The sequence below is a fragment of the Streptomyces sp. NPDC047108 genome (assembly GCF_040643575.1).
Taxonomy (GTDB): domain Bacteria; phylum Actinomycetota; class Actinomycetes; order Streptomycetales; family Streptomycetaceae; genus Streptomyces.
Window position 1 is genome coordinate 227,045 of the sequence record NZ_JBEYUP010000002.1, and the last position, 57,671, is coordinate 284,715.

General features: G+C 68.7%; 43 protein-coding genes, 1 tRNA gene and 4 pseudogenes (1 of these 48 cut by a window edge). 17 read left to right on the forward strand and 31 right to left on the reverse strand.

Features of this window, described 5'->3' with window-relative positions; translation table 11 throughout:
* Positions 1-438: 438 nt before the first annotated feature.
* Both ABZ822_RS06175 and ABZ822_RS06180 read right to left on the reverse strand, forming a co-directional pair.
* Complete coding sequence (locus tag ABZ822_RS06175; RefSeq protein ID WP_360847622.1) at positions 439-681, reverse strand: hypothetical protein; 243 nt, start codon at positions 679-681, stop codon at positions 439-441.
* A 219-nt stretch (positions 682-900) separates the two neighbouring features.
* Positions 901-1,635, reverse strand: a complete 735-nt coding sequence (locus ABZ822_RS06180; protein WP_360847625.1) for a DUF4142 domain-containing protein — start codon at positions 1,633-1,635, stop codon at positions 901-903.
* Positions 1,636-1,945: 310 nt separating this feature from the next.
* Between ABZ822_RS06180 and ABZ822_RS06185 the strand changes: the two genes are divergently transcribed.
* Positions 1,946-3,889: a copper resistance protein CopC gene (locus ABZ822_RS06185; protein WP_360847628.1), complete on the forward strand. Its 1,944-nt coding sequence runs from the start codon at positions 1,946-1,948 to the stop codon at positions 3,887-3,889.
* A gap of 70 nt (positions 3,890-3,959) precedes the next feature.
* Here the strand turns inward: ABZ822_RS06185 and ABZ822_RS06190 are convergent, their stop codons facing one another.
* Both ABZ822_RS06190 and ABZ822_RS06195 read right to left on the reverse strand, forming a co-directional pair.
* Positions 3,960-5,186 carry an aminotransferase class I/II-fold pyridoxal phosphate-dependent enzyme gene (locus ABZ822_RS06190; RefSeq protein WP_360847631.1) on the reverse strand — a complete coding sequence of 409 codons (1,227 nt, stop codon included), beginning with the start codon at positions 5,184-5,186 and terminating at the stop codon, positions 3,960-3,962.
* Positions 5,187-5,341: 155 nt separating this feature from the next.
* Positions 5,342-6,517, reverse strand: a complete 1,176-nt coding sequence (locus ABZ822_RS06195; RefSeq protein ID WP_360847634.1) for a DUF6183 family protein — start codon at positions 6,515-6,517, stop codon at positions 5,342-5,344.
* A 161-nt stretch (positions 6,518-6,678) separates the two neighbouring features.
* Between ABZ822_RS06195 and ABZ822_RS06200 the strand changes: the two genes are divergently transcribed.
* Positions 6,679-11,160: a DUF6531 domain-containing protein gene (locus tag ABZ822_RS06200; protein ID WP_360847637.1), complete on the forward strand. Its 4,482-nt coding sequence runs from the start codon at positions 6,679-6,681 to the stop codon at positions 11,158-11,160.
* A gap of 245 nt (positions 11,161-11,405) precedes the next feature.
* Positions 11,406-12,635 (forward strand): glycosyltransferase family 39 protein, encoded by a 1,230-nt coding sequence (locus ABZ822_RS06205; protein WP_360847640.1) that lies wholly within the window; start codon positions 11,406-11,408, stop codon positions 12,633-12,635.
* A 245-nt stretch (positions 12,636-12,880) separates the two neighbouring features.
* Here ABZ822_RS06205 and ABZ822_RS06210 read toward each other — a convergent pair whose 3' ends face one another.
* The 8 genes from ABZ822_RS06210 to dnaK all read right to left on the reverse strand — a co-directional run bounded on the left by ABZ822_RS06210 (position 12,881) and on the right by dnaK (position 21,766).
* A complete protein-coding gene (locus ABZ822_RS06210) occupies positions 12,881-13,417 on the reverse strand; it encodes a YbjN domain-containing protein (RefSeq protein ID WP_360847643.1) in 537 nt (178 codons plus the stop codon).
* A gap of 123 nt (positions 13,418-13,540) precedes the next feature.
* The gene (locus tag ABZ822_RS06215) at positions 13,541-16,231 is read right to left on the reverse strand and encodes an AAA family ATPase (RefSeq protein ID WP_360847646.1); all 2,691 of its coding nucleotides are present in this window, start codon (positions 16,229-16,231) and stop codon (positions 13,541-13,543) included.
* Between the two features lie 356 nt (positions 16,232-16,587).
* Positions 16,588-16,881 carry a hypothetical protein gene (locus tag ABZ822_RS06220; protein ID WP_360847649.1) on the reverse strand — a complete coding sequence of 98 codons (294 nt, stop codon included), beginning with the start codon at positions 16,879-16,881 and terminating at the stop codon, positions 16,588-16,590.
* Positions 16,882-16,895: 14 nt separating this feature from the next.
* On the reverse strand, positions 16,896-17,255 hold the full coding sequence (locus ABZ822_RS06225) for a cupin domain-containing protein (protein ID WP_360848793.1): 360 nt from the start codon (positions 17,253-17,255) through the stop codon (positions 16,896-16,898).
* A gap of 233 nt (positions 17,256-17,488) precedes the next feature.
* Complete coding sequence (locus tag ABZ822_RS06230; protein ID WP_360847652.1) at positions 17,489-17,950, reverse strand: helix-turn-helix domain-containing protein; 462 nt, start codon at positions 17,948-17,950, stop codon at positions 17,489-17,491.
* 16 nt (positions 17,951-17,966) lie between these two features.
* Entirely contained in the window at positions 17,967-19,160 is a 1,194-nt protein-coding gene (gene dnaJ / locus ABZ822_RS06235; RefSeq protein ID WP_360847655.1) for a molecular chaperone DnaJ, read from the reverse strand.
* 45 nt (positions 19,161-19,205) lie between these two features.
* A complete protein-coding gene (grpE, locus tag ABZ822_RS06240; RefSeq protein ID WP_360847657.1) occupies positions 19,206-19,916 on the reverse strand; it encodes a nucleotide exchange factor GrpE in 711 nt (236 codons plus the stop codon).
* Positions 19,913-21,766, reverse strand: coding sequence for a molecular chaperone DnaK (gene dnaK, locus ABZ822_RS06245; RefSeq protein WP_360847660.1), 1,854 nt, complete (start codon positions 21,764-21,766; stop codon positions 19,913-19,915). The genes grpE and dnaK overlap by 4 nt, the downstream gene beginning before the upstream one ends.
* Before the next feature lie 322 nt (positions 21,767-22,088).
* Between dnaK and ABZ822_RS06250 the strand changes: the two genes are divergently transcribed.
* Entirely contained in the window at positions 22,089-24,353 is a 2,265-nt protein-coding gene (locus tag ABZ822_RS06250) for a (Fe-S)-binding protein (protein WP_360847663.1), read from the forward strand.
* Positions 24,354-24,484: 131 nt separating this feature from the next.
* On the opposite strand, the gene ABZ822_RS06255 is transcribed toward ABZ822_RS06250, so the two are convergent.
* Positions 24,485-27,130, reverse strand: coding sequence for a SpoIIE family protein phosphatase (locus tag ABZ822_RS06255; RefSeq protein ID WP_360847666.1), 2,646 nt, complete (start codon positions 27,128-27,130; stop codon positions 24,485-24,487).
* Positions 27,131-27,645: 515 nt separating this feature from the next.
* Between ABZ822_RS06255 and ABZ822_RS06260 the strand changes: the two genes are divergently transcribed.
* The 5 genes from ABZ822_RS06260 (at position 27,646) to ABZ822_RS06280 (ending at position 35,455) form a co-directional block, all read left to right on the forward strand.
* Complete coding sequence (locus ABZ822_RS06260) at positions 27,646-29,190, forward strand: FG-GAP repeat protein (RefSeq protein ID WP_360847669.1); 1,545 nt, start codon at positions 27,646-27,648, stop codon at positions 29,188-29,190.
* 750 nt (positions 29,191-29,940) lie between these two features.
* Positions 29,941-31,086: a hypothetical protein gene (locus ABZ822_RS06265; RefSeq protein WP_360847672.1), complete on the forward strand. Its 1,146-nt coding sequence runs from the start codon at positions 29,941-29,943 to the stop codon at positions 31,084-31,086.
* 187 nt (positions 31,087-31,273) lie between these two features.
* A complete protein-coding gene (locus ABZ822_RS06270) occupies positions 31,274-32,791 on the forward strand; it encodes an FG-GAP and VCBS repeat-containing protein (protein ID WP_360847675.1) in 1,518 nt (505 codons plus the stop codon).
* Between the two features lie 222 nt (positions 32,792-33,013).
* Positions 33,014-33,985 carry a Yip1 family protein gene (locus ABZ822_RS06275; RefSeq protein WP_360847678.1) on the forward strand — a complete coding sequence of 324 codons (972 nt, stop codon included), beginning with the start codon at positions 33,014-33,016 and terminating at the stop codon, positions 33,983-33,985.
* 288 nt (positions 33,986-34,273) lie between these two features.
* Entirely contained in the window at positions 34,274-35,455 is a 1,182-nt protein-coding gene (locus ABZ822_RS06280; protein ID WP_360847680.1) for a DUF2235 domain-containing protein, read from the forward strand.
* Positions 35,456-35,491: 36 nt separating this feature from the next.
* On the opposite strand, the pseudogene ABZ822_RS06285 reads toward ABZ822_RS06280, so the two are convergent.
* From ABZ822_RS06285 to ABZ822_RS06320, 8 genes and pseudogenes are all read right to left on the reverse strand, one after another.
* Positions 35,492-35,920, reverse strand: a pseudogene (locus tag ABZ822_RS06285) (phosphoribosyltransferase family protein); the annotation flags it as partial.
* A gap of 80 nt (positions 35,921-36,000) precedes the next feature.
* Positions 36,001-37,653, reverse strand: a complete 1,653-nt coding sequence (locus ABZ822_RS06290; RefSeq protein WP_360847683.1) for a hypothetical protein — start codon at positions 37,651-37,653, stop codon at positions 36,001-36,003.
* Positions 37,654-37,912: 259 nt separating this feature from the next.
* A complete protein-coding gene (locus ABZ822_RS06295; RefSeq protein WP_360847686.1) occupies positions 37,913-39,130 on the reverse strand; it encodes a tyrosine-type recombinase/integrase in 1,218 nt (405 codons plus the stop codon).
* 42 nt (positions 39,131-39,172) lie between these two features.
* Positions 39,173-39,364, reverse strand: coding sequence for a helix-turn-helix domain-containing protein (locus ABZ822_RS06300; RefSeq protein WP_360847689.1), 192 nt, complete (start codon positions 39,362-39,364; stop codon positions 39,173-39,175).
* Complete coding sequence (locus ABZ822_RS06305) at positions 39,361-40,785, reverse strand: replication initiator (protein WP_360847692.1); 1,425 nt, start codon at positions 40,783-40,785, stop codon at positions 39,361-39,363. Before ABZ822_RS06305 ends, ABZ822_RS06300 begins: the two co-directional genes overlap by 4 nt.
* Positions 40,786-41,042: 257 nt before the next feature.
* Entirely contained in the window at positions 41,043-41,237 is a 195-nt protein-coding gene (locus ABZ822_RS06310; protein ID WP_360848887.1) for a hypothetical protein, read from the reverse strand.
* Positions 41,234-42,538, reverse strand: coding sequence for an FtsK/SpoIIIE domain-containing protein (locus ABZ822_RS06315; protein WP_360847695.1), 1,305 nt, complete (start codon positions 42,536-42,538; stop codon positions 41,234-41,236). The genes ABZ822_RS06310 and ABZ822_RS06315 overlap by 4 nt, the downstream gene beginning before the upstream one ends.
* Positions 42,538-42,894, reverse strand: coding sequence for a hypothetical protein (locus tag ABZ822_RS06320; RefSeq protein WP_360847698.1), 357 nt, complete (start codon positions 42,892-42,894; stop codon positions 42,538-42,540). Before ABZ822_RS06320 ends, ABZ822_RS06315 begins: the two co-directional genes overlap by 1 nt.
* Before the next feature lie 155 nt (positions 42,895-43,049).
* Here ABZ822_RS06320 and ABZ822_RS06325 point away from each other — a divergent pair, with 155 nt between their 5' ends.
* On the forward strand, positions 43,050-43,799 hold the full coding sequence (locus ABZ822_RS06325; RefSeq protein WP_360847701.1) for a GntR family transcriptional regulator: 750 nt from the start codon (positions 43,050-43,052) through the stop codon (positions 43,797-43,799).
* Between the two features lie 10 nt (positions 43,800-43,809).
* Here ABZ822_RS06325 and ABZ822_RS06330 read toward each other — a convergent pair whose 3' ends face one another.
* The gene (locus ABZ822_RS06330) at positions 43,810-44,229 is read right to left on the reverse strand and encodes a hypothetical protein (protein ID WP_360847703.1); all 420 of its coding nucleotides are present in this window, start codon (positions 44,227-44,229) and stop codon (positions 43,810-43,812) included.
* A 408-nt stretch (positions 44,230-44,637) separates the two neighbouring features.
* Between ABZ822_RS06330 and ABZ822_RS06335 the strand changes: the two genes are divergently transcribed.
* On the forward strand, positions 44,638-45,423 hold the full coding sequence (locus tag ABZ822_RS06335; protein ID WP_360847706.1) for a hypothetical protein: 786 nt from the start codon (positions 44,638-44,640) through the stop codon (positions 45,421-45,423).
* A 663-nt stretch (positions 45,424-46,086) separates the two neighbouring features.
* Here ABZ822_RS06335 and ABZ822_RS06340 read toward each other — a convergent pair.
* The 3 genes from ABZ822_RS06340 to ABZ822_RS06350 form a co-directional block, all read right to left on the reverse strand.
* A complete protein-coding gene (locus ABZ822_RS06340; RefSeq protein ID WP_360847709.1) occupies positions 46,087-46,335 on the reverse strand; it encodes a hypothetical protein in 249 nt (82 codons plus the stop codon).
* Between the two features lie 396 nt (positions 46,336-46,731).
* Positions 46,732-46,944 (reverse strand): helix-turn-helix domain-containing protein, encoded by a 213-nt coding sequence (locus ABZ822_RS06345; protein WP_360847711.1) that lies wholly within the window; start codon positions 46,942-46,944, stop codon positions 46,732-46,734.
* A gap of 733 nt (positions 46,945-47,677) precedes the next feature.
* Complete coding sequence (locus ABZ822_RS06350) at positions 47,678-48,253, reverse strand: ATP-binding protein (RefSeq protein WP_360847714.1); 576 nt, start codon at positions 48,251-48,253, stop codon at positions 47,678-47,680.
* Between the two features lie 216 nt (positions 48,254-48,469).
* Here ABZ822_RS06350 and ABZ822_RS06355 point away from each other — a divergent pair, with 216 nt between their 5' ends.
* The gene (locus ABZ822_RS06355) at positions 48,470-49,840 is read left to right on the forward strand and encodes a sporulation protein (RefSeq protein WP_360847717.1); all 1,371 of its coding nucleotides are present in this window, start codon (positions 48,470-48,472) and stop codon (positions 49,838-49,840) included.
* Between the two features lie 5 nt (positions 49,841-49,845).
* Here ABZ822_RS06355 and ABZ822_RS06360 read toward each other — a convergent pair whose 3' ends face one another.
* The 3 genes from ABZ822_RS06360 to dcd form a co-directional block, all read right to left on the reverse strand.
* Positions 49,846-50,766 (reverse strand): aminoglycoside phosphotransferase family protein, encoded by a 921-nt coding sequence (locus ABZ822_RS06360; RefSeq protein ID WP_360847720.1) that lies wholly within the window; start codon positions 50,764-50,766, stop codon positions 49,846-49,848.
* A gap of 344 nt (positions 50,767-51,110) precedes the next feature.
* Positions 51,111-51,608, reverse strand: coding sequence for a phosphoribosyltransferase (locus ABZ822_RS06365; RefSeq protein WP_360847723.1), 498 nt, complete (start codon positions 51,606-51,608; stop codon positions 51,111-51,113).
* Positions 51,609-51,653: 45 nt separating this feature from the next.
* Positions 51,654-52,229, reverse strand: a complete 576-nt coding sequence (dcd, locus tag ABZ822_RS06370) for a dCTP deaminase (RefSeq protein WP_360847726.1) — start codon at positions 52,227-52,229, stop codon at positions 51,654-51,656.
* A 1,006-nt stretch (positions 52,230-53,235) separates the two neighbouring features.
* Between dcd and ABZ822_RS06375 the strand changes: the two genes are divergently transcribed.
* Positions 53,236-53,309, forward strand: a tRNA-Gly gene (locus tag ABZ822_RS06375).
* 51 nt (positions 53,310-53,360) lie between these two features.
* Here the strand turns inward: ABZ822_RS06375 and ABZ822_RS06380 are convergent.
* Positions 53,361-54,253, reverse strand: a pseudogene (locus ABZ822_RS06380) (tyrosine-type recombinase/integrase); the annotation flags it as partial.
* 6 nt (positions 54,254-54,259) lie between these two features.
* Here ABZ822_RS06380 and ABZ822_RS06385 point away from each other — a divergent pair.
* Positions 54,260-54,493: pseudogene (locus tag ABZ822_RS06385) on the forward strand (NUDIX hydrolase); the annotation flags it as partial.
* Between the two features lie 348 nt (positions 54,494-54,841).
* Here the strand turns inward: ABZ822_RS06385 and ABZ822_RS06390 are convergent.
* Both ABZ822_RS06390 and ABZ822_RS06395 read right to left on the reverse strand, forming a co-directional pair.
* Positions 54,842-55,186, reverse strand: coding sequence for a hypothetical protein (locus tag ABZ822_RS06390; RefSeq protein WP_360847729.1), 345 nt, complete (start codon positions 55,184-55,186; stop codon positions 54,842-54,844).
* Between the two features lie 40 nt (positions 55,187-55,226).
* Complete coding sequence (locus ABZ822_RS06395; protein WP_360847732.1) at positions 55,227-55,733, reverse strand: hypothetical protein; 507 nt, start codon at positions 55,731-55,733, stop codon at positions 55,227-55,229.
* 181 nt (positions 55,734-55,914) lie between these two features.
* Between ABZ822_RS06395 and ABZ822_RS06400 the strand changes: the two are divergent.
* From ABZ822_RS06400 to ABZ822_RS06410, 3 genes and pseudogenes are all read left to right on the forward strand, one after another.
* A pseudogene (locus tag ABZ822_RS06400) lies at positions 55,915-56,148 on the forward strand (NUDIX hydrolase); the annotation flags it as partial.
* Positions 56,149-56,314: 166 nt separating this feature from the next.
* Entirely contained in the window at positions 56,315-57,106 is a 792-nt protein-coding gene (locus ABZ822_RS06405; protein WP_360847735.1) for a DUF4239 domain-containing protein, read from the forward strand.
* 413 nt (positions 57,107-57,519) lie between these two features.
* A protein-coding gene (locus ABZ822_RS06410) for a GYD domain-containing protein (RefSeq protein WP_360847738.1) crosses the window boundary here: on the forward strand, positions 57,520-57,671 show its 5' end (the start). The gene runs 169 nt beyond the window's last position; the window shows 152 of its 321 coding nt (coding positions 1-152); its start codon is at positions 57,520-57,522; its stop codon lies off the right edge, out of view.

Sequence of the window (57,671 nt, forward strand, 5' to 3'; positions counted from 1 at the left end):
TCCATCCTCCAGAGGGCCGCACGGTTCAACTGTTCAAAACAAAAGCGTCCGACGGGCCTGAAAACCCGCCGGACGCATATGCCGTACCGCATGGGACAGCCGCACAACCGTGGGTCAGTTGCGGCTGTCCCGTTCCCGTTTTCCGAGGTGAGCGCCGTGACGGGCGCTGTGACGGATGGGGTGACGCGATGGGTGACGGACGCGGTGACGCGATCCGCGACGGACGCTGTGACGCGAACACTGACGGACGCCGATGTGCGCGCCGTGACCGATGCCGATGTGCGCGCCGTGACCGATGCCGATGTGCGCGCCGTGACCGATGCCGATGTGCGCGCCGTGACCGATGCCGATGTGCGCGCGGCGACAGGTGCCGTTGCGCGCGCGGCGACAGGTGCGGGCCGTCAGCCGCTCCCGTCCGCACGGGAGGGGCGCCGGGCGTCAGCTACCGCCACCGCCGCCGCAGCCTCCACCGCCACCACCGCCACCACAGCCGCCGCCACCGCCGCAGCTGCTGCCGCCCCCGCAGCTGCTGCCACCGCCGCAGCCACCACCACCGACGCCGCCACCGCCGCCGGACCACCAGCTTCCGCGCCGACGCGGGCGCCTGGAGCTGCCTCCTGCGCCGGCGATCACTGCAATCACCACGACCACGGCCACGACCACGAACAGTGCGACTGCCATCGTCCTCACTCTCCTTTCAGTCCCCCCGAAGCGAGGCCCGCTTCTTGCGTGACGGGGTCATGCCCAGGCCCCCGAGACCCAAAGCAGAGTTGAGGAAGTCCAGAGGTTCGGCGGAGTGCGGTACACAGCGGCACATAGCTGCCCATTACGGACGGCCGCTGCTCGACCGCCGTCTCACCGCGCTCGGTGCGACAGCCCTTTGGCGACGTACCGCCGCCGTCACTGCAGGACGACAGACGTCCGGTAGAAGTCGTCCCCCAGACCCTGGGGCTTGGTGAGCTTGCGGATCGGCGAACCGGGCGGGGGCGGGGGCGGGGTGAGCTGATCGTCGGGGAGGTTCGGCGGAGCCGTCACCTGCTGCCTGTTCTGCTCGTGGTTGACCATGCCGGTGTTCTCCAGCGAGGTCATGTGGTCGAGGACGACCTCGTTGGCCTGGTTGGCGAGCTGGCGCACCAGGCTGTTCTCGGTGCTCGCGCGGATCTTGGCGATGGCCGGGTAGATCTGGCCGTGCGTCACGCGCATGATGTCGACCGCCGTGGAATCGAACTCCGTACCCTGCTTCGACTCCACGGTGGCCACGAACTGCTGCTGCTGAGGAGACGCTTCGTTGGGGAGGGTGATGTTCAGCGCGGATGCCACCTTGCGGCAGCTGTCGTCGAGCAGGGTGTGTCCGGCGACCAGGTGCTCGCCGGCCTCCTTCATCTTCTTGGTCGTCCCGCGCTGCATGGCGAGCTGACCGAGGGGGTGTTCCCACAGGCCGGCGGCGCGCACCTTGACCACGAAGTCCCGGTCGGCCTCGGTCATGGGCCCGTACCCGGTGTTGGCGATGATGCGATCCTGCGTGGTGGCCGTGTACTGGATGCCGCCGATGGTGGGGTACATGAGCGCGCCCAGGGTCAACGCCAGGCTGCCGATCAAGAAGAGGGTGCCTGCCTTGGCCCGTGAGAATCGCATGGTTCCTCCTGCTGCGAACGGCACTTACACCTAGCAGTACGGATGGAACCCGCGACACAATCATTGCACGGAGCAAATCCCGCCCCGTCCTGAGTGATGTGCGTCACGCAGCCGAGCGGACCTGGGGCTTTCGGGACATGTGCGTCCGGCCCGTGCTCCCGTACGGTACCGGGCACGGTCGTCTCGCACCCGACGAGTACACCGGCTACTCACACGGGTTGGGCACAGCGGTCGAGCACACCGGGTTGAGCGCAACGGCGGATGGGCCCGTACGTTCGGGTGATCCAGACGTGTCCGACGCAGGAGAGACGTGACCCGGAGGCGTGACGTGGCGCGACAGCGGGCGAGCAAGGGCGGTCACATGGCCAGGCAGTTGCTGGCGGTGGCCGTTCTCCTGGCCGGCGTCCTCCTCGGCGGCGCGACGCCCGCCTCGGCGCATGCGGTGCTGAAGAGCAGCGACCCGCGTGAGGGCACCGTGCTGAAGACCGCGCCGGACGCGGTCACGGTCACGTTCAACGAATCGGTCGCGCTCTCCGAGGGCTCCCTGCGCGTGATCGCCCCGGACAACCGTCCGGTGACCGCGGGCGACCCGCGGCACGTGGGCGACCGGGGGGACACCGCCCGCGTGCCCCTCTCAGACGACCTGAGTGAGGGCACGTACACCGTCACATGGCGGGTGACCTCGGAGGACAGCCACGCGATATCCGGTGCCTTCACCTTCTCCGTCGGCAAACCGTCGCAGACCCGGGCCACGGCCACCGACGAACCGCCCGTGGACCCGACCGTGGACGTGCTCTACGGCATCGGCCGATACACCGCCTACGGCGGCCTGGCCCTGCTCCTCGGCGTCGCCGTGTTCGCTCTGGCCTGCCTGCCTGCGGGGGCACCCGCCCGGGCGCTGCGCAGGCCGCTCCTGATCGGGTGGTGGGCGCTGCTGCTGCCGACGGCGGCGCTGCTCCTGCTCCGCGGCCCCTACGCGAGCGGCGACGGACCCGCCGGAGTGGCCGATCCACAGCTGCTGAGCCGCACTGTGGACAGCCGACCGGGCGTCGCGTTGCTGGTGCGCCTGGCGCTGCTGGTGGTGGTCGCCCTGCTCCTCCGCCGAGGAGGGCGCGAGTGGAGGGCCGACCGGCGTACGGTCGCGACCGGCGTCGTCCTCGGCATCGGCCTCGCCGCGACCTGGGCGGCGGCGGATCACGCCTCCGCCGGGATCCAGGTCCCCGTGGCGATGGCCTCCTCCGTCCTGCATCTGCTCGCCATGGCGGTGTGGCTGGGCGGGCTGACCGCGCTGCTCACCCTGCTGTTCCGGGCCACGGCCGACGAGCCGTTCCCGCCCTCGGCCGTGGGCCGCTTCTCCCGCATCGCCCTCGGCGCGGTCGCCGTCCTCGCGGCCACCGGCCTCTACCAGTCCTGGCGCGGGCTCGGAACCACGTTGGAGGCGTTCACCACCCCGTACGGCAGGGTGCTGGCCCTCAAGACCGGTGCCGTGCTCCTGATGCTGGCGGTGGCGTCGCACTCGCGGAACTGGACCGAACGCCTGGTGCGTACGGCAGCGCCCCAGGCGCAGCCGGCGCTGGTCGCGGCGGGCGCCGGAAGCCACGTGGCTTCCGCCGATGCTGAGCCGGGCGGGGGCGGTTCGGGCACGTCCGGTTCGGAGACCGGTTCGGGCACGTCCGGTTCGGACACGGACGACGGAGGTTCCGTCAGCCCCGGTTCGGCCCCGGGGGGCCCGAACGAGCCCGGCCCGAACGAGCCCGGCCCGGACGAGCAGCGGCGCGGCCTGCGCAGGACCGTGCTCCTCGAGGTGCTGATCGGCGTCCTCGTCCTCGTGCTGACGACCGTGCTCACGGGCAGCGAGCCCGGCCGGGCTGCCACCGAGGCCCCACCGAAGTCGAGGGTGCCCGGACAGCCCGACGTCTCCCTGACGATGATCCCCTTCGACGCGGGCGCCCCGGGCGCGCGCGGCAAGGTACAGATCACCCTGGAACCGGGCCGGGTCGGCCGGAACGTGGTCCAGGCCGTGGTCTACGGCCCCGACGGCAGCGTCACCGCCATTCCCGAGATGCGTCTCACCTTCACCCTCGCGTCGCAGCGCGTCGGTCCGCTCGATGCCGAACTCGCCGATCAGCACGGCTATTGGGGCAGTGACACCCTCGACCTCCCCCTCCCCGGAACGTGGAAGATCAAGGCCACCGTCCGCGTCTCCGACATCGACCAGGTCACCGTCTCGAAGACCGTGAAGATCACCCCCTGACGCCCGGCCCGCCCCGGCCCCGACGTCAGCCCTGCCGATCGGACCGTGCCGGGCGCGACGGGTCAGGACGTCACGGTGTGGGCCCTGCCGAGCGTGCCCGCGTCAGCTGGTCCACGGCCGTGCGGATCGATGCCTCACGCTTGCAGAACGAGAACCGGACCAGCCAGGCCGGAGCGTCGTCACTCACGTAGAAGGCCGAGGTCGGGATGGCCACCACGCCCGCGCGCTGCGGCAGTTCACGGCAGAAGGTCATGCCGTCGGTGTAGCCCCACGGCCGTACGTCCGCCTGCACGAAGTATCCGGCGTCCGCCCGGTACGGGTGCAGACCCGCCTGCCGCAGACCCTCGCTCAGCAGGTCCCGGTGCTGCCGCAGCGTGTCACGCAGCTCCCCGGCCCACTCCTCCACCGACCCGAGCATCCGCGCCAGGGCTTCCTGATACGGCGTGCCCGAGGCGTACGTCAGGAACTGCTTGGCGGCTCCGACCGCCTTGACGAGCGGGGCCGGACCGCAGATCCAGCCGACCTTCCACCCGGTGACGCTGAAGGTCTTGCCCGCGGAGGAGATCGTCAGCGTCCGGTCCCGCATGCCCGGGAGCGTGGCGATGGGCAGGTGGCACGCCCCGTCGTACGCCAGGTGCTCGTAGACCTCGTCCGTGACCACGGTCAGCGCGTGCTCGCGGCACACGTCGGCGATCACGGCCAGCTCCTCGGACGTGAACACCTTGCCCGTCGGGTTGTGCGGGGTGTTGAGGAGCAGCACGCGGGTGCGGGGTGACACCGCGGCGCGCAGCGCGTCCGCGTCGAGGACAAATCCGTCACCGTCGAGGACCAGAGGCACTCCGACCAGCCGGGCACCGGCGAGACGGGCATCGGCCGCGTACGCGTCGTAGCAGGGATCGAAGGCGATCACCTCGTCGCCGGGGTCGCAGAGCGCGAGGAGCGCGGACGCGAGCGCTTCGGTCGCGCCGGTGGTGACCAGGATCTCGTCCTGCGGCCGGTAGTCGAGCCCGTAGCGCCGCAGCTGGTGAGCCGCGACGGCTTCACGGAGCGCGGGGGTGCCGAAGGCGGGCGGGTACTGGTTGTTCCCCGCCACCACGGCATCCGCGACGTCCTTCAGCAGCGCGGCGGGGCTGTCCAGCTCCGGCACGCCCTGGCCCAGATTCACGGCTCCCGTGCTGCGGGCCAGCTCGGTCATCTCCGTGAAGATCGACGTCCCCACGTGCCGCACCCGCGCGGCCGGGCTCCAGTCCGCCGAGCCCACGGTGCCGCGTACGTCGGCCGTCTCCTGCGCAACCATGCGATCTGCTCTCCCGAGTCCGTCAGCCAGGGTGTGGTCCGGCCATCACCATAGGCACGCACATACCGGACCGGTCCACGTACGGGCATGTCCAAGTCATGACCCGGAGCTTGCGGCCGGCCTGCTCCGGCCCCTCTTCTCGCGGCGCGGGGCGGCTATTCGGTGTCCGTGGCCGCCAGGACGGCGGCTCGGCTCCTGGAAGGGTCCAGGACCGCGAAGGCGAGGTCCGACGTGTCGTGGTGGAACCAGTCGGTGAACGCCATCCACCGCAACCACCGGTGGTCGGCCGCTTGACCGGCCGCGTCCAGGAACGGGGTTTCGGCGGGCAGATCCATGAGCGCGTACAGGCTCCGCCAGGCGTGGAGACGGGCGTAGGCGCCGTGCTGCGGGTGGCCGTCGACCCCGCCGTGATACGCCGCCGAGAACAGTGCGTTCAGGACGTCGTCGGCCGTCGTCCGGCAGGCGATCGCCTCGCCGCGCCGCCTCCCTTCGCCTTCCATGCTCGCCAGAGGCAGTGCCTTGATGAAGGAGATCCCGAAATCGGCGGCGCCGATGGGCCGCGGCAGGGAGAAGAACCGGGCCTCCGGCTCACGCGACCAGCCGCCGGCGCGGAAGGGCGCACAAGCTGCGTGTGCCAGCCCCGCCGCCGGAACCTCATGGGCTGCACGCCCAGCCTCCGCGCCGCGCGCGGTCGGCGGGACCTCGGGGAGTCGGGCGCGCAGTTGTGCCGGGGTCTTGACCGGGGACAGCCCGCGGACGCGCACGGTGAAGCGGTGCTCGATGTCGAGTCGGTTGCGGGGCAGCCACGCGAGGGCGTGATCGAGTTCCCGCAGCCGCTGGGCATACGCGTCCAGGGTCGGCCTGCCGCTTCCGGCACCGATCAACGCCAGCTCGCCAAGGATGCACGCGCGCACCTCCAGCGCCCAGGCGCCGGTCTCCTCGGGCAGGTGCGTGAACAGGGGCTCCAGGTCGGTCAGGTGCTGTGTCCTGGCCAGCTCCGTAGCGACCGCGCGCCGCACCTCGTCGGCGTCGTCGCGCCCTTGCATACCGGAAGGGAGGAGATCACCCGTGATGTCCGCCGCGAGCTGGGCGCATTCCGAGGAACGCGTGGCGGCAAGGGCGACGGCGATCCGCCGGACTGCCCTGAGCGCCGCAGCCACCCCCACCGCGCTCACGGCACCGTCGCCGCACCACTGCTCGGCCAGCACGTACAGCTGCCGCGGCTGCGACGCGGCCAGCTCCTTCAACCGCGCGGCATCGGGCACCTCGGGCAGTTCTGGAAGATCGCGGTGGGGGGGCTCGCCGTCCCGCGATGGAGGGTGATCGTTCACGACGAAAAGTCTACGAGACCGCTGTCTGCGCACCCGAGGGCGGAACACCCGCAGGCGTACCAGGTGTCATCGAGTAAGTTCGTTGCAGGCCAGGAACGTTGGGGCGAGCTGGTGTATCCGGGGGTGCGACAGCAATGAGTTACCGGCCGAATGACTGGCACGTGCTCGATCTGAACGAAGATCCAGTACCGGGTGATCCGGAGCGCGTAAGGGGTCTCGCACGACGTCTCCACGATTTCGCCGACGATGTCGCGGGAGCCCTACGCCTGATCAAGGGCATGGCGGGCGACGACGCACTCCTGAAGTGGGCCGGGAAGTCAGCCGATGCGTTCACGGAGGAGTTCGAGGAGGTCCCGAAGAATCTCGGGAAACTGCGAAGGTCCTACGAGATCGCCGGGGACGCCCTGTCGACGTACTGGCCACTTCTCCAACAAGCTCAGGGCGACTCTCTGCGCGCCCTCGAGAAGGGGCGCACCGCCAAGCATGATCTGACCGCGGCTCATAGACGGCTCGAGAACGCCAATGCCTGGGTTGACCGAGCGAGCAAGAAGGCCAAGGAGTACGAGGACAACAGCAAGAAGCTGGACCACCCTAGGCCCGACGAGAATCAGGTACGGGCAGCAACGCGCAACGCCACCGAAGCCAAGTCTTCCCGGACGTCCGCCGAAAGCGACGTCGATGGGGCGCAGTCGGCCCTCGATGCTGCAAAGAAGATGGCAGCGGATGCGAGAAAACTCCGCGAGGATGCCGCGTCAGCCTGCAAGAAGAAGCTTGAGGAGGCCTCCGATGCAGGCATTCAGAACCGCAGTTGGTGGGAAGACGCCGTCGACTGGGTTTCCGACAACTGGGACACCATTGTCGCAGTCTGCAAGGTAGTCGTCGCCATCGTCGGAATCATCGCCATGATCATCGGCGGCCCGATCCTTGCCGCAATCGTGGTGGTAGCGGCCCTCGTGGTTCTGGCCGACACGATCAATAAATACCTGAAGGGGCAAGCAACCCTGCTGGACGTGGCGTTCGCCGCGCTGGACTGCATACCCGGCGGAAGAGGCATCACATCGATCGGCAAGCTCGCCAAGGGCATCAAAGCCGCGAGCAAGGGCGGCCTCAAAGCCATGGCGAAAGGGCTGGGCAAGGGCGGCTTGCGGCGCAATGCCGGTGACACGGTGGCGACAAGCAAGCAGGCCAAAGGTCGCTGCAAGAACGGCGATCCGGTCGACATGGTCTCCGGCGAAATGATCATGGATGAAGTCGATGTGGAACTTCCAGGGCTCCTCCCGCTCACCCTGAGGCGTACACACCTCTCCACGTACCGTTCTGGTCGCTCGTTCGGCGAGTCGTGGGCATCAACCCTCGACGAACGTCTCGAGTTGGACGAGGAAGGCGCTGTGTTCGCGGTAGAGGACGGGATGATCCTCATCTATCCCATCCCCGAACCGGGCACATCAGTCATGCCATTGGAGGGCCCGCGCTGGCCACTTGACTGGGACGGCTCACCAGATGCCCCGATTCGGATCACGGATCCGACCACCGGCTACACACGACACTTCGCTCCGCTCGGTGTGCCCACCCCGACCGACGAGGCGTTCACCCTTCCTCTGTCGGCGCTGACCGACCGCGACGGGCGCCGCATTGACTTCGAACGGGATGAGAAAGGCGTCCCCATCTTGGTGCGCGACTCCGGAGGCCGCATCATACGGGTGGACACCGAGGAAGGCCGCGTGACCGGGCTGTGCCTGCACAATCCGGAAGGCAGCCCGGAAGGCGCAATGCTCGTTCGCTATGCGTACGACGCAGACGGAGATCTCGCCGAGGTCATCAACTCGAGCGGCCTGCCCTTTCGTTACACCTACGACAACCGGTCGCGTATGACCTCATGGACCGACCGGAACGGCTCCTGGTATCGCTTCCGTTACGACGATGAAGATCGCTGTATCCAGGGCGAAGGCGCGGACGGATTTCTGTCCTGCACCATCACCTACGACAGCGAGAATCGTGAGACGCGCTACATCGATTCGCTGGGCCACACCACCACGTACCGATACAACGAACACCGTCAAGTGGTTGCCCAGACCGACCCGCTCGGCCATACGACATACGCGACGTGGGATCCGTACAACCGACTGCTCTCACGGACCGACCCACTTGGCCACACATCCCGATTCACCTACGACGGTCGGGGCAACCTCTCCTCGGTCACGCGGCCCGACGGCTCTGTTACGACAGTCAGGTACGACGCGGACGATCGCCCATCGGAGATCACCCTTCCGACAGGCGCCACGCGCCGTTACGCCTACAACGAGCATGGCCGCACGACAGAGGCCATCGACCCATCCGGCGCCACGACCCGGTTCTCCTACGACTCCGCAGGTGGACTGCACCAAGTGACCAACGCATTGGGGGCGACCCACCACGTCGTGTGCGACCCCCTCGGGCTGCCTGTCGCCAGTACGGCACCGATGGGCAACACGACACGACTCCGTCGAGATGCCTTCGGGCGCATCGTCGAATCCACCGATGCCGACGGAAGCACTACCTGCACGGCGTGGACCGTCGAGGGAAAATTCGCCCATCGGGAGTTCTCGGACGGGACTTCCGAAAGCTGGCTCTATGACGGCGAGGGAAACACGCTCCGGTATGCTGGAGTAGACGGCCAAGTCGTGAGCCATTCCTTCACCCACTTCGACCTCCCCCGTACGCGCACCGAAGCGGACGGCTCGATCGTATATTTCACGTACGACACCGAACTTCGGCTGACGTCGGTGACCGGCGCAACGGGGGCGGTGTGGTCGTACACATACGACCCAGCGGGACGACTCGTGCGCGAAGTCGACTTCAACGGCAGGACAGTCGCCTACGCCTACGACGCGGCTGGCCGCCTAACCCAGCGCACCAACGGCGCAGGAGAGTGCACGACATTTATCCGTGACGCTCGTGGGCGAGTCGTGGAACGCCATTCCGGCGACTCGGTCACGACATTTTCCTACGACGCCGAAGGACGTCTTATCCGAGCGGTCACCCCAGAGACGTCGCTGGTAATCACTCGTGACATGGCGGGGCGGGTCGTCCTCGAGAATTGCAACGGTCGTACCGTTCACAGCACGTACGACGCCCTCGGGCGTCGTATCGAACGGCGCACACCCTCAGGGGCGACCAGCCACTGGGACTGGGATGAGAACAACCGTCCCACCCAAGTCCGCATCGCCGACAATTCTCTCGGCTTCAACTATGGCGTCTCAGGGCACGAGGTCGTGCGCCAGCTCGGGGAGCTGACGGTACTTCGGCAGGAATGGGATGCGGGGCATCGACTGACAAGCCAGGTGGTGACGGCACCACAAACGGACGAGGGGGAGTCGTCCGCACGGAGCGTGGTGGAGCGTTCCTACGCGTACGGACAGGACGGAAGACTCGCGTCCGTCGAGGACGGGGCGACCGGCAGGCGCCGTCTCGCACTCGACCGCGTCGGCAGAGTGGAATCTGTCACGGCTCACGCCTGGACCGAACGCTATGCCTACGATGCTTTCGGTAACGTGAGCAGCGCTGAGGCACCAACTGGTCCGCAAGGGGAGCGGATCTATGACGGTACGTTGGTACGCCGGGCCGGACACGTCACCTATGTTCATGATGCGCAGGGCCGGTTGGTGCGCCAAACGCGGAAACTCTTGTCCGGGGGCAGCCTGGACTGGTCCTACACATGGGACGCCGAAGACCGGCTCGTCGCCATCACTACACCGGACGGACGCAGCTGGGAGTACATGTACGACGGGCTCGGGCGTCGAGTCGGCAAACGTCTGCGATCCGATGACGGTCGGACACTCGAGGAGTCCGCGTTTGTCTGGGACGGCTCCCACCTAGCGGAAGAGTCAAGCTCAGCGGGCACGACGAGCTGGGATTGGGCCCCCGGAACCAACCGAGCGATACTGCAGTTGGATCAGAACGAAGTCGATCGACGCTTCTACGCCATCGTGACGGACGTGGTGGGCACTCCCACGGAACTCATCGACATGGAAGGTCGAATCGCCTGGCGAGCCCGTACGACCCTATGGGGATCTGCAGTCCCCACCGCGCGAGAGACAACTGCGGTTGTCCAGTGCCCTCTTCGCTTCCCCGGGCAGTACCACGACGCCGAAAGCGGCCTTCACTACAACTTCCGGCGCTACTACGACCCCGACAACGCCCGCTACATCAGCCCGGACCCCTTGGGTCTGGCTCCGGCTGCGAACCACCACTCCTACGTCTTCAACCCCCTGCACTGGACAGATCCCTGGGGGCTGATCAGCTGCGAAGGCAATCACGGCATCACGGAGAGGCGCGAGAACCACATCGAGGGCCAACACGGACCGGGCGCGCAGGATCGCGTACGGGAGAACGCGGACCCCACGGATCCGGCCCCTCAGATCCCGGGAGAGTTCCACGACGACTTTCTCTGGGACGGTGACGACTTCGCGCTCGGTCGGCGTCTCCAGGAAGGGATCGACGGCACCCCGGCACTACCAAATCCGAGAGCTAGGGCTGGGCAGGACTCTCACCTTCACCGGTTCGACCACGGCAGTCCCGTCGGTATCAATGGCAGTGGCAGGGAGACCAGCGTCGTCGAAGTGGTCATCCGCGACGGCAATATCCACACCGCCTATCCGATCTAGCGTTCTATTGAACAGGCGCCCCCTCGCCCACCCATACACGCCCACTCCTCCCGCCCGCCGACCCTCCCCCGCTGATGCGACCGGGCGCAGGGGCGTGGGCCGATGGGGTGCACTTCGGGACACCGTCGGGCGTCAGCAGTCGCCGCAGGCAGGGCCGCCGCGCAAGGTCGGAGGTGCAGGGTCCTCCTCGCGCAGCGCGGGGGCGGCTCCGCGTCCGCCCGCTGCGCCGCACCGGAGGTGCCTTCGTGTCAGCCGACACCCGCCTGCCCGTACGCGCCAGAGACGACCGGCGCGTACGGCTGCGGACCGGGTGGCGCGGGCAGGTGCGGAGCGCGCTGCGGCGGGCGGCACTGGCACTCCTCATCTACGCGGCGCTGCGTCTGTGCGGGCTCCTCGTCATGGCGCTGTGGTCCTGGCACGCCGGGAAGCAGCCGGGGAAGCTGCTCGGCCGCTCCTGGGACTCCGTCTGGTACGAGCGGCTCGCCGAGCACGGCTACGGCACCGTCCTGCACGGCACCGACCCGTCGTACATCTACAGCGACCTGGCGTTCTTCCCGCTCTATCCGGCACTGGTCCGCGGAGTGCGAACTGTCGTGCCGCTCGGCTTCGTCGAGGCCGGGCTGCTGGTGTCCTGGGCCGCGGCGGCCGTGGCGGCGTGGGGGATCTACGCGGTGGGCGAGCGGCTGGCGGGCCGCCGCGCCGGGGTCCTGCTCGTCGTCCTGTGGGGTGTGCTGCCGCACGCGATCGTGCAGTCGATGGCGTACACCGAGTCGCTGATGACCGCCTTCGCGGCCTGGGCGCTGTACGCGGCGCTGACCGGCCGGTGGCTGTGGGCGGGCACGTTCGCGGCGCTCGCCGGGCTCTCCCGCCCGAACGGTGTCGCGGTGGCGGCCGCGGTCTCGCTCGGCGCCGCATGGCAGATCTGCCAGCTGTGGCGTAACCGCGCCCCCGACAGCCTCTCGCTCTCCGCACGCCAGGACTGGCGGCTCTGGGCGGGAGCGGCGCTCGCCCCGCTGGGCTGGGCCGGCTACGTGCTGTGGGTGGGGTGGCGGAAGGGCAGCCCGCTGTTCGGCTACTTCGCGGTGCAGCGCGGCTGGGGCTCGAAGTTCGACTTCGGCCAGGACGGCTGGGAGACGGTACGCCGTACGGTCCTTGGCCCGATGCGTCTGCCGTACCCGATGGCGATCGCCGTGGTCGCGGTCGCCATCGTGCTGTTCGTGCTGCTCATGCTGGACCGGCCGCCGCTCGCCCTCGTCGTCTACAGCGGTGTCCTGCTCGTCATCACCCTCGGCGGCGCACGGTACTTCGGGTGCAAGCCGCGTTTCCTGCTGCCCGCCTTCCCGCTGCTGCTGCCGGTGGCGGTGGGCATGGCGAGAGCCCGGGCGCGCACCGTCGTGGTGACGATCGGTGCGCTGGCCGGGCTCTCGTGGTGCTACGGGACGTATCTGCTGGCGATCGCGGTGTCGGCGCCGTAGGTCCGGCTCACCGCGTACGGGCCCCGTTTCGCTCGAGGGGTCGGGCCTCCCGGGGACTCGGGTCCCGAAGCTCGGGCACCGAGGTCCTGGCATGCGGAGACCCGGGCTTGCGGACGTGCGGACCTCAGACGTGCGGGCTCCGGTCACGCGCCGCGCCTCGTTCCCCCTGCGCGGCCGCCGTTTCCGGGCACGACGCCCTGGCCCTCCGGGCGCCGGGTCCCTGACCGGCGCCGGGCGGAGGGGAGTTACTCCTCGCCGTCGCCGTTGTCGTCCGGCCCCGCGGAGTCGACGTCCTTCTCCAGGCCGAGCTGTTCGACGACCCAGCGGTCGAACTCGATCGAGGCCCGCACCCAGCTCACCGTGCTGGACACGAAGTGCTCCAGGCTGACGCCGGTGCCGATCAGCATCTGCGCCTCGCCGATCAGGCGGACGGTGCCGTCGTCGTTGGTGTGGCTGTAGACCTTCGGCCACAGCGTGCGGCGGTTCCAGTCGTCGATCGACTCCAGCAGCTGCGGCTTGGACTCGATGGCGTGCGGCCGGTCGTAGAACGTCCTGACCGAGAAGACCTGCTGCTCCTCCTCGCCACGGAACATGAAGTACGTGCGGAACTGCTCCCACGGCGCGGCGAGGTCACCCTCGTCGTCCACGACGTACTTCAGCTCCATCTGGTCGAGGAGCTGCTTGACCAGGTCCTGATCGGGGATGACGGGGCCCACCGGCCCCGACGGCTGCTGTTCGGGCTGGCCCCCGAAATTCGGAATCGAGGACGGGTCGATAGTCACCGTGGATATCCCTTCGTACGGTTCCTGCCATCCTCCCTCACACGGGCCCCGTCGTTGCAACCCCGGTCCGCTCCGCCCCCGGGCGTCGCACCACGGCGCCGAGCCGGGCGGAGCGGACGGTGGTCAGGCCGTCGCCTCCGGGCCGACGGTCAGGCGGTTGCCGTCGCGGTCGAGGCCGACACGCACCGTGTCCCCGTCCTGGATGTCGCCGGAGAGGATCGCGCGGGCGAGCTGGTCGCCGATCGCGGTCTGCACCAGCCGGCGCAGCGGCCGGGCGCCGTACGCCAGGTCAGGACCGGCGTCGGGGGCGTCGATCACCGGCTCGTGGCCGAGCCGCGACAGCCACTCCAGCGCCTCGTCGGTGAGGTCGAGGGTGAGGCGGCGGTCGGCGAGCCGGCGCTGCAGATGATCGATCTGGATCTGGGCGATCCGCTTGAGCTGGCCGGTGCCGAGCGGGTGGAAGACCACCACGTCGTCGAGGCGGTTGAGGAACTCGGGGCGGAAGGAGGCCCGTACGGTCTCCAGCACCTTGTCCCGCTTGACGTCCTCGCTGAGCGCCGGGTCCACGAGATAGGTGGAGCCGAGGTTGGAGGTGAGGATGAGGATGGTGTTGCGGAAGTCGACCGTACGGCCCTGGCCGTCGGTCAGCCGTCCGTCGTCCAGCACCTGGAGCAGGATGTCGAAGACCTCGTGGTGGGCCTTCTCCACCTCGTCGAGCAGCACCACGCTGTACGGGCGGCGGCGCACGGCCTCGGTGAGCTGGCCGCCCTCCTCGTAGCCGACGTACCCGGGCGGGGCGCCGACGAGCCGGGCCACGGAGTGCTTCTCGCTGTACTCGCTCATGTCGATGCGGACCATGGCCCGCTCGTCGTCGAAGAGGAAGTCGGCGAGCGCCTTGGCCAGTTCGGTCTTGCCGACACCGGTCGGGCCGAGGAAGAGGAACGATCCGGTGGGGCGGTCGGGGTCGGCGATGCCCGCGCGGGAGCGGCGTACGGCGTCGGAGACGGCGCGTACGGCCTCGGTCTGGCCGATCAGCCGCTTGCCCAGCTCCTCCTCCATGCGCAGCAGCTTCTCGGTCTCGCCCTCCAGCAGCCGGCCGGCGGGGATGCCGGTCCAGGAGCCGACCACGCTCGCGATGTCGTCCGGGGTGACCTCCTCGCCGACCATGCCCTCCAGGGCCTTCTGCTCGGCGGTGGCCTCCTCCAGCTCCTTGCGGGTCTGCGGGATGACCTCGGAGCGCAGACGGCCCGGGGTGACCCAGTCGCCGGTCTCGGGAGCCTTGCGCTCGGCCAGCTCCAGCTCGGTCTCCAGCTCGTCGAGGCGCTTCTTGAGGTCGCCGACGCGGTTGTGGATCTCCTTCTCGGCGTTCCACCGGGCCCGGAGGCCGCGCAGCTTCTCCTCCTTCTCCGCGCGGTCCTTGCGCAGCCGGTCGAGCCGCTCGCGCGCGTCCGGGGAGAGGTCCTTCTCGCGGTCCTGCTTCTTGAGGAGCTTGCGCTCCTTCTCCCCCGCCTGAGCGGCCAGCAGCGACTCCTCCTCCATCATCAACCGGTCGACGGCGCGCTGGAGTTCGTCGATCTCGACGGGCGAGGAGTCGATCTCCATCTGGAGGCGGGAGGCGGCCTCGTCGACGAGGTCGATGGCCTTGTCGGGGAGGAAGCGGGAGGTGATGTAGCGGTCGGAGAGGGTGGCGGCGGCGACCAGGGCGGAGTCGGCGATCTGCACGCCGTGGTGCGCCTCGTACCGGCCCTTGAGGCCGCGGAGGATCGCGATCGAGTCCTCGACGGACGGTTCGGCGACCAGCACCTGCTGGAAGCGGCGCTCCAGCGCCGGGTCCTTCTCGATGCGCTCGCGGTACTCGTCGAGCGTCGTCGCGCCGACCATGCGCAGCTCACCGCGCGCGAGCATCGGCTTGAGCATGTTGCCCGCGTCCATGGCGGAGTCGCCGCCGGCGCCCGCGCCGACGACCGTGTGCAGCTCGTCGATGAACGTGATGATCTGGCCGTCGCTCTCCTTGATCTCGGCCAGGACGGTCTTCAGCCGCTCCTCGAACTCGCCGCGGTACTTGGCGCCCGCGACCATCGCGCCGAGGTCGAGCGCCACCAGCCGCTTGTTCTTCAGCGACTCGGGTACGTCGCCCTTCACGATCCGCTGGGCCAGCCCCTCGACGACGGCGGTCTTGCCGACGCCCGGCTCGCCGATGAGGACGGGGTTGTTCTTCGTACGGCGGGAGAGCACCTGCACGACGCGGCGGATCTCGGTGTCACGGCCGATGACCGGGTCGAGCGTGCCCGTGCGGGCCAGGGCGGTGAAGTCGGTGCCGAACTTCTCCAGGGCCTTGTACGTGCCCTCCGGGTCGGGCGTGGTCACGCGTCGTCCTCCGCGGATCGTCTCGAAGGCGTCGAGCAGCTTCTCCGCGCTCGCGCCCTGCCGGTCGAGCAGCTCGCCGGCCTGGCCGCCCTTGGCGGCGATGCCGATGAGCAGGTGTTCGGTGGAGATGTAGTCGTCGCCCAGCTCCTTGGCGCGCTGCCCGGCGTCGGCGACGACGGCGAGCAGGGCCCGGTCGGGCTGGGGCGCCGCGACGGTGGAGCCCTGGGCGGTGGGGAGCGAGCCGAGCAGCCGCTCGGCGCCGGACCGTACGGCCGCCATGTCGGCCTCGACTGCGGCCAGCAGGTCCTGGAGGTTCTCGTTCTCCTCGCCCTCCAGCAGCGCGAGCAGCAGGTGCACGGGGGTGAAGTCCGGGTTCCCTGCGGACACGGCGCGGCGGCTCGCGGCGCTGATCGCTTCCTGGCTCCTGTTGGTCAGCTCGGCATCCACGGGTGTGCACTCCTCCTCGGTGCGCTCGGCGGCGTCGTCGTACGGGGCGGTGGGCGGGCTCCTGCACCGGTCCCACCGGCCTCAATCCTGCCAGATTCAACCTGCAGTAAGTTGAGTCTATTCCACTCAAGGTAGGGGAGTCGAGCCCGGAATCACGCGGCAGGAGGCCCACCGCGAACCGGCGGGAGCGCCCCGCGGGCCGTACGGCGGCAACGCCACGTACGGTCGGCCGCCGCACACGCAGGGCCAGCTCCAGCGCGGACCGGACACACGGGCGTACCCCGGCCCCGGAGCCGGTCCACGTCCTCGGACGGAATCACGGCCGGCCAGGACCGGGGCACGCGCCCCAGTGGCCCCTACCGCTGCTCGTCGATGACCTCCAGGTTCATGAACCTGGGCTCGCGGGTGCACAGGCTCCGGAACTGCTCCGCCACCCGCTGCGTCTCCGGCAGATCGTTGTTGACCATCGCCTGCTCGTACGAGGGGAACTCGACGATGTCGACGTAGTGGGTGGGGTTCTCGCGGTCCTTGGTGTGCATCTCGCGGGTCAGCGTCCGCTTGCCCTCCGTGGCGCGCAGCCACTCGTCGAAGACTCGCTCCACCTCCTCCTCGCGCGTCGTCTCGTAGTCGATGACCTGCACGAATGTCATGAGTCTCGGACCTCCTACGGCTTCGCGTACTCAGCGGCCATCCCACCGGCGAAGTCGTACACCACGCAGGGCTCGTCGCCGACCACCCAGGCGTCGTGCCCGGGCGGGCAGACGAACACGTCCCCGGCGCCGACCTCCGCCTCGCCGCCGCCCTCGTCCATCCGGAGGTGCAGACGACCGTGCACGACCAGCGCGCAGTGGTGGACCTGGCAGCTCTTCGTCCCGGCGATCGGCGCCACGGCCTCGGACCAACGCCAACCGGGTTCCATGGTGGCCACGGCGAAGTCCAGACCGGTGAGGTGGAGCGCTTCGACGTGGCCACTGGGGAAGTCGCGCCGCTCGTCCGGCTTCTCAATGGTCTTGACTTCCAGCATGGCGGTCATGGCAGTACCTCCCATATCGGGCCACCCCTCCATGGTGCTCCGCCCTCCGGGGGAGCCGCCAGGCGGAACCGGCCCGATCACGCAGGGCCCGGCACGGCCGCCCCGCCCCGAGGGGCGGTCAGCACCACCGGCCCGTACGCGGACACCGGCACCGACACACCGCGGACCCTCCCCCGCGGAGACGGGAGAGGGTCCGGGACAGGTCCGCTCGGCGACGCGGCGCGCTACTCCGCGCCCGGCCGCTTCGGCCGCCAGACCACCAACGCGCTGGTCTGGTGGACGTCCTGATACGGCACCAGATCACGGCGGTACGAGGCGTGGACGGCCGCCTCGCGCTGCTGCATCGTGGCCGCCGCACCCTCCAGGGCGTGCTGGAGTTCGGCGACACGCGACTGCAGCGCCGCGACCTGGTTCTCCAGTTCGATGATGCGCTTGATCCCGGCGAGGTTGATGCCCTCGTCCTGGGACAGCTGCTGCACCTGCCGGAGCAGCTCGATGTCCCGGGCCGAGTAGCGGCGGCCGCGCCCGGCCGTACGGTCCGGGGACACCAGGCCCAGCCGGTCGTACTGGCGCAGGGTCTGCGGGTGCAGACCCGAGAGCTGAGCCGCCACCGAGATGACGTAGACAGGGGATTCGTCGGTGAGCTCGTAGGGATTGCGGCTCCTGCCGCCCCTGCCTCCTGGCATGCCTCGGCCGTCCATCTCATGCTCCCTTCGCGGCCTGGAACAGCTCCGCCCGCGGATCGTGATCCGCGGTGGCCTCGGCGAACGACTCCAGCGCGTCCTTCGCCTTCTCCGTGAGGTCCTTGGGTACGGCCACCTCGACGGTGACCAGCAGGTCGCCGCGCGTGCCGTCCTTGCGCACCGCCCCCTTGCCGCGGGCGCGCATCGTCCGCCCGTTCGGTGTGCCGGGCGGCAGCCTGAGCGTCACCGGCGGCCCGCCGAGCGTGGGGACCTTGATCTCGCCACCGAGCGCCGCTTCCGTGTACGTCACGGGCACGGTGACGGTGAGGTTGTCTCCCTTGCGCCCGAAGACCGGGTGCGCGTGGACCTTCACGACCACGTACAGGTCGCCGTTCGGGCCGCCGCGCTCGCCCGGAGCGCCCTTGCCGCGCAGCCGGATCCGCTGCCCGTCGGAGACGCCCGCCGGGATGCGGACCTGCATGGTGCGGGAGCTGGTGGCGCGCCCGCTGCCCTTGCAGGTCTCGCACGGGTCCTGGGCGATCAGCCCGCGGCCCCGGCACTCCACGCACGGGTCGGTGAGCGAGAACCCGCCACCGCCGCCGCGCGAGACCTGGCCGGTGCCCACACAGGTCGGGCAGACCCGGGGTGTGCCGTTCTTGTCGCCGGTCCCGGAACATGCCTTGCAGGCGGCGGAGCTGGACATACGGAGCGGGACCGTGGCCCCGTCCACCGCCTCGGTGAAGCTGAGGGTCACCTCGGACTCGATGTCCTGGCCGCGCCGCGGCTGCGTCCGGGTGCCCGGACCGCCGCGGTTGAACAGCCCGCCGAAGACGTCACCGAGACCGCCGCCGAAGCCGCCCGCGCCGCCGGCGCCGCCCGCCCCGCCCTGGGTACCCCCGAAGAGGTCGCCCAGGTCGAAGTTGAAGCCGCCGGGGCCGCCCGCCCCGCCGGGACCGGAGCGGAAGCCGCCGTTCCCGAACAGGGCGCGCGCCTCGTCGTACTCCTTGCGGCGCTTGGCGTCGGCCAGGACGTCATTGGCCTCGGAGATCTCCTTGAAGCGCTCCTCGGCCTTGGCGTCGCCCTTGTTGGCGTCCGGGTGGAACTCGCGGGCGAGCTTCCGGTACGCCTTCTTGATCTCCGCCTCGGTCGCGTCCTTGGGGACGCCGAGGACCTTGTAGAGGTCCTTCTCCAGCAAGTCCCTGCTCAGGCTCATCCTCGACGTCCCTCCTCTCCTCCTGCTGCCGCTCCTGCCGCTCCGTCACCCCTCGTCGGGGCCACTGCTGTCCTCGTCCGCCGACTGCGTGTCGCCGTCCGCACCGCCCTTGCCCTGCGCGCCCGGCTGGGGTTCGGCGACGGCGACCCGCGCGGGGCGGATCGTTCGCTCGCCGATGCGATACCCCGGCTGAAGGATCGACACGCACGTGGTCTCGGTGACGTCCGGCGCGTAGCTGTGCATCAGCGCCTCGTGGATCAGCGGGTCGAAGGGCTCGCCCTCCTTGCCGAACTGCTGCAGTCCCATCTTGGCGGCGATGGTCTCCAGCGACTCGGCGACGGACTTGAACCCGCCGACCAGCTCACCGTGTTCCCGCGCACGGCCGATGTCGTCCAGGACCGGAAGGAGTTCGGTCAGGAGGTTCGCGGCGGCGATCTCCTTGACCGTGATCCGGTCCCGCTCGACCCGGCGGCGGTAGTTCTGGTACTCGGCCTGGAGGCGCTGGAGGTCGGTCGTGCGCTCGTTGAGCGCCGTACGGACCTGGTCCAGCTGGGCCTGCAGGCCGACGGTCTGCGGCTCATCCCCTGCCGGCCCGGCAGGGCCCGCCGATCCGGCGGGCCCCCCGGCCTTCTTTGCCTCGTCCGGGGCCTGAGAGCCCGGACCCTGCGCGGACGAGGGGGGACCCTCCTCCCCGAAGGGGGTCGAGGAGGGAGGGACGTCGGGCTGCTCGTCGAAGCCCGGGGTCTCCTCCGTCACGCGGCACCATCCTTCGGCTTCTCGTCGTCCACGATCTCGGCGTCCACGACGTCGTCGTCGGCCTTGGCACCTTCAGCGCCGGCGGCACCCGCATCGTCACCGGCCGCGGCAGCGCCCTCGGCGCCCGCGTACATCGCCTGGCCGAGCTTCTGGCTGACGGCGGCGACCTTCTCGGTCGCGGTACGGATCTCGGCGGTGTCGTCGCCCTTCAGCTTCTCCTGCAGGTCGCTGACGGCTTCCTCGACCTCGGTCTTCACATCGCCCGGGACCTTGTCCTCGTTGTCCTTGAGGAACTTCTCGGTCTGGTAGACGAGTTGCTCGGCCTGGTTGCGGGTCTCGGCGGCCTCGCGGCGCTTGTGGTCCTCCTCCGCGTACTGCTCGGCCTCGCGCATCATGCGGTCGATGTCGTCCTTCGGCAGCGCGGAGCCGCCGGTGACGGTCATCTTCTGCTCCTTGCCGGTGCCCAGGTCCTTGGCACCGACGTGCATGATGCCGTTGGCGTCGATGTCGAAGGCGACCTCGATCTGCGGGACACCGCGCGGGGCCGGCGGAAGGCCGGTCAGCTCGAACATTCCGAGCTTCTTGTTGTACGCCGCGATCTCGCGCTCGCCCTGGTAGACCTGGATCTGCACGGACGGCTGGTTGTCCTCGGCCGTCGTGAAGATCTCCGAACGCTTGGTCGGGATCGTGGTGTTGCGCTCGATGAGCTTGGTCATGATGCCGCCCTTGGTCTCGATACCGAGGGACAGCGGGGTGACGTCCAGCAGGAGGACGTCCTTGACCTCGCCCTTGAGGACACCGGCCTGGAGCGAGGCGCCGATGGCGACGACCTCGTCCGGGTTGACGCCCTTGTTGGCCTCCTTGCCGCCGGTCAGCTCCTTGACGAGCTCGGCGACGGCCGGCATACGGGTCGAGCCACCGACGAGGACCACGTGGTCGATCTCGGAGAGCTGGATGCCCGCGTCCTTGATGACGTTGTGGAACGGGGTCTTGCAGCGCTCGAGCAGGTCGGAGGTGAGCTGCTGGAACTGGGCGCGGGTGAGCTTCTCGTCCAGGTGCAGCGGGCCCTCGGCGGACGCCGTGATGTAGGGCAGGTTGATCGTGGTCTCGGTGGACGAGGACAGCTCGATCTTCGCCTTCTCCGCGGCCTCGCGGAGACGCTGGAGAGCCATCTTGTCCTTGGAGAGGTCGACGCCGTGGCCGTTGGCGAACTGCTTGACCAGGTAGTCGACGACGCGCTGGTCCCAGTCGTCACCACCGAGGTGGTTGTCACCGTTGGTCGCCTTGACCTCGACGACGCCGTCGCCGATCTCCAGCAGCGAGACGTCGAAGGTGCCGCCACCGAGGTCGAAGACCAGGATGGTCTGGTCCTCCTTCTCCAGGCCGTAGGCCAGGGCGGCGGCGGTCGGCTCGTTGACGATCCGCAGCACGTTCAGGCCCGCGATCTCGCCGGCCTCCTTGGTGGCCTGGCGCTCGGAGTCGTTGAAGTACGCCGGAACGGTGATGACCGCGTCCGCGACCTTCTCGCCCAGGTACGACTCCGCGTCCCGCTTCAGCTTCTGCAGAATGAAGGCAGAGATCTGCTGCGGGTTGAAGTCCTTGCCGTCGAGGTCGATCTTCCAGTCGGTGCCCATGTGGCGCTTGACCGACCGGATGGTCCTGTCGACGTTGGTGACCGCCTGACGCTTCGCGACCTCGCCGACCAGCACCTCGCCGTTCTTCGCGAAGGCCACGACGGACGGCGTGGTCCTGGCGCCCTCGGCGTTGGTGATGACGGTGGGCTCACCGCCTTCGAGAACACTGACGACGGAGTTCGTCGTACCCAGGTCGATGCCGACCGCACGTGCCATGGTTTCTGTCCTCCAGCTGACTTGAGTGGAACAGACTCAAGCGTGCATGATCCACATTTTCCTGTCAACAGAGCTGAGTCGACCCCACTCAACTCTCATGCCGGGTGTCCTGTCAGTGCGCGGTCAAGCAGGACGACCAGGGGGAGGAAAGGGTTGCCTGGGCGACACAGATCACCGGCCGGGCGGCTTCATGCGACCTGCGATCCTGGGTAATGTCATCAAGACTGGAAAAGTTACCGCTTAGTAAGTCTGGGAGCCCCGCGCTGCCGGCGAGGGTCGTCGTCCCCCTCCCAGACGCGTCCGCAGGCCCGAGGAGCCCCGCATGCAACTCGCCGCGATCATCGTGTCGCTGGTACTGACCGTGGTCGGCGTTGCGCTCATCGCCCGAGCCGTCGCGCAGATCTACCGGTTCGTGAAGCTCGGCCAGCCCGTGCCCGCGGGCAGCCGGACCGACGATCCCAAGACCCGTACGGTCACCCTGGTCAAGGAGTTCCTCGGCCACACCCGGATGAACCGCTGGGGGATCGTGGGCTTCGCCCACTGGTTCGTCGCGGTCGGCTTCCTGACGCTGCCCCCCACGCTCCTCCAGGCGTACGGCCAGCTCTTCGAGGCCGACTGGACGCTGCCGCTGCTCGGCGGCTTCCTGCCGTTCGAGCTGTACATCGAGTTCATCGGCCTGATGACGGTCGTCGGCATCGTCGTCCTGATGGTGATCCGGCTGCTCAGCCTGCCCTCCCGGGCCGGCCGCAAGTCGCGCTTCGCGGGCTCCAAGGCCTGGCAGGCGTACTTCGTCGAGTACGTCATCCTCACCATCGGCCTCGCCATCCTGACGCTCCGCGGCCTGGAAGGCGCGATCCACCACGTGGAGACCTACGAGGCGGCGTACTTCGTCTCGTATCCGCTGGTCCTCGCCTTCAAGGGGCTGAGCGTCGCCACGCTGCAGACGCTGATCTACTTCACCGCGATGATCAAGATCGGTGTCTCGCTGATCTGGATGATCACGGTGTCGCTCAACACCAACATGGGCGTCGCCTGGCACCGCTTCCTGGCCTTCCCCAACATCTGGTTCAAGCGCCGGTCCGACGGCGACGTGGCGCTCGGCGCGCTCCTGCCGATGGTCTCGGCGGGCAAGCCGATCGACTTCGAGGACCCGGGCGAGGACGACCAGTTCGGCGTCTCGCAGGTCGAGCACTTCTCCTGGAAGGGCATCCTCGACTTCTCCACCTGTACCGAGTGCGGCCGCTGCCAGTCGCAGTGCCCCGCCTGGAACACCGGCAAGCCGCTCTCGCCCAAGCTGCTGATGATGTCGCTGCGCGACCACGCGCACGCCAAGGCCCCGTACCTGCTCGCCGGTGGCGGCAAGGACATGGAGGGCGAGGAGAAGGCGACCGAGGAGCAGCTGAAGGACGTGCCGGCCGCGGCACTCGCCGAGGCCGAGCGGCCGCTGATCGGGACGCTGGAGGAGAACGGCGTCATCGACCCGGACGTCCTGTGGTCCTGCACCACCTGCGGCGCCTGCGTCGAGCAGTGCCCGGTCGACATCGAGCACATCGACCACATCGTCGACATGCGCCGCTACCAGGTCATGATCGAGAGCTCCTTCCCGAGCGAGGCCGGGACGATGCTCAAGAACCTGGAGAAGAAGGGCAACCCCTGGGGCCTGGCCAAGAAGCAGCGGCTGGAGTGGACCAAGGAGGTCGGCTTCGAGGTCCCGGTCGTCGGCAAGGACGTCGAGGACCTCGGCGAGGTCGAGTACCTGTACTGGGTCGGCTGCGCCGGTGCCCTCGAGGACCGCGCCAAGAAGACCACCAAGGCGTTCGCCGAGCTGCTGCACATCGCGGGTGTGAAGTTCGCGATCATGGGGGGCGAGGAGAACTGCACCGGTGACTCCGCTCGCCGCCTCGGCAACGAGTTCCTCTTCCAGCAGCTCGGCCAGCAGAACGTCGAGATGCTGAACATGGCCTTCGGCGAGGACGCGGACGAGGGCGTGGTCGTCGAGCAGTCCAAGAAGAAGATCGTCGCGACCTGCCCGCACTGCTTCAACACCATCGCGAACGAGTACCCGCAGCTCGGCGGGCACTACGAGGTCATCCACCACACGCAGCTGCTCCAGCACCTGATCGACGAGGGCAAGCTCGTCCCCGTCACGCCGGTCGAGGGCCTGATCACGTACCACGACCCGTGCTACCTGGGCCGCCACAACAAGGTCTACACACCGCCGCGCGAGATCATCGCCAAGGTGCCGGGCCTGCGGAACGAGGAGATGCACCGGCACAAGGAGCGCGGCTTCTGCTGCGGCGCCGGCGGTGCCCGCATGTGGATGGAGGAGCGGATCGGCAAGCGCATCAACACCGAGCGCGTCGACGAGGCCCTGTCCCTGAACCCGGACATCGTCTCCACCGCCTGCCCGTTCTGCCTCGTCATGCTGACCGACTCGGTCAACGGCAAGAAGAACGACGGCAAGGCGAAGGAGTCCCTCCAGGTCGTGGACGTCGCCCAGCTGCTGCTCGACTCGGTGAAGACGCCGGCCGAGCCGGAGGAGGACGGCGACCCGGCCGAGGAGCCGGAGCCCGAGCCGGTGAAGTGACCCTTGGGTGACGCCCTCCGGGGCGTCCGCCCTACGCCGCAGCCGCCGACGCCATCGCGCGCCGGCGGCTGCGGCGTTTCCGCGCGGCGGCGTTTCCGCGCGGCGGGTGTGGCCGGCCGGGGCTGCTCGGCCTACTGCAGCGGCGGGGGCAGCTGCTGCTCGGTCCAGATGACCTTGCCGTCCGTGGTGTACCGCGTCCCCCAGTGCTCCGCGAACTGCGCGACCAGGAACAGCCCGCGGCCGCCCTCGTCCGTCGTCGCCGCCCGCCGCAGGTGCGGGGAGGTGCTGCTGCCGTCGGAGACCTCGCAGATCAGCGTGCGGTCACGCACCAGCCGGAGCTTGATCGGGGGGCTCGCGTAGCGGATGGCGTTGGTGATCAGCTCGCTGAGGATCAGCTCGGTCGTGAACGCGACCTCGTCCAGCTTCCACTCGTCCAGCTTCTCCGCGACCGCGGCACGCACCCGCCCCACCGCCGACGGGTCGGACGGCACCTCCCACTCGGCGATCCGCGCCCCGTTCAGCACCCGCGTACGGGCCACCAGCAGCGCGATGTCGTCGCTCGGCCGCTCCGGCATCAGGACGTCCAGCACCGCCTCGCACGTCTCCTCCGGCGTGCGGTCCGGATGGGTCTCCAGGGCGCCGTGCAAGAGCTGGAGGCCCTCGTCGAAGTCCCGGTCGCGGTTCTCCACGAGCCCGTCCGTGTAGAGGACGAGCCGGCTGCCCTCGGGCAGCACCAGCTCCGCCGTCTCGAACGGCAGCCCGCCGAGCCCCAGCGGCGGGCCGCCGGGCAGTTCGGTGAACTCCACCCTGCCGTCGGGGTGGACGAGCGCCGGCTCCGGGTGCCCGGCGCGGGCCATGGTGCAGCGGCGCGAGCCCGGATCGTAGATCGCGTACAGACACGTGGCGCCGGTGATCGGCACGTTCCCGCCGTCGTGCGTCGCCTCGCCCTGGTCGATCCGGGCGACCAGTTCGTCGAGGTGCCAGAGCAGTTCGTCGGGGGGCAGGTCGAGGGCGGAGAAGTTGTGCACCGCGGTGCGCAGGCGCCCCATCGTCGCTGCGGCGTGCAGCCCGTGCCCGACGACGTCCCCGACCACCAGCGCCACCCGGGCCCCCGGCAGCGGGATGACGTCGAACCAGTCGCCGCCGACGCCGGCCTGCGCCGGCAGATAGCGGTACGCCACGTCCAGCGCGCTCTGCTCGGGCAGGATCCGGGGCAGCAGGCTGCGCTGCAGGGTGACGGCCATGGTGTGCTCGCGCGTGTAGCGGCGGGCGTTGTCGATGCACAGCGCGGCGCGGGCGACCAGCTCCTCGGCCAGCGACAGGTCCTCCTCGTCGAACGGCTCCGGCTTCACCGACCGCCAGAACGTCGCCATGCCCAGCACGTCGCCACGCGCCCGCAGCGGCACCGCCATCATCGAGTGGATCCCGAACTCGACGATCTTCCGGGCCCGGGTCGGGTCCTGTGCCTGCCAGCCGCTGAAGGCGGTCATGTCCTCCTCCACCGTCGCCTGCCCGGAGTGGAAGCCCTCGGCCTGCGGCGTTCCGGGGACGAAGGTGATCAGGCGTCCCAGCGGGTAGATCGGCGGGTCCTCGCGGATGCCGCTGAGCGCCGTACGCCGCATGGGAAGCGTCCCGGACGAGCCGCCCACCGACTCCTCGCCCCGCAGGACCGGCTCGGTCAGATCGACGGTGACGAAGTCGGCGAAGCGGGGGACGGCGAACTCGGCCAGCTCCTCGGCCGTCCGCACCACGTCCAGCGTCGTCCCGATCCGCACGCCCGCGTCGTAGAGCAGCTTGAGCCGCTTGCGCGCCACGTCGGCCCGGCCGGAGAGCGCCCGCAGCTCGGTGGTGTCGCGCAGCGTGGCGACGCTGCCCGGCGGGCCGCCGTCCCGGTCGGTCGGCTGGTGGTTGACGGCCAGCAGCCGGTCGCCCGCCAGATGCACCTCGTCCTCCGCGACGCGGCCCGAGGCGAGGAGCTGCACGGTACGCGGATCCAGGCCGAGGTCGTTGACGCTCCGCCCCTCGGCGTCGAACGGCAGGTCCAGCAGCCGCCGCGCCTCGTCGTTGGCCAGCACGAGACGGCCGTCGCCGTCCATGATCAGCACGCCCTCGCGGACGGCGTGCAGCACGGCGTCGTGGTGCTCGTACATGCGCGTCATCTCGGCCGGATCCAGACCCCGCGTCTGGCGGCGCAGCCGGCGTGTGATGAGCGCCGTACCGACGGTGGCCAGGGCGAGGGCGCCCGCGCCCGCGCCGAAGATCAGCGGCAGTTGACGGTGCGCGGCGCCACTGACGTTGCTGACCTTCAGACCGGCCGAGACGAGGGCGATGACCCTGCCGTTGTCCCCGCGTACGGGAACGACCGCCTGCACCTCCTCGCCGAGCGGGCCGTTCACCTTCTCGGTGAGGACGCGGCCGGCCAGCGACGGCTCGATGGTGCCGACGAAGCGCTTGCCGATGCGGTCGGGGATGGGGTGGGTGTACCGGATGCCTTCCCGGTCCATGACGACGATGAAGTCGACCCCGGAGGCACGGCGCGCGGCCTCGGTGATGGGCTGCAGTTCCTTGCTCGCATCCGGGCTCTCGAGGACCTGCTCGAGCCTCGGGGAACGGGCGAAGGACTCCGCGACGGCGACCGACCGGTTGCGGGCCTCGCGCTCGCTCTCGCTCTGGGACTGGAGCACCAGCGCCACGACGGACGCGATGACGAGCAGCAGCACGACGGCCACTTGCAGGACGAAGACCTGACCGGCGACGGTGCGCACGCCCATGGTCATGCGTCGGCGCCGGCCAGCCAGCGAGCGGACCGATGAGACCCAGGATCGGCCGACGGAACCGGCCATGTCCCTATTTCTAACATTGCGCCCTGCCACGGGGCGACCGGTGCGCAGCGACCTCTCGCGGCCCTGCCACGGGGACCGTGCTGTTTCGGCCACGGGGCGGAGGCCGTCAGCGGTCGCGGTGGCGGAGCTGTCCCGGGGGCCGCGGCGGTGCCGTTCCGGGGGGCGGAGGCGGTGCCGTTCCGGGGCCGGGGGCAGTGCCGTTCCGGGGCGGAGGCGGTGGTTCCGGGGGCCGGGGGCAGTGCCGTTCCGGGGGCCGCAGCGGTGCCGTTCGCGGGAGGCCGAAACCGGACAGCGGGGCTCCGGTACGACCCGCGAACACGAACGCCCGTTCCCCTCCCCTCCCGCACAACCCTTCCCTCCCACCCGCCGTCCAACTGGCACCGGAAAGGACGGGCTGTTTCCGGTCACTCCAGCACCAGCCCGGCATTCCTCACCCAAGGAGCCGATTCGTGCGCAAGAACCCTTCGACGGCCGTCGCCGCCGCCTCGCTGATCCTCCTGGCCGGCGCGGCCGTCACCGCGGCTCCCGCCGCCCACGCCGGGACCCCGGGCGGCACACAGGCCAACGACCGGAACGCCGACTTCAACGGCGACGGCCACGAGGACGTCCTCACCGGAGCCCCCGGCGCCACCGTGGGCGGCCACCGCGGCGCGGGCCTGGTCACCGTCCAGTACGGCTCGTCCCGCGGGATCACGACCGGCAGCCGCGCCGTCATCCACCAGGGGACCGCGGGCGTGGCGGGCGCCGCCGAGCCCGGCGACGCCTTCGGCCGGGCCGTGGCCTCGGGGGACCTGGACGCGGACGGTTACGACGACGCGATCGTCGGCATACCGGGCGAGGACCTCGGCACGGTGACGGACGCGGGCGGCCTCGTCATCCTCTGGGGCTCCCCGCAGGGCCTGAGCGGTGCGGCGTCGCAGTGGCTGGAGTCCTCCGTCCCCGGCGCAGGACAGAACTTCGGCGCGGGGCTGGCCGCCGCCCACTTCACCGGCGAGACCCCCGGCGACCTCTTGGCCGTCCTCGACCGCGACGACCTGGGGCTGTACTCCTTCGAAGCCGCAGCCGAACCCGCCGCCGACGCGCGTAAGGAGCGAAGAGCCGCGGCGGGGACCGGGAAGACGGCGGAGGCGGAGCGCGTGCGGGGCCTCGGCCGCTCGGCCCTGGCCGCCGAGGACGGACCCGAGATCCTCCCCAGGTCGCTCACCACCGGGGACTACGACAACAACGGCTACGCCGACCTCGTCGTCTCCGGTGTCAGCACGGGCGCGGAACCCGGCCACGGCTGGTCCGTCTTCTTCGCCGGACAGGAGGACGGCCTGGTGCACGGACGCGACCTGCGCGGCGGCCCCGTCGCCGCGTCCGGCGACATCAACGGCGACGGCTACGACGACCTGGTCACCGGCGAACCGAACAGCCCGGACGACGGCGGCGCGGCGACCACCGGCGGCACCGTCGGCATCTACTACGGCGGTGCCGAGGGCCCGGCGGGCACCGAAGGCCCCGGCAGCCCGCCGCAGTGGTGGACCCAGGACTCCGCGGGCGTCCCCGGCGTCGCCGAACGCGGTGACGGCTGGGGAACGGACCTGTCCCTCGGCGACACCGACGGCGACGGGTACGCGGACCTGGCCGTCGGCGCCGCGGGCGAGGACATCGGCACCTTCGCCGACGCGGGCGCGGTCTGGGTCCTGCGCGGCTCGCAGACCGGCCTGACGACGGCGAAGGTCAAGGACGCCAACCAGGACTCGGCGGGCGTCCCCGGCACGGCCGAGAAGGGGGACCGCTTCGGCGGCCAGGTGCGCCTGACCGACCCGGACGGCGACGGCCGATCCGGACTCCTCGCCGCGGCCCCCGGCGAGAACACCGGCGACGGCGTGGTGTGGGTCCTCCCCGCGACCACCGGCGGAGTGACGGCCACCGGTTCCTGGACGTACGGCGCCGATTCCCTGGGGGCCGCGGCGGCGGACGCGCAGTTCGGGGCGGCGATCGACGACTGACGGCCGGGCGGCAGGGCCGGGCCGTCCCACGTTCGGGAACGGGACGGGTACGGACGGCGAGAGGGGCCGGGGCACCGGACGGCGGTGCCTCGGCCCCTGCTGTCGGACAGGTGCGCGGGCGGGGCTCGTTGGCGCGCGGGCGCCTGAGCCGGATGCGGGGCTCGGAGCCGCGCGGGCGCCTGAGCCGGATGCGGCGCGCGTGATGATCCCCGTACTGCCGCAGACGCCCGCACGGACACCCTCCCTGGAGCGCCCGGCGGTCCGTACGCCGCGCACCGACGGCTCGATGGGCCCCCGTCCCGACCGTGCGTCCCGTCCGGGCGTCACCCTTCCTTGACGGCCGCCCTCGGTGCGGGGCCCGTGCGCGGAGCGCGGCTGGTGCCCGTACGGCGTCAACCCGCGACCCGTACGGCGCCACCTGTGGACGCCTGTGCCCAGGGCCCCGTTCCGGTACCGTGCGCCGGGGCCGGGCGACCGGAGCGGGCCCGCGGGCCGTCGGCATCGCCCGCCCCGTACACCCGGACCTGCGGAAAGCCCGTGCGCCGAGTCCGTTAGCACACGGCGGGCCGCCTTCGGTCGCACCGCTCCGGGCGCGGCCCGAAGGGCGCCCGCCCGGCCCGCATCCGTCGGACAGGCATTAGTCCGACGATGCCTTAGTCGCTTCTTGGCATCTGTCTGAAGAATCGTCTCTTCGGGTGGGGCCAACGCCGTGCCGATTTCCTGAATACGCCACGGTGCGTTGGATCCGGCATGGAGCCGCGGCAGTTGTGGAACCGGAACACCGTGCTGGCAGAGGCCTTCTGCCTCAGCGATGAACACGTGCGGTCGGCGCAGAGTGCGCTCGACGAGACACAAGCGCAGCGATCGCGTCTGCTGGCCGCGTTCGCCGTGACCATCGGCAGCGACAGCGCCGTATCGGACCTGCTCGGGCTGAGCGAGCGCGAGGTCAGGGTGGCGCGCCGTACGGTCGGCAAGGAGGACGCGCGCCGCATGGCCGAGGACGTCCTCGCCACCACGGCCGCCGCCGAGGCGGCGGAGAACCTGGCCTCGCAGGCGGCCCCGGACGGCGGGCACGGCGCCCCCCACTCCGCCGCCCACACCGGCCACGCGGCGCACGCCACCCATGCCGCACCGCAGGTGCAGCAGCAGACGGCGCCCGCGCCGCCGCCCCCGGCGCACACCCCGCAGCACCCCGCCCAGTCGCAGCACCAGGCCGCCTACCAGCAACAGCAGCAGTACGCGCCTCAGGCGACCTCGCACCTCGACGTCCAGGCGCCCGCGCCCACCTCGTACGAGTCCCCGATGACGTCGACCGCCGAGATCCCGGTCGTGCGCGAGACGGCGTGGACCTCCGCCATGGACCTGGTGCTCATCGACAGCTGGCAGTCGGGCATCGATCTGCGCGTGCTGGCGGACGAGTTCGGGCTCGACCTGGCCCGTCTGGTCACCCGCGTCCAGCAGTTGTCCGCCGAGGGCCGCCTGACGACGACGCAGCCGAGCGTCGGCACGGAGGACCGCTCGGGGCGGCACCGCCGGGACGCCAGCGGGTCGTCCGGCGGTTCCTACTCCAACGTTTCGTCCGGCGGCGGGTCCTACACCAACGGCTCCTACACCGGGTCCTACGGCAACGGCTCGTACACGAACGGCTCGTACACCAACGGCTCCTACTCAACCGGCTCGACCGGCGGCTCCTACACGAACGGCTCGTACACCAACGGCTCCTACTCAACCGGCTCGACGGGCGGCTACTCCACGGGCTCGTACGACTCGTACGGGAACGGCGTCACCACCTCCGGGTGGGAGGCCCCGTCGACCATCCCGGAGGACATGGTCGCCAACTACCTTCCGCCGCAGCACAACTGGCCGAACTACATGGCCGGTTCGTCGATGCGCTAGCCCCGCGCAGCCCCCGCTCCGCGGTCCCGAGGCCCGGCGAGACGCCCCCCGTCCGCCGGGCCTCTCCCATGATCCGTGGCCTAGGATCGGGACGAGACCGTTGCCGTAACGCAATCCGGCGCAGGCAGCATCGAATGATTGCCGTGCCGTCGACATGCGGGCACACCCCGCGCCGGAGGAAAAGTACGTGCGGATACGAACCCTGGCCACGGCCGTCGTGTGCGCCGGCGCGCTGCTCGCCGGAACGGGCTGCGACGGTGGCGGTACGGCGACGGGGGACGGCGCGGCGGGCACGGCCCGCCCGGACGCGGCCACCGCCTCACCCGCCGGCGCCGGGTCCGCATCCGCGAAGAAGCGCGCCGCGCTCGGTGACTTCGACGGCGACGGCTACCGCGACCTGGCCGTGAGCGGCTGGCGCAAACCGCGGACCGGCGCCGACTGGACGCGCTACCGCGCCGCCGTACCCGGTTCCGCGGACGGCGTACGGCCGGAGAAGTCCGCCCCGCTGCGGCCGCTGAGCCGCGACACCGCCGAGAAGGACCGGTCCGGCGAGGCCCCCTGGGCGGACGACGCCTCCGACCGCCTCCAGGGCGACCTGGACCGCGACGGCTACGCGGACCTCGTGGTGCCCCGGGGACCGAAGGGCGGCTCAGGGGAACGGACCTCCGCGGTCTCCATCCGGTGGGGCGGCCCGCGCGGACTGGACGAGAGCCAGGGCACCGCCGTCGAGGGCCCCGAGCCGGACGCCCTGGGCGACTTCGACGGGGACGGCTGGCTCGACCTCGTGTCCCCGTCGGGCACGGTCCTCCACGGCCCGTTCGCGCGGACCGGCACCCCCGCCCGTACCAGCGAGTTCGACGCGGACCAGGGCGGCTGGGGCACCCCGCGGGAGTCCGTCGCCGGCGACTTCGACGGCGACCGGCGCACCGACCTCGTGGTCCTCGGCTCCTTCGAGGAGGAGGACGCCGACCTGGAGGACCCCAACGCCCCGCGGCTCAACAGCGCGGAGTGGTTCCGGGGCACGCCCACGGGACTCGAGGAGGCGGGACCGGTGAAGAGCGTCAACGTCTCCTACACCGGCGGCGCTCTGGACCCGCTGCCCGGCACCACCGGGGACTTCGACGGCGACGGCCGCGACGACCTCGTCGTCCCCGACCTGGAGACCCGCAAGAGCCTCGGCCCGGGCAGCCTGACCGTCGTCTACGGCGGCGAGCGGGGGCTGGGCACCGGACGGCCCGAGACGTACGTCGACCAGGACACCCCGGGCGTGCCGGGCGGGAGCCAGGGTTCGGACGAGTTCGGCAACGGGGCCGCGACCGGTGACATCGACGGCGACGGCCACGACGACCTCGCCGCCCCTGTCATGGGCGAGGACCAGGGCAAGGGGCGGCTGATCGTGATGCGCGGCGGGCGGGACGGCCTGGACCCCGCCACCGCTCGCCGCTACGACATCGACACCCCGGGCATGCCCGGAGCCTCCAGCCGGTGGCCCAACCCGGAGGTGGTCGACGACTACTTCGGCTGGGACACCCAGATCGCCGACCTGGACCAGGACGGCAAGGCGGAACTGGTGACCGGCGCCCCCGGCTTCCGCAACCGCAAGGAGCCCGCGTACTGGGTGCTGCCCGGCACCTCGGACGGCCCGACGACGCACGGGCTGCGGCACTTCACGCTGCGGGGGAACGGGACGGTCGACGGGGACTGAGCGGGGCTGCCCGCCCCGGTCCACAGGGGGCGGGTGCAGCAGGTGACCGGCGGGTAGCCGGACCGGCAGGTGACCGACCGGTAGCAACCACCCTGACCGGCCCTGATGTCACCGGGGTTTCCCCGGGCCGTCCCCCTAGGGGATGTCACAGCTCGGCAGCAAACCCCCACCCGATCGCCCGCCCCGGACGTGGCAAACGGTACGAGCAGGTACGTTCGAATGGTGGCTGGATTCAGGATGGGACGCGGCCGGGACTCCGCGAGGCAGCAGGGGCAGCAGCAGCCGTACGGTGGACAGCCCTACGGCGGACCGGGCGGCGGCCGGTACGGCGGGCAGCCCGCACCGCCGCCACCGCCGCACGCGCAGCAGTGGCAGCAGCCGCAGGGCTACGGCGGCGGACCGGGCGGCCCCGGCAGACCGGGCGGCAGCGACGAGCCGGAGTACTTCGGTGCCCCGGACCCGTACGCGGGCCACGGCCACGGCGGCCACGACCCGTACGCCAACAACCCGGGGCACACGCAGGCGTTCGGCATAGGCGAGGCCCCGGATGCGTACGGCCACGGCGGCTACGGCCCCGACCAGGGCTACGACCCGTACGGTGACGGCGGCGTCGGTACGTACCGCGCCGGGCAGTCGGCGCACCCGCCCGCCGGGCCGCGGCTGCACTGGAAGCAGTTGCTGAGCGGCATCGTGCTGCGGCCGGGCCCGACCTTCATGCAGATGCGGGACTATCCGGTGTGGGGCCCCGCACTGATCGTCACCTTCATCTACGGCATGCTCGCGCTCTTCGGCTTCGGCGACGCCCGCGAGGACGCCCTGAACAGCACGCTCTCCAGCAGCATCCCGGCCGTCGCCGGCACCGGCATCGCCTTCATGATCAGCGCGTTGCTGATGGGCGCGGTGACGCACACCCTGGCCCGGCAGCTCGGCGGCGACGGCGCATGGCAGCCTACGGTCGGCCTCTCGATGCTGATCATGTCGATCACCGACGCACCGCGGCTGCTGGTCGCGATGTTCATGGGCGGCAACACCTCCTTCGTCCAGGTCGTCGGCTGGGCGACATGGGTGGCGGCGGCGGCCCTGTTCACCTCGATGGTGAGCAAGTCGCACGACCTGCCGTGGCCGAAGGCGCTGGGCGCCTCGGCGATCCAACTGGTCGCGCTCCTGGCCCTGTTGAAGCTGGGCACGCTGTAGCGCGGCCCGCCCGCCGGCGCGTGACAAGGCCCCTGCCGGACGGCGGGGGCCTTTCCTGTCGGCGCCTTCGGCGTCGGGACGCGCGGGGCTCGGCCGGTGCGGATGGCGGGAGCGGCGGCACGGTGCGATCATGGAATCAGCGCTGCCGACCGGTGGTTCCGGCGCGGAGTGAGGCCGGAGGATCGGCCGGGGGACGACACATACGAGGTGCGGCCCGTCGCGGTGCGAGCCCTTCGTACCGTCGGCCGCACGGGCCCGCGGGCCGCGAGGCCCGCGGAGGGGGATGCCATGGCCAAGCGCCTGATCGTCTGCTGTGACGGCACGTGGAACGTCGCCGACCAGCCCAGCAGGACGAACGTCACCAAGGTCGCCCTGTCCGTACGACCGCACGCCGACGGGGTCGAGCAGCGCGTGTACTACCGCAGCGGCGTCGGCACGCGCCGGTGGGAGCGGCTGCGGGGCGGCGCGTTCGGCATGGGCCTGTCCGGCAACGTCCTGGACGCCTACCGCTTCCTTGTCGACGCCTACGAGCCCGGCGACGAGCTGTACCTCTTCGGCTTCAGCCGCGGGGCGTTCACGGCCCGCAGCCTGGCGGGCCTGGTGCGCAACTGCGGCATTCTGCGACGGGAGAACGCCGACCGGATGCAGGAGGCGTGGACGCTGTACCGCAACCGGATCGAGAGGCCGCAGAGCACGGCCTCCACGCTGTTCCGGCGGGCGTTCGCGCACGAGACGGAGATCCACTTCATCGGGGTCTGGGACACGGTCGGTACCCTCGGCGTCCCGATCCGGGGGCCCCGGTGGCTGAGGCCGGTGGTGCGCCGGCTCAACCGCCGCTGGACGTTCCACGACACCGCGCTGAGCACGTGGGTGAAGGGCGCCTTCCACGCGCTGGCCATCGACGAGCAACGCGCACCGTTCGAGCCGACCCTGTGGCACCAGCAGGCGGGTGCCGCCGACGACGGCCAGGAACTGAAGCAGGTGTGGTTCGCGGGGGTGCACACCGACGTCGGCGGCGGTTACGAGGAAACGGCGCTGTCCGACATCACGTTGCTGTGGATGGTTCATCAAGCCCGCAGGTACGGGCTGGAGTTCGACCTCGAGGCCCTGAGCGGGGCCGCGCCGCACGCGCCGGCCCCGGACGGGGACACCGAGTTCCGGGTGCGGCCCGACAGCACGGGCCCGGTGCACGACTCCCGCACCGGCGCGTACCGCCTGACCCCGCCGCTGCACCGGCCCATCGGCCGGGCCGCGGACGCCGGCGGCCGTCGCGACGGGAACGAACTCCTCTCCGAGACCGCCAAGGAACGCCACGACAAGGACGCGTCCTACCGCCCGCCCGAACTCGACCGCTGCCTCGCGCTCGGGCAGGTGGACCTGGAAACGATCCCCGACCGCACGTGGAGCACCCCCGCCACCCGCGTCCCCCGGCCCGCGGACGCCTTGACTCGCAGGAAGCCGGAGAGCTGACGCCGGTGGGTCGATGCCCGCGATGCGAGCCGCGGGTCAGAGTGCTTCCCTGTTCTCCTTCGGCGCCTGTCCCGACCGGTGCACCGGAGGCAGCACACTCCACGGGAAGTTGATCCAGCTGTCCGTGCGCTTCCACACGTACTCGCACTTCACGAGCGAGTTCGGCTTCTCGTAGATCACGGCGCAGCGGACGTCGGCGACGTGGCCCGCGCAGTAGTCGTGGACGAGCTTGAGCGTCTTGCCGGTGTCGGCGACGTCATCGGCGACGAGGACCTTCTTGCGGCTGAGATCCACGACGTTGGGGACGGGCGGCAGCATGACGGGCATGTCGAGGGTCGTGCCGACGCCGGTGTAGAACTCGACGCTGAACACCGAAGGCGCAGTCACCAGGTGTGATACCTGATGACTGCGCCTCTACTCAGCACCAGCTCAGTACCTACCCACTGATCGAGAGCGAGCTAGAAGGGCTTGGTCAGGGTCTCTTGCAACGACTGCAGTTCGGTGAACCATCGTCAGGCGGAGTGTCGGCCCAGGGCCTGCTCTGGCTACTGGTAGATGCTGCCGATGTTGCGTGAGGTGTCGACAGCCTGGCACTGGGCACTGGCGCGGCTGCCGGAGAGGGTCAGGTTGAGATTGTTGGGGTTGCCGCAGTTGTTGCTCTGGCGGCCTTCCTGTGCGGTGTTCTGCTGGAAGAGGTCTACGGCGCTGGTGCCGCCATCGGCCTGGGCGCCGCCGCCGATCTCGGTGGTCTTCACGGTTGCGGAGCGGTCCAGGGTGCCGCACCGGGTCTCCACGCGGCTACCGGTCAGCGCGGTTTCGTTGGCGTTGGGGTCGGCGCAGTTGTTGTTCTGACGTCCGGATTGGGCGGTGTTCTGCTGATCGATGGTGGCTCCGATCTCGGCGCCGGTGCTCGAGCCGCCGTTGGCCTGGGCGCCGCCGCCCTTGGACACGGTGTGCTTGGCGAAGGAGAAGTCCTTGTTCCAGCATCGGCCGTCGGCCCGGCCGCCGGTCACTTCGAGATCGTTCAGGTCATTGGGGTTGGCGCAGTTGTTGTTCTGCCGCCCGGACTGAGCGGTGTTCTGCTGGTTGAGGGTGGCGTCGGTTCCTGAGCCGCCGTTGGCCTCGGCGTTGCCGCCCTTGGACACGGTGTGCTTGGTGAAGGAGAGGTCCTTGTTCCCGCATCGGCCGTCGGCCCGGCCGCCGGTGATTTCGATGTCGTCGACGTTGTTGGGGTTGGCGCAGTTGTTGTTCTGCCGCCCGGACTGAGCGGTGTTCTGCTGGTTCATGGTGCCGCCGAGGACGACGCCGGTACTCGAGCCGCCGTCGGCCTGTGCGCTGCCGCCCTTGGACACGGTGTGCCTGGAGACGGAAGCATCCTTGTTGGCGCAGCGGCCGTCGAGGCGCCCACCGCTGAGATCGAAAACGGTGGAGTTGGGGTTGGCGCAGTTGTTGTTCTGACGCCCGTCCTGCGCGATGGTCTGCACCTGCGCGATGTCGCCTGCGCCGCCATTGGCCTCAGCGCCGCCGTTCTTCTCCCAGGTGTGCTGGGAGTGAGAGGTGTCCTTGTTCCCGCACTGTCCTTCGAGACGACTGCCGGTGAAGAAAGCATCGTCGAAGAACAGATTGGGGCTGGAGCAGTTGTTGTTCTGCCTGCCTTCCTGCGCGACCTGTTGACCGCCTAGGTCAAGGGTGCCGGTGCCGCCGTTGGCCGCAGCACCGCCGCCCTTGATGTGGGTGTGCTTGTTGCGGGACAGGTCCTGGTCCGCGCAATGCCCATCTACCCGGCTTCCGCTGGGTTCGATGGGGAAGACGTTGGGGGTGAGGCAGTTGTTGTTCTGCCTGCCGCGCTGGGCGATGTTCTGCTGAGTGAGCCCGATGGCCCCGCCGCCGGCGGCGTCAGCCGCACCGTTCCGGACGTCGGCAGCCTTGTTGAACGAACCGTCCGTGGTGGCACACCGCCCGGTGAGCCGACTGCCCGTCAGGGTCATGGTGCTGCCGCCACCGTTGATGTCTGAGCAGTTGTTGTTCTGACGGCCGTCCTGGGCGACGTTCTGCTGGAACAGGTCCCCATCGGAGGACGAGCCGCCGCCTGCTGTTGCCTGCGGTCCGTCCGCGAACGCACTACCCGCGCCCAGGGACACCAGACCACTCACCGCAAGAACGACCATCGCTGCCGTCGCCGTTCGCTGAACCTTCACTCGCGCCTCCCGGAAGGGAATTCCGAACTGGTTTGATCCATTCGGACAACGACTCACCTTCTCCGCGGGAGTGACGATTTTGCTCGATCCCTCCGAATAGCCCACAGGAAGATCGCACTTCGGTGACGTCCCGGCTCAGCTCTGGACAGCCCCTTCCGCAAGCTGGCGGTCCACGTGTCCTAACTCTCCAGGCATCACGTCGCCTCAACGACGCACCCTCGAACAAATACACCACCGAAATGGACCTACCCAAGCCCTACTAGGCGGCCGTAACCCGCGTCAGCGCATCCGAGAGATTCTGCGCCACAGCCAGCGCCACGGCTCCCTTGATTCGCTCCTCGGCCCCAGGCAGGAGATGGACATAGACGTGCTCAGTCGTCTTGCTGCTGGCATGGCCCATCCACTTCGCCAGCTCGGGGAGCGGCACTCCCGCCCCGATAGCGACCGAAGCGAAATAGTGCCGCAGCGACTTGGGAGTCAGCTTGCGATCTTCCAATCCGGCCTTCTCGATGGCCTTGTTCCATCGAGTCTGGAATGTGGTCCGCGCGGGGAACCGGCTCGCATAAGTCTCCGACTCGTAGAACCAGCCTTCATCGCCCCACGTCCCGAACGTGCTGAGGTGATCACCCCATGCGCTCCTCGTGACATCCGGAACCGGTGTGAGGCGACCGTGCCGCGACCACTTGACCTCAGGACGAATGGCCGTCGTCCGGCCAGCCCCTTCGTTCTCCCCGAAGGTGGCCAACTGAGCATTCACTACGAAGAAGCCTGCTTCCTGATCCCACTTCGTCTCACACAGGGCCAGCGCCTCCCCGACACGGTGACCGCATCCCGCCATGCTCCAGATCGCGGAGCGGTAGTACGGCCGAATGCTCTCGAAGATGGCTTCGACTTCACCCGTGGTCGGCACCTCGGAAGGGTCGATGGGCCGGTAGGCGGGATCCTTTCGCTTGCGGGGGTCGGCCTTCTTGGCAGGGTTGCGCGCGATGATCTCCGCCTCCCATGCGTACTTGAACACGGAGGCGAGGACAACCTTGCGCGTGTGGATCCCGTAGGGCTTGTACCCCTTCTCCTTCTGCGCCGTCTCCCACTGCGTGATGTCGCTCGCCGTCACCGCACCGATCGGGCGAGGCCCGAAGAACTCTTCGAAGTGGTTCTTGTAGATGCTGCGGTATTGGACGCGCGACGACTCTGCCAACGCGTTCTCGTCGGCTCCAGCGCTTAACCACTCGTGCCACACGTCAGCGAATGTGCGTTGAGACTGCTTGGGGTCGATGTAGGCCCCGGTGTCCTTGTCGCGCTCAACTTTGCGCTCGAACTTCTCCGCGAGCTTCCTTCCGGCCGCGCCCTTCTCGAAGGACTTCTCCCGCTGCCGTCCTGAACGCCCGCCAGGTTCACGCCACCGCACCAACCACGGGTGCGGACACCGATCCCAGGCCGTGATCTGGCAGCCACAACGCTTGATGATTGAGCCCACAGCTCTTCCCCCTCCAGTAGTCATTGACTCAGCACGAAGATTCTACACGCGCCTACTGATCGATTGGCCTTCCAGCCAGTTCTCCAAGTCCCTTTCTCTGAACCGGAGATGCTTGCCGACGCGGTACCCCTTGAGCCCCCACACCCGCCAGTTGCTGTAGAGCGTGCTCAGTTTCACCGCCAGGAACTCAGCCGTCTCGGCAGGCGTGAGCAGCCGGTTGGAGCCTCCTCTCATGCCACATCAGCGCTACCTGTCACTCCGTCACGCGCGAACTCCCGATTACGAGCAAGGTCTTCGGCGATGCCTGCAGCGATGAGTGCTGCGCCGGGGGTGTGTCCGGAGCGGACGTAGCGCCAGCGCGCTTCTGTGATCGCGCCCAGGCCGTCAGAGGGCACGGAGCCTCCGCGTTCATGGGCCGCACGCTCCTCACGCAGCGCAGCGTACGTGGTCGAGTACCGGCGAGACTTCGTGAGGATGTGGCCTCGATAGCCGAGGGTGTGCGCCCAGTCGCGGAGCCGGAGCGGTTGCAGCTCGGTGAGGCCGCCGAGACGCCAGCAGGTGCGCATGAGGGTCCGTACGTGCGGGGAGACGGGCGCGTGGTCGATGTCATCGGGCGTAGTGACGCGGTGGTCGGTGCCGCCGGCGGATCCGGCAGCACTCGCGCCCTTGGTGACGTACTTGGCGACGTAAGCGGCCACCGCTTCATCGGCCAGCCCGTCAGGGCCGCCGAAGGCTCGGAGCGGCCGGACGTCGAACTGCTTGCCCCAGCTCAGTTCGTACTCGCCGAGTGCGGGACTGTAGGACGTGCAGAGGTGGACGGCTGTCGCCGCGGTGCCTACGACGTGGGCAAGCAGGTCGGCGCTGGCCCAGGCAGGGGGTTCGTCGTTCGGCCCACTCCCCCCGTCCAGGCGCACCACGGCGTGAAGGTGGACGGCCGCGCGTTGCTGATACTCGGCGACCTTGGCGTAGGAGATCCGCACGGCATCGCGGAGGCGGGTACGGGTGAATCCGGCTTGTGCGGCAAGGTGGTTGTACAAGTTGTCGGTGAAGGCCTTCCACAGGCGCCCTGCATGCGCGTGCCAGAGGACATGCCCGGTGTAGTCGTAGCAGTCGGGGCACAGTGGCTGGCCGATGAGCGGATCGGTGGCGTCGTGGAGGGCCGGGCAGGAGGCCTTGCGGCCGTGCTCGCAAGTGCCCGCATTGCGGCGGGGGCGGCAGCGTTCGCCGTCGGTGGCGCGGTGCACGGCGCCGAAGGACGGGGCCGTCAGGGTGATGAACAGCCTGGGTCGGTCGCGTACTTCGGCGGGCACACTCTTGCCACCGACGAGTCCGGCGCGGACAAGGTGGAAGGTGTCGCCCGCGTGGAGGCGTGAGCAGGCCGGGCAGACTGTCGCGCGGCGGTTGCGGCAGCGGACCAGGAGTCGTTCCCCGGGTTCGGCCGAGGTGTCGTACTGGTACAGCACGGCCCCAGTCGCCGCGTCGTAGACCGTGGTGGAACCGGTCAGGTGGATCGGGCGGGCGCATCCGCCGGTGGCGGTGATCTGCTGCAGCCAGCGCGCGAACTGCGGATCTTTGGCCCGGCGTATCAGGTCTTGGTCTGCTTCGGAGAGTTGGCGCAGGCGCGCCGCGCGGTCGAGCACGGCGCGCCTGTCCATCGACGTTGCCTCGGGGGTGATGGTGGAGACCTCCCAGGGTGGGCCGCCGAAGCGGCGCAGGTGAATGGGGCTGGGTGGCTTGCGTCCATGGCGATCACTCCTTGCGGGATGGTGGTGCGGTTGGTCAGCGGATGGTTCCGGTGCCCCGGCAGCAGCGGCAGCGTCGCTTGTGTCCGGTGCGGGTGGTGCGGTGGCGTTCGCCCTTGCAGATGGGGCAGCGCACACGACGCATGGGCATCAGGTACGAGACCCCCTTGCTAGGTGCGGGTGAAGCCGGACAGGACCCAGTTCACGATGCCGATGACGGCCCAGCCGATCGGGGTGAGTGCGGTGTAGAAGCCGAACAGGCCGACGAGGACGGCTTCCCACCAGCGCACGTCGCGTGAGCGGACGAGGAGGACGGTGATGACCCCGAGGACGAAGACCAGCGGCATAGCTGCGGATTGACTCACGGCCGTCCACCTCCCGTCGCCTCATCCAGCGCCCGTGCAACAACCGTCAGTTCGGGCGTCCACTCCCGATATTTCTCGGTGATCTCCTCGGCTTCTTCGGTCGGCGTCAGGTGTGACCGGGCCCGGCCCCAGCCGCCGTCAGCGGTCGTGCAGACCGCCACGCCCTTCTCCTCGGCGCTGATCGACTGAGCGACCACAACGGCGTCCTTGTTGAGGTCCCCCAGGGCCATCTCCGCCGTGCCGGGGTCGTTGACGCGGTGACAGATCCGTCCCGACAGCTGCGCTCGCAACGCGGTGACGCCGGGACCGAGGTCTGAGCCGACGCGCTGTCCCGCGATCACCAGATGCACCCCGAGCGCTGCACCAAGTTGCGCCAGACGCAGGAGGGCAGTGGAGCAGCGTTCCGCCTCTGCCTTGCCTTCCTTGGTGCCGTCGGAGAGATACAGCTCCGCCAGCTCGTCGACGAGAACCACGATGGGGACGGGCCGGGATTTCTCCGGCAGCTCCCAGATCGAGCGGACCCCGGCAAGCCGACAGCCGTACATGCGTACCTGTGTCTCAGCCACCAGCGCGACCAGCACCGCTACCGCCTCACGACGATTGGTTGTCAGCGCCGACAGGCGGGAGCCGAACAGCCCGAGTTCCATGCCGCCCTTGCAGTCGATCCCCACCAAAGCCACCGGTTGCGGCGCGAGTTGCGCCACCAGTCGGGCGAGGAGCGTGGACTTTCCCGACTGGGTCGCGCCAACGATGAGCCAGTGCGGAACCAGCCGCAGGTTCATCACCCACGCCCCGCCCGACTCCAGCACCCCTACCAGAGCTGAGAGCAACGCCACCGGGGCGCTGGCCAGGCCGGGCCGCTCCAGCGGGTCAGTCCCGCTGGCGCTCAGGTGGACCATTCCACGTTCAGGCGAGGTGACCCGCACCGCGTGCACCCGCCAGGCATGCGCCAGCGCATCGGCCGCCGCGATGAACGGCGCCGGCGTCTGCCCCGCATGCAGCCGCACCAGAAGCGACAACCCGTTACGGGTGGCATGGGGGAATGAGATCCGCGGCGCGATGGGCCGCAGTGATTCGCCCTTGACCGCCAGGCTGCCCAGGACGGCCCGCGTGGGCTTGGGCGACACCGACAGGTCGTTGAGCTGCGCGACCCTCTTCCACGTGCACAGCACCCGCGCCGCGGTTACCGGGTAGCCGGTCAAGTACCAGTGCCAGTGCGGCCACCGGTGCCGCAGCGCCGACCCTGCGACGACCAGCCATGCCAGAACAGCTAAGGCGAAGGCGAGCCCGATGGGGCCCATCAAGCACCACCCGCCTTACCGCCACCCGTTGCCGGTGCACCACTGGGAACGGGGGTGACGGCTGCGGCGCGGAAGCTGATGCCGTGCCGGTCGCCCATCGACCAGGCGAAGGCTTCCAGTCCCGTCACCTTCACGGTCATGCCCTCCTCGATGCCCTTCGGCTCGCCGGTCACCGCGATTTCGATGACGGAGACCCGACGTCCGTCCTGACGCACCGTCACGGCCACGGTGTAGATCGTGTTGCCGTCCCGGTCCTTCTTCACCTCCTGCTTCTCAAAGTCCGCGATCTTCGGTTCCGGCTTCACGACGCACATCAGCGCGCCCAGCCTGGATGTGTCCACGGGTATGGACTGCATGAGTTCTCGGCCTCCTTGGCCACATCGGACGACACAAGCTGTCGTCACTCGTCCTTACGAGTGACGACTATGCGTGTCTGGTGCAGCCGGAGTCAAGCACTTATGCTGACGAGTGACGTGAGGGAGACCGACAACACACGACAGGAGAGCCGAGCATGGGAGAGATCCAGCGGCCCGGAGCGCTCTATCAGCAGGTCGCCGCCGCGATCCGCGACGCCATCAGTGCCGGCGAGTTCCCGCCTGGCAGTCCGCTGCCCTCCGAGGCCCAGCTCATCGACCGCTACGCGGTCTCCCGTCCGACGGTCCGCAATGCCATTGCCGCCCTCCGGTCAGAAGGGCTCATCGAAGTCCGCCACGGCAAGGGCTCGTTCGTCCGCGCCAGCGCCGCGCCCGCCGTCACCATCGAACGGAACATCACTCGCAACGGCTCCGGCCGATTCAGCATCCACACCGGCACCGTCTGGGACCACGAACAGGAACCGGCCGTCTACCGGACCAAGACCACCGCGCTCACCGGGCCGCTCCTGCAACTAGGCGAAGGCGAAGCGCTCTTCGGATGCGATCGCCTGTTGGTCGACCCCGGCACCCAGACCCGACTACTTCACCGCACCTTGACCCCGTATGCCACGGCCGAGGGCACGCCACTTGCCGACGCCCCCGACACCGAACCCGCGGAGATCTACACCATGCTCACCAAAGCGGGACACAAGCTGTGGTGGAGAGAAACGGTCCGCGCCCGCATGCCGCTCCCCGACGAGCGCACCGCCCTCGAACTCCCAGACGCCACACCGATTGTCCACACCTTGCGCGTCACGCACGGCGCCGACGACGCCCCCCTGATCCTCGAAGAGCTACGCGCCAGCGGCGACCTCGCCCAACTTTCCTTCCGCATCAAAGCCGACTAGCCCCTGCCGATCAGTCAGTGCCGTCATCGTCCAGTGAGATGCGCGCCTTTTCAATGAACTCGTCTATCGCATCGTCCAATTTCATCCAGCGGTCACGTCCGTTCTCAAACCTCAGTGAGATGGACTGCCCGCCGATAAGTCCGTGACCGACAGTCATGGTTGACTCCGTGACGCCGTCGGAGCAATGACACACAGCGCTTGCCGCCTCGCTCATCATTCGAGGCCCAGCCAGCTTTACCCGTGTTGACACCTGCTCTAGCTCTATCCCAAGCCGGTGAGTTTCGTTCGATAGGGCTTCGTCGTCAGCGTTTCCAGATCCCCGAAGAGCGAGATCGAAGGTCTCTTGATCGGTCGGGACGGGGGCGAGAAAGAAGCGAGCGGCATGCCTCTCCTGAGCAGTTGCCGCGGCAATGAACTCCTCGTAGACCACTTGCCGTGAGTCACGGCGCTGTCGCCGATGCTCACCTCGCGCCGCGATCTTCGCTTGTTCCCGTGCGGACCATCCGGTAGCAAGTGCCGCCCCCGTCGTGGCTACTGCCCCCGCCAACGCGCCCAATACTGCTGCTACCCCTGCGTCCATGCTTGGAGAGTCTGGCAGGTCCCCCGGAACGTCGGGCCCAAACAACCACGACGTCACACCCGCGCTGTGCTCGGCATTGCGGGACGGTTCGGCGAACGCCATGAGGTATGTGTCGATCTCGCCGGGGGTCGTGGTGTTGACCCTGCCGACAGTGTCTCCACGGCCAACCTGGCCGTCGTCGAGCGCAGACCCGGGACTCCCCGAGCAACTTCCTTGCCAAGCCCCTCAGTTGCCAGTGCACGATGAGACAATCCGACCATGAGTGAAGAGGTACGCCCACGTGACGTCGAGCTGAGCGACGACGAAGTGATCGGTGCCGCATCTGTGCTTCTGGCTCAGCGTGGGCATGCGAAGGCTGCCGCCCTGATGCTGGACGTGACGAGTGCCCGGATCGAGAGACACTCCTCCTACGAAGAGACGATGAGCTACACGTATGAGAGGGAGTACGAGGAAGTCATCCTTGAGGTAGAGCCGTACCTAATGAACAACTCCGGCTATCTCCTAGAGGACATCAGGTCAGCCTTTACAACTGTCGGGGCCGGGTGCGGGCGGAACATCGACGACGTCTACATCCGAGAGGTTATCCCCAAGGTTGGGGCGAATTGGCGAGAGCAATTGGGTCGCGAGCTAAAGGGCGGTTACCAAACGAACCATGCCCGCAAAGTCCGGCTGGAGCCCCGGCATCCGATGGAGGACGGCCTCCACTTCACGAACGAGTGGGAACAGCGGGTCTACCAAGTGCTCAAGGAGCGCCAGGCCCGGCTTCCGCAGAACGAAACGATCGGCATCATGCCCCTCTGCGCGTTGCGAGTGCCTGACCACACCTTCGAGCCGGATTTCCTGATTACCTATCGCGGGCGAGTTGGCGTCATCGAGGTGGACGGGCCACAGCACAAGAGCCGTGTATCGGCCGACCGCAGCCGGGACCGGTTGTTCAAGCACGCCGGAGTCAGGGACGTGGACCGGCTGTGCGTCGAAGACAGCACGACGAAGGAAGAGGTCGAGAAGTTCGTGACTGACTTCCTGAAACACCTGGTCGACTGAACCGACTGAGTCAGTGGGGTGCTCACCATGCCGTCCCGACCTGGGATCTTGCCGCCGTCGGCCCCGTCTGGCGAGCCAACTCGTCGGCATCACTTACAACTGCCCAAGCCAATGCATGCGCTGCACCCCGACTCTGAGCCCGTCCGCTGGTCGGCGCAGCGCCAGTAGCACCTCCCGCGTCAGGGGACTGAGAGCAGCAGCGAGCGCAACGGCCCGCTCCACGGGCCAGCGTTCTAATGGCACGAGCCGAACCCGTCCTGTCGAAACCTGTCTTCACTTACTCAAGGGCGCGCCTGCGGCGCCCCGGGCGGCCGGGCCGCCCCGGCCGGGCGTGCGGCCTGGCGGCCGGTCCCGTCCGGGCACCCGCCGCCCACACGAAGCGGCGAGCCCGAGCAGCGAGCAGGTCAGCCAACTGCCCGTCTGAGGCAGAGCCGTTGTGGCTGGTGGTCGACGGCCTACGAGGCTTTAGACAGCCACCATGGGGCGAGCCTCTAAGATCGGGGGCCCAGATCAGGCACTTGCGGGCAGGTGAGGAGCCAGCCCGATCCGCGGGCCAGCGTAAGGGCCCCCGATCTCTCGGCCCCATGGCAGCTCCAGTCCAAAGCCTCTCCGGCCGGCGACTTGCCCACACCGCACCACCCGGCACCGCGCCCCGTACGCCCATCAGCACGCCTCCCGTAAGGCCGCGAAGTCCCGCACCAGGGCCGCCACATCCCGCACCGTCGACGCGGAAAGCCGCAAGTGGACCACGCCGGAGCCGTCCGGGGCAGCGTCCGCCCTTGCCTGCGCACCGGACGCCTCGATGCCCACTACGGATAGTGCGTCCGCCAATTCCACTGCCGCGTCCTTCGCCTCCCGCCAGCCCGCGAGGTAGTCCACCCCGCGCACCCACAGCACCGCATCCGGGTCCAACTCCTCACTCTCAAAACCATGCTTCCTTGGGTCCTCCACCGTTCAAGTCCCTTCCACACGTGGGTCATTGATCCGGGTATTGGCGTGCCTCATTGCGCCAGCGCACGCCGACTGCCCCGGTACCATCGGCACCGGGGTTCTCAGCGAGGACTCCTACCGGACCACCCCCCTTGCTGCCAGGCACAGGGGTGGTCCGGTCTCCTATGTGGTTGTTCGCGACCCTCACCCGAATCGGTCGCCATGGGTCGTGCTCATGCGGCGCGGCCCCTGGGGTCCACGGGGATCTTCCGAGTAGGCGGGAGCCGCCTCGTCAACGAGCTACTGCGCTGGATCCGTTGGCCATCCCGAGCATTCGCACCGGCAGACGGACGCGGCACAGTCGCCGAGTCGTCGTGCTCAGGGTTTGGGAGGGCGAAGGCTGCCGCTGCCGTCACTCACAGCAGCCCCCGCCCGGCTCCATAGCGGATGTGGAACAAGACCCGCCTCGCGATAGCGGCCGATGGCCTCATGCAGCCGGGCCGGGTCCACACCGAACCGCTCGGCGATCTCGTCATGCGGTACTCCCTTGGCTCGTAGCTCCGCATACCGGTCCACCTGGTCGACGCTCACGGCGACACCGCATGGACGTACGCACACCCCGTGCTCCGCGAAAATCGAGAGCACCTGTGAACGGGTGAAGCCGTACCGGCCTACTGACCAAACTGGCTCGCCTCTCATCGGGCGCTCACCAGATCGGCCCGGAAAAATGCCGTGGTGATCCCTCGGAATCGGGTGTGACCCGTGTGGCCTGCATGCCGTAGACACCAGACTTCCGGGCCGTCCGTTGCTTCAGTCGGACCCGACGATTCGCTACATGTGGTGCACTGAGCCTCGAAGATCGGCTTGCTTCCGGGCACATCCGCGGACAAGGACCAGTCCGCGAACCGCACCACCGACCGGGTCGCCATCACCACGCCTCCCGACCGGCCCGCCGACCGCCACGCCGCACGGCCACCGCATCGGCAGCCGGTACGCGCTCCGCCGGGCCGGACTTGAAGACCAGCACCACCGAAGGCCTGTACGCGTCGCGGCGGTCCGACCGGATGGCCTTGACCTCGCGCCACCGGCCGCGAACGCTCACCTCATCGCCGCGCCGTACGCGTATCGCAGGGACGCGATCCAATTCACGAGCCATCCCAATCACCAATCCCGCCAAGCTGCTTCCTGAGTGGATTTCGGGCGGCCTCCCGGCTTTGGGAGGGGATCCCTCGTAGCCGTGAGGCCGCCCACCGCTCGTACCTACTGCTCTCCGAGCGGTCCCCGGGACGCCACCCGCTCCCTTGTCGTGCAGGAAACGGGCTGCCTATGACGCCTCGGGAGCCCTATCGCACCGAGAGGTGCCCTCCCTCGTGTCGAGACCGAAGCGACAGAAGACGCTCTTCCCTCCGGGTTCGCGGGGCGCCCACCACACCGTGTCGGCCAAGCTCTGGACGATGGCCAAGCCCCGGCCGCTGTCAGGAAGCAGCGCCTCTGGCAGCCCCTCGGACAGCTCCGGGTCGTGGAACTCGCCAGCGGGCAGTGACGGCGGAGTGGAATCCTCGTCGCCGACCTCCACGAACAGCCACTTCGGCCATGCGCGGAAGGCAACGGCGATGCGCCGTGCCCCGCCGGGCCGAGCAAGCCAGATGTCCGGCACGGCATGGTGGATGGAGTTCCCAACGAGTTCGGACACGCACAGTGCGACGTCATCAGCAGACACCGGCAGAGCCCAGTCACGCAGGACGTCGATGGCCATCCTGCGTGCAGCACGGGCCGAGTCGGGAGCGTCCGAAAGAAGCGTGACCGCACGGAAGCGCTGGGCTGTCGAGAGGAGCGCAGCTTCCATGGGGGCAAGGTGCTCCGAGCGCATCGGCAGCTTCTGCAGCTCGTACGAGTTCATCGCCATCCCCTCTGTCCGACCAGCGGAGTGACCCTCCGCCGGCGTGGAGCTCCAGTGAACGGCGCTGCGCGTGCAAGCGGCAGCGTTCACAAGGGGGTTCACGTGCACACCGGGGGTTCATCGGCCACCAACAGGGGGTTCGCGCGTGAACCCCCAACCCGCCAATTGCTGTGACACGATGAGCACTTGCAGTCATCTCAGGGGTGGCGGGAGAGCATGAGCAGGGAGCCGAACCAGCGGCTGGCCGCTCTGATGGCCGAAGCTGGCGCATCCAACAAGGGACTGGCGAAGCGTGTCCGCGAGACTGGTCTTCGGCACGGCAGACGGGTGGGGACCACCCACGTCACGGTGCAGCGCTGGCTGAACGGCGGGGGTATCCAGCCGGAAACAGCCTCCTTGGTCGCCGAAGCCTTGAGCTCGAAGCTTCAGCGGAGAATTACCCCGACTGATCTAGGCTTCCCGACCGCGGCGTCAAGTCCTGTAGCGGTCGCACCGAGCTACGCCACTTCCCTGCCCGACACGTTGGACGTACTCGACAGGCTGGCCCAGCAAAGCCTTGACGACGAGCAGTCTTCCGGGGTCCTCCTGCCCGAGAGTGAAGTGAACTCGGCAGTGCTGTCGTGGCTCATCTCCCACCCGGACACGCTACGGGTGGACGTACCAGCACAGCGCCGCGTAGGCATGCGCGATGTAGCCGCGATCCGAACCGCTGGCCAGATGTTCATGCGCCTCGACTTCCTCTACGGCGGAGGCCACGGGCACAAGGCACTGCGGCACTACTTCCGCCAGGAGGTGTTGCCTCTGCTGAGCGCCAGTTACAGCGCCAAAGTGGGGAACGCCCTCTTCGGGGCTGCCACTGAGATCTCCCAGCTTCTCGGCTGGACCGCGTATGACACGGGCAACCACGCCCTGGCGAACCGCTACCTGCTCTCAACTCTTCGCCTGACCAAGGCCATCGATGACCGGATGATGGGTGCGCGGATTCTCAGCAACATGAGCCACCAGGCGAACTACCTGGGACAGATCTCCCGTGCCACGCAGCTAGCACGCGCAGCGACCGAGGGCGGGAAGGGACGGGCAACGCCACGCGCCATGGCCATGTATGCGGCCCACGAGGCGCGAGCCCTGTCTTCAGCGCAGGACCACACGAGCGCCGCCCGCGCCATGAACGAGGCGGAGAAGCATCTGGAGCGGGCAGATTCCGCTGAAGACCCGGATTGGCTCTCCTACGTGGACGAAGCCGAACTGGTCGGAGAGTTCTGCCATTGCTTCCGCGATTTGGGACGAGGTCCTGAGTCCCTTCGGTATGCCGAGCGAGCTGTAGCTCTCACCGACCCTCAATACGCGCGCACGCTGGGCTTCTGCAGGATGGTGCTGGCACAGAGCCAGCTCCTGAACGGCGAGTTGGAAGCGGCAGTCACGACGGCCGGCCTAGCTGTCGAAGGCGGCGACGCGCTCCAGTCGGCACGGTTCCAGCGCTACGTCTCTGACTTCCAACGGGACGTGTCCAGCCACGCAGGCGTGCCCGCCGTCCAGGCCTTCAACACGAAGGTGCGCGATGCCCTAGCCGATCTGGACGACGAGTAGCCCGATCAACCGGGATGCCAGTCGCGCGGCGCGTCGTCATCCCGCAGCGAGGCGATACGCCGGGCGTACTCCTGAGCGATCTCCGGACTCTCAGCGATGTTCTGCATGAGCCACGTCGTCATCTTGAACTCTTGGATCGCCCGCAGCGTCGAGAAACCGGGCCAGTCCCGAAGGTCGCGGCCATAAGCGTCGACGAAGTCCGCGTACTGCTTCGCCGTCTGCCACCCCAAGCTGTCGTGCTCCGTCGCTGTGACCATCAGATCCCACTCAGGGTGGTCGAAACAGAAGTTCTCGAAGTCGATCAGGATCACGCGGCCACGTCGATCAACCATGAGGTTCTGAACATGAGCATCCCCATGGACGGGCCCCCTCGCCGACTCGAAACGCAGGTCAGCCAATCGATCAGCGAGTTCCGTCCCACGCTTACGCAAGAACTCCCGATCATCCTCCGGTATCCCTGTCACGCTCTCGATCCGCAGGTCAGACCGATCGAAGACCGAGTAGGGGGGTAGATCCACCCCGTCAGGCACAACCAAGGCGTGAAGATCTCGCAGGACCTTGCCCAGCTCTCCGTAGGTCGCGTGCCGTGAGCCTTCCTCGATCAGGTGCCAGAAGGTCACCGGATAGCCATCGATGATCATGGGCTGTTGGACATCATCCAGCACGCGCGCCGCTGGCAAGCCCTCCTGCGCCAGCCAACGCGACACGGCGACCTCGCCCCGGACCGAGGGCAGATACTCCGCCGACCTGGCAATACGTACGATCACCCGGTGCGCCGCCAGGCGGAACAGCGCGTTCTCACCAAAGCGGATCAAGGTCGCGCCATCGCTGGAGAAACCAGCGGCTCGGCACGCCGCCGCCATCAACTCCTCAGCCCTTGCCGACGTGAACTCCTCTTCCGCTTCCGGACCTTCGCGAGACGGCATGCCGCTACCAACTCCCCTTGTACGCACGATCAACCGCGCGCCGACCAGGCAGTGAGCAGCGCGCAGCAACCACGACCGACGGTACCTACCGAACCGATCCCGGACGAGGCCAGGGAGTGACGGCAAGCCATCGGCAACGACCGGAAGATCGGTGCGTGATGACGCGAGCTGCCGTGCCGTGATCATCGCGGGGAGCGGGTCGGGCTGAGGAACACGCCTCTCTCAGCGTCATGATCAGCCCCACACGTGTCAGCACCGACTCAGCACAGCAACCGTGATCAGCGGAAAACAACACAAACGAACCGCAAGAACGAGCGCCGTCCGTCGATCCGTTTTGTCACGCTTTACGCATCGAGGACCTGACCGTCACGGCGAACGACCGGCGGCTCCACGGACCATGGAAAGTTGATCCACAGATCGGTCCGCTTCCACACGTACTCGCACTTGACCAGCGAAGATGGCTTCTCGTAGATCACTGCGGAGCGGACCTCCGCCGCATGCTCGGCGCAGAAGTCGTGGACCAGCCTGAGCGTCTTGCCCGTATCTGCCACGTCATCGGCCACGAGGATCCGCTTCGTGGAGAAGTCGACCGCATTGGGTAGAGGTGGGAGCATAACGGGCGCTTTCAGAGTTCTCCCGACCCCCTCATAGAACTCGACGTTCATGACGTGGAGGTTCTTCACGTCGAGCGCGTAGCCGAGCGCGCCCGCGACGAAGAGGCCGCCGCGGGCGATGGCGAGGACGATGTCGGCCTCGTAGCCGTCGTCCGCGATCGTCTGCGCCAGTTCGCGGGTGGCCTGCCCGAAGAGGGAGTAGGTCAGGTTCTCGCGTTCCTCGCTCACGGCTGTCCCCTCTCGGTGCCGCAGGCCGCGCGGAACCGCCCCGGCTCAGACCTGCGTGCGGTGGAAGTTCAGATACGAGCGCGAGGGCGTCGGCCCGCGCTGCCCCTGGTACCGGGAACCGTACTTGCTCGATCCGTACGGGTGCTCGGCGGGTGAGGTGAGGCGGAACATGCAGAGCTGGCCGATCTTCATGCCCGGCCAGAGCTTGATCGGCAGGGTGGCGACGTTCGAGAGCTCCAGCGTCACGTGGCCGGAGAAGCCCGGGTCGATGAAGCCGGCGGTCGAATGCGTCAGCAGCCCCAGGCGCCCCAGGGAACTCTTGCCTTCCAGACGGGAGGCGATGTCGTCCGGCAGCGTCACGACCTCGTAGGTCGAGGCCAGGACGAATTCGCCCGGGTGCAGGATGAACGCGTCGTCCCCCTCCGGCTCCACGAGACGCGTGAGGTCGGGCTGCTCGACGGCGGGGTCGATGTGGGGGTAGCGGTGGTTCTCGAACACCCGGAAGTAGCGGTCGAGCCGGACGTCGATGCTCGACGGCTGGACCATGGAGTCGTCGTACGGGTCGACCCGTACGCGCCCCTTGTGGATCTCGGTCCGGATGTCGTTGTCAGAGAGCAGCACGGACCGAGACTAACGGACCGGACCTGCGCATACGAACGGACGGAGCGAAGCGGCGAGCGACGCCGCGGCGGGGCCGGTCGGGCGTGACGGGCGCGGCACGGGCGCGGCACGGGCGTGGCACGGGCACGAGGGCTGCGGCCAGCGCTCAACTCAGCGGCGAGCGGCGGCAGTCGGGACGGCGTGCGGGCGGAAACCGTCGCGGCGCGCGGTGGACGGGCCGGTAGGGGCCCGCACCCGCGCGCCGCGAGGGGTGTGCTGCGATCAGCGCCGCGAGGGCGCTGCGGTCGGCCGGGAACGCCGTACGGCGCACCTGGCGCGGGGCCGACCGGCCGTATTGACAGCTAGCGCTTGTCCGCCTGGCCCGGCACCGGGACGGCATGCCGCAGCCGGGCGCATCGGGGACATCGCAGGAGCCGACCGGGTCCGAGACGGTCGGTACCGAGATTCTGCATCGGGAACGACGAGGTGCTGAACACGTGCCCTTCGGCACAGCGGACGACGGTGCGCTCCATTGAGACCCTTCCCCACGAGCGTGAACGACAAATGCCACATTAGGGGATGATCCGGGCGCCATCCCAAGCGGCACTCCGCGCTCCGAGGGTACGCCCAACTTCCCACCCGCCGTACCGGCTTCACCCCGGGAACGCCCGGACGCGCGACACCGCCGGAAGGGCCCGGGGGACGGGCCGCCGACTCGTCCGGCGGCCACTGTGCCCGGCGCCGCCGGGCGGGCGGCCGACGCGGGCTCGCCACAGCCCCTGATGACCTCTCGCGGCCCCGCACCCGCCCCGGACCACTCCCGGAACGGCGCCCGCGGGCGCGGGGGCGCGGCGCTCCACACCGTGTCCGGGTACGACATGCCCGCGCACGACTGCCGGCGGACGACCGCCGGCGGACGGCCTCCGAGCAGCGCACCTCCGAGCAGCGCAAAGACCCTCGGCGAGCACACCGGGGCCATCGATGAGGTACAGTTTGCGACGGTGAGACGCCTCAAGCGCCTTACTACGCGGGTGTAGTTTAATGGTAGAACATGAGCTTCCCAAGCTCAGAGCGCGGGTTCGATTCCCGTCACCCGCTCCACGCGAAAGCCCCAGGCCAGCAGCCCGGGGCTTCTTTGTTGTCCAGACCGCGTCAGGCGTCTCGTGCCCGTTGCGTGCCCGATGCCTGCTCATCGGGTGGACTCGCCACCTTCTCGCGCTCGGCCCGGACGCGGGCATCGATGCCGCCGGCCACCTCCTTCTGCCGCTCCAGGTTCGAGTGCTGGTAGATGAGCGCGGCCCGCTCGGACGACTGCCCGGCGCGCACCATCGTGTCCTTGAGCGTGGCACCGGACTGGGTCGAGAGCGTGTGCCCCGTGTGACGAAGATCGTAGAACCGGAAGTTCTCCGGTAGCCCGACCTTGTCGCGGGCCCTGCGCCACTTTCGCCCGAAGGTGGAACGGCGGAACGGCTTGCCCTTCTCCCTCCCCCACGAACAGCAGTCCGCTGGGCTCCTTCTCCGCTTACCAGGCCAGGTGCCGCCTGAGGTCCTTGGCCATGAAGGGCGGCAGGACGAGAAACCTCTTACCCCGCCTCGGACTTGGTATCGCCCGGTGCCCGGCGCCCGGTGGTCAGTTCCGGCTCTGCGATGCGTACCCAGATCCCGACGTTGTCCAGGTCGACGTCCCGGCGTCGCATGGCGGCCTGTTCCTCGGGCCGGGCCGGACCGTACGCGGCTATGTAAACCATGAGGCGCCAGCCCGGGCCGATGGCGTCGGCAAGGGCGACGGAGGCGGTCGGACGCTCCTCTGCGTTTTCCTTGCCCGCTCCCCTGATGCGGCAAGGGTTGCGGCGGATCAACTCGTCATCGGCAGCGGTCTGCATGATGGCCTTGAGTAGCCGGTACGCCTTGGCGATCGTGGTCTCGGCCTCTGTGGCATCGAGCCGTTCCGAGCTCCAGGACCGGACACGAGGCGGGGTGATCTCATCGAGGTCCAGGACGCCGAAGGTGGGCAGGACGTGCAGGCGAAGCAGACGCCGGTGGACGGGCCGACCGGGGTCTACAAGAACACAACGCGAGGCATCGTGGCCCTGGTGTTCCGCTGCAACCCGACGGGCGGCACGGAGCGTACGTCCAGCGAATCGACGGCAGTTGACTGGCTCACGCCCGAAGAGGTCTCCGAGTGGATGTCCGAGGTCTACTCGATCCGGCTCCTAGACGCCCTGGACGGGGCAGGCCCTCACGTGCGGAGTCATGACGGCAAGCGCCTGACGCCAGCGCGATAGAACTTTCTCTACTTCATCAAGGCCCGCGCACAGCGCGGGCGCGCGCCGCCTCGACGGCGCGGCCGGCCTCCTGTCTGCGCCCCGGCTGGCCGCGCCCGGCGGCGCGCACGGCGGCTGCGGGCATGAGGTGGAGATACACCCTCTGTGGCTGGGGCGGTCGGCTCCACGGCTTTAGCCACCTCCCCGGTCCGGGTCCCGCGTCGAGAAAGACCAGGGGGCCACTCGTTCAAATTCCGGGCAGGTCCAAAGACTGCCCGAGTTGCCAACTAGAGTACGGCCCCCTGATCATGCCCGACCCCAAACCGGGCAGGCCACCGACCAAACCCGCTCCGCCGACCTCATCCGTTCTCACTTATCGTCGAGATCCTCAAGCATTTGACGGAGTACCGAATCAATATTCAATGCGTTACGGCGTGCCGCCTCATACAGCTCCTGGATATCCGTCTCCATGGAGTCCCAGCCAGCTTGATCCTCAAAGGGGCGCGTCGTCTCGATTTGCTCAACTACTTGCCCTCTGTCCCCTCGAACTTGAAACACGTAGGGGTGCATATGATCACCGTCGACACTCCAAATTGCTGCAGTGCCGCGAGTTAGTGAAATGGAAAAGGTGTCAGGCTGGCTCTGCGCCGCCCATGGGTCCTCCCCGCCTTCATGGGCCCACTCGATGCGGCCGCCCCTTGTCTTGTTGATCATTTTCTTGATAAGTGAGTGAACTAGGCGACGTTCTTCCACTTCAGACTGCTCCCGACTGCATACCGTGGCTGGATGCCATGGCACCCAGCTCGCCAGTTACCTTTCCCATAGCCGTCCTGACGCTGCGCGTAGCAGACACAACGTCAGGATTGCCATTCGAGATGAGCTTTTCTTTGGCTGATGTAGCAGAAGAAATCGAGGCTTGGAGAGAAACCGCAACTTCGCGTTGGTTGGGGTCTGTTTCATCCAGCAGTCCGCGCATTTGACTGGCCTGCCAGCGCCATGTGGACAACCAGGAAATCGTTAACTCCACCGAGCCGTCTCGAACCGCCCTTTCCAACTGCTCTTCGGCTCTGTGCAGTTGAGGCAAGAGGACCAAGAGGGAAGATCTCCCAATTCGCTCCTTGGCCTCCCGTGCGGAACGCTGAGCCATCTCCGCCGCCTTTTTCGCCTTAGTCGTCTGCCAGATGGTGACTCCAAAACCGGAGACCGCCAGGGGTATTGACGACCAAGTTGCAGCCGCGTCCACGAAGGAATAGATGCCCACGTGCCCCCCGGCAACTCGTTATTGATGGACTGGCGTACAGGGAGGGCGAATTCTAGGGCCGAAAGTGCAATCCAGTCAACTGTCGAGCCTCGACCCAAGGGTCAACTGATGCATGCGCTGTGACCGGCCCTTGCCTTGCCACATGTACGCGCCCGAACAGTGACAGGAGGCGTGCCAGACGAACACCGCATCAGGCATCGTGGCTCTGGTGTTCCGCTGCAAGCCGACGGGCGGCACGCAGCGTACGTCCGGCGAATCGACCGCAGTTGGCGGGCGCACGCCCGAGGAGGTCGCCGAGTGAGTGGATGACCGAGGTCTGCTCGATCCGGCTCTGGACGCCTTCGACGGGGCAGGCCCTCACGTACGGAGCCGACCGCCCCAGCCGGCCCTTCCCGCGTTCGTGGGACATCGCTGACCCGATAGGCCCAAGACCCGCGTGGCTTCTGTCGATCCAGGCAAGAGTGCGGCACAGAAATCAGGTGCTCCTGTACGCGCACGGCACGCCGACATGACGAGCGGACACATGTCGAGGGCGAGTCGAACCATGCTTCATCGGGAATCAGAACAGGCGGTCGCACAGCGTGGGACTTTGGTTGCTCAACAACCTGGATACGACCGTCCTCTCAATCCTCATCGTTGGAGGCGTTGTTGTTCTGTCGCTCGCCGCTTGCCTGGTGGCGCGCCGCCTTTTCCCTGAGTTGATCAATGGCGTTACCAATGACGTGTCCCGCACGGTGCTTGAACTGTTCGGAGCCATCTACGGAATCGTCCTGGCTTTCGTCATCGTGACCCTGTGGACCGAACTCGAGCAAGTTCAGACAGTGGTGACTTCGGAAGCTACGGATCTCGCGGTGATTTCCCGCAACGCACATTCGTTTCCGGACGAGGTGCAGGGAAAATTGGACCGCGCGATCGGGGGCTACGTCCACGCTGTCGTAGAGGATGCATGGCCGCTGATGCGTGACGGAAGAAACAGCCTCGCCGCGACATCCGGCAAGCTCGAAGCCTTGTACGGCGTCTTCCAGGATTACGATCCCAAGAGCCCCTCCGAGCAGGCCTTCTACAACCAGTCGGTGGAGCGACTGAACGATGTCACCGCGCAGCGGAGAATCCGCATCCTGGCCGCAACGCAACAACTTCCCGTTCTCCTGCAGGTCCTCACCTACGGGGGAGCGCTGGTCGTCATGCTGGTCACCTTGCTCTACGGGGTGGAGAACCTCAAGGTGCAGCTGCTTTTCGTAGGGACGATCGCTTTGCTGGTGGGCCTCGCCCTCACCCTTGTCCTCGTCCTTGACTACCCCTTCGCCGGCGAAGTGAGTGTGAGTCCGCGTCCGTTCATGGAAGGTCAGCTGAGGAAATACTGGGGCACGTGACGTGGTGACGTCCTGCGAGGATCTGCCGGCTCATCGCTACTCCGTTCCGCAGCCGATGAGGACATGGGAGTCTGCCTTGACTTCCGGTTCCAGGCGCCGTCGCGGTTTCGCAGACGCCGTCGCGGTTTCGCAGACGCGGACGACGCAGGTGTCGTCGAGAGGCAAGCCGCCCACCCCGATGCGGACCCCGCGGGCGGTCTCCCACTGCATGCCGGTGCGGGTCCACACCGAGGATCCGCTGGGGTCCCCCGGCCCCTCCCTGCGGTGGCCGCAGCGGCTCTCGGCCATGCGTCGGGACCGGCGATCCCCCAGCGCTCCCAACGGGTGAATCCCGTCGCATGGTGCGTGGAGGCCGACCGGACAACGGGAAGGCCATCGGCGTACCGGACAAGCCACGCTCAGGGAGCGTCCCCATGCCGAAGTTCCTCATCCAGGCCAGCTACACACCCGAGGGCACGAAGGGTCTGCTCCGCGAGGGCGCGAGCGGCCGGCGTGCGGCCGTCGATCAGGTCGTCACCGGCCTTGGCGGGACGGTTGAGGCCGTGTACTTCGCCTTCGGGGAGGA

Excerpts from the sequence above, each read along its gene's own strand:
- ABZ822_RS06175 (WP_360847622.1), bottom strand. The coding sequence starts at position 681 with ATGGCAGTCGCACTGTTCGTGGTCGTGGCCGTGGTCGTGGTGATTGCA.
- ABZ822_RS06180 (WP_360847625.1), bottom strand. The coding sequence starts at position 1,635 with ATGCGATTCTCACGGGCCAAGGCAGGCACCCTCTTCTTGATCGGCAGC.
- ABZ822_RS06190 (WP_360847631.1), bottom strand. The coding sequence starts at position 5,186 with ATGGTTGCGCAGGAGACGGCCGACGTACGCGGCACCGTGGGCTCGGCG.
- ABZ822_RS06220 (WP_360847649.1), bottom strand. The coding sequence starts at position 16,881 with ATGACATTCGTGCAGGTCATCGACTACGAGACGACGCGCGAGGAGGAG.
- ABZ822_RS06225 (WP_360848793.1), bottom strand. The coding sequence starts at position 17,255 with ATGCTGGAAGTCAAGACCATTGAGAAGCCGGACGAGCGGCGCGACTTC.
- ABZ822_RS06230 (WP_360847652.1), bottom strand. The coding sequence starts at position 17,950 with ATGCCAGGAGGCAGGGGCGGCAGGAGCCGCAATCCCTACGAGCTCACC.
- dnaJ (WP_360847655.1), bottom strand. The coding sequence starts at position 19,160 with ATGAGCCTGAGCAGGGACTTGCTGGAGAAGGACCTCTACAAGGTCCTC.
- dnaK (WP_360847660.1), bottom strand. The coding sequence starts at position 21,766 with ATGGCACGTGCGGTCGGCATCGACCTGGGTACGACGAACTCCGTCGTC.
- ABZ822_RS06250 (WP_360847663.1), top strand. The coding sequence starts at position 22,089 with ATGCAACTCGCCGCGATCATCGTGTCGCTGGTACTGACCGTGGTCGGC.
- ABZ822_RS06255 (WP_360847666.1), bottom strand. The coding sequence starts at position 27,130 with ATGACCATGGGCGTGCGCACCGTCGCCGGTCAGGTCTTCGTCCTGCAA.
- ABZ822_RS06265 (WP_360847672.1), top strand. The coding sequence starts at position 29,941 with ATGGAGCCGCGGCAGTTGTGGAACCGGAACACCGTGCTGGCAGAGGCC.
- ABZ822_RS06280 (WP_360847680.1), top strand. The coding sequence starts at position 34,274 with ATGGCCAAGCGCCTGATCGTCTGCTGTGACGGCACGTGGAACGTCGCC.
- ABZ822_RS06300 (WP_360847689.1), bottom strand. The coding sequence starts at position 39,364 with ATGAGAGGAGGCTCCAACCGGCTGCTCACGCCTGCCGAGACGGCTGAG.
- ABZ822_RS06305 (WP_360847692.1), bottom strand. The coding sequence starts at position 40,785 with ATGGACAGGCGCGCCGTGCTCGACCGCGCGGCGCGCCTGCGCCAACTC.
- ABZ822_RS06315 (WP_360847695.1), bottom strand. The coding sequence starts at position 42,538 with ATGGGCCCCATCGGGCTCGCCTTCGCCTTAGCTGTTCTGGCATGGCTG.
- ABZ822_RS06320 (WP_360847698.1), bottom strand. The coding sequence starts at position 42,894 with ATGCAGTCCATACCCGTGGACACATCCAGGCTGGGCGCGCTGATGTGC.
- ABZ822_RS06325 (WP_360847701.1), top strand. The coding sequence starts at position 43,050 with ATGGGAGAGATCCAGCGGCCCGGAGCGCTCTATCAGCAGGTCGCCGCC.
- ABZ822_RS06335 (WP_360847706.1), top strand. The coding sequence starts at position 44,638 with ATGAGTGAAGAGGTACGCCCACGTGACGTCGAGCTGAGCGACGACGAA.
- ABZ822_RS06350 (WP_360847714.1), bottom strand. The coding sequence starts at position 48,253 with ATGAACTCGTACGAGCTGCAGAAGCTGCCGATGCGCTCGGAGCACCTT.
- ABZ822_RS06355 (WP_360847717.1), top strand. The coding sequence starts at position 48,470 with ATGAGCAGGGAGCCGAACCAGCGGCTGGCCGCTCTGATGGCCGAAGCT.
- ABZ822_RS06360 (WP_360847720.1), bottom strand. The coding sequence starts at position 50,766 with ATGCCGTCTCGCGAAGGTCCGGAAGCGGAAGAGGAGTTCACGTCGGCA.
- ABZ822_RS06390 (WP_360847729.1), bottom strand. The coding sequence starts at position 55,186 with ATGATCAACAAGACAAGGGGCGGCCGCATCGAGTGGGCCCATGAAGGC.